Consider the following 57671-nt stretch of genomic DNA (forward strand, 5'->3'; position numbering starts at 1 on the left):
TAGTAAACCGGGGCAATAAACCGGTAGTTACAGAAGTATTCGGTGGAGCGGTAGTTCAGTCGGTTAGAATACCTGCCTGTCACGCAGGGGGTCGCGGGTTCGAGTCCCGTCCGTTCCGCCACTTATTTAAACTAAGCCTGCTAATGTAGCAGGCTTAGTAGTAAGAAATTTAGGGGCGTAGCTCAGTTGGTAGAGCACCGGTCTCCAAAACCGGGTGTCGCGAGTTCGAGTCTCTCCGCCCCTGCCATATAAAGAATCCTTTGCTTCGGCGAAGGATTTTTTTTGCCTGTAATATTTCAACTTTCCCGCTCTTTAAGCCTTTAATTGCGTCCCTGCAATAGGCAGTTTTACTCCATCACATTGATTTTAAGTAGATCTTTGATCTGCCCCTGTTTGTCACTGTTCTGAAGCCAGATAGCGTACAGCGGCCTCTGGAGCAGGACTGAATCGGTGACCGCATACAGGCCTGGTTTATTACTGGCCCAGCGTTGTGGCAGCCAGGTACAACCTTTAAGCGCTGCGAGTTGTTGGCAGGCTATTTCAGCAGAACTGGTTGTCAGGATTGGAACATCGTCCGCTGCAATCAACCCCGCCTCATGGGGCTGGAAATCGGGGCCCCATTCAAGGCGCAGATAATTCAGGTCGCTTTTCAGAGCGGAAGGTTCGGCCGCATAGAGTCCCAGACTGAACTGCCCGAGAACCTGGCTGCTGAATTCATCCATTTTCGGTGCTTCGGTAGTGATCAGAAGATCCAGTTGTCTTTCATGCAGTTGCTTAACCAGCGACTGCCGTTGCGCAATACGCGCCTCAAACTGCAGATGCCCGTGAGAGCGATATAGCCGACTGAGCCACGGGCTAAGCATGCACTCCCATAGCGAGGCGCTGGCACCGATAGAGAACTCATTATGCTTTGAGGTATGGGCAACCTCTTTACGTGCCGCCTGCCAGGTGTTCATGAGCGTTTCGGCATACGGTAGAAGTTTCTCTCCCGCTGGCGTTAAGCGGATGTTGTTGCGATGGCGGGTGAAAAGGTTTACACCGAGCTGATTTTCAAGCTGTCGAATACGAAAGCTCACTGCCGACTGCGTCAGATAAAGCGCTTCTGCGGCGCGCCCAAAGTGGCGAGTTCTGCTCACTTCGAGAAAAGTTTTTAGCAATTCCGTATCCACGCGATTCTCCGCAAAATTATTTGTCGTTATGATTTAAATGTTTTGTTTGACGCTCTGTCAAGCGTAACTAATACTCCGCGCCATAAATAGCTCGGCCAAAGATATAGGAGCGTGTAGGATGGCGGAAAGCTTTACGACGACTAATCGTTTTTTCGACAACAAAAATTATCCACGCGGATTTTCTCGCCATGGTGATTTCACCATCAAAGAGGCACAACTGCTTGAGCGCCATGGTTATGCCTTCAATGAACTGGATTTGGGAAAACGTGAACCCTCCACTGAAGACGAAAAATCATTTGTTGCCGTCTGCCGTGGCGAGCGTGAGCCAGTAACGGAAGCGGAGCGCGTATGGATCAAATATTTGGCGCGTATCAAGCGTCCAAAGCGTTTCCATACTTTGTCTGGTGGTAAACCACAGATGGAAGGTGCGGAAGACTACACCGATTCAGACGATTAATAAAAAGGGGCTACGGCCCCTTTTTTTATGCCAGCATCTTTTGCAGGTGTAACAGCAGGCGGTCAATAGCGCGATAGCTCAGCGCTTCCTGTAGATGCCTGCGTTCAATATTTTCACACTCCTCCAGATCGGCAATAGTACGGGCAACTTTTAACAACCGCTGCCACGCACGTACTGACAGACCAAAGTGGGTAAGTGTCTCCTCCAGCCACAGCGCGTCGTCTGCCGCTAGCCGGCAAAAGGTGCGGATCTCTGCGTTATCCAGATGCGCGTTACGTTTCTTCTGCCTCGCAAGCTGTCTCTGCTGCGCGGCAATCACTCGGTTTCGCACGGTGAGGCTTGATTCCCCCGTTTTATGCGCGTGGCTTAGCAAGCCTGGCGGCGGTAGGGGGATCTCGAGCGATAGATCGAAGCGATCGAGGAATGGCCCGGACAAGCGACCCAAATAGCGCAGCGTCTGCTCGGGCGAGCAGCGATTATGATTGCCTTGATAGTGCCCCGTTGGGCTGGGGTTCATGGCGGCGATAAGCTGGAAGCGTGCCGGATAACTGATCTTGGCGCGGGTGCGGGAGATATTAATTTGTCCGGATTCGATGGGCTCGCGTAAGGCATCCAGTACGCGACGCTCAAACTCGGGCAATTCGTCCAGGAACAGGATGCCATTATGTGCCAGTGAGATCTCTCCCGGCGCAGGAATTGCGCCTCCACCCACCATGGCTACCAGCGAGGCACTATGATGCGGAGCCCGGAAAGGACGCTGACGCCATTGCTTATACATTGATGTGGCGCTGACCAGGCTTACGATAGCCGCGCTTTCCAGCGCCTCATGATTGCTGAGTGGCGGCAGCAGAGTGTTGAGCCGACTCGCGAGCATGGTTTTGCCGGTGCCGGGTGGGCCAATGAGCAACAGGTTATGCGCACCGGCTGCGGTGATCTCCAGCGCCCTCTTACCCTGTTCCTGACCGATGATATCGCTGATGTCACACTCGTTATGTTCGGCAACAAACGGCTCCCCAACGGGCGCGGCCAGCTCATGACGTCCCTCAAGAAAAGCGCATACCTCCTGCAGATGTTCAGCAACCAGGCAGCCTTTTTCTTCAATAAGGCTGACTTCTGCAGCATTATCTCTGGCGACGATAATCTCTCTACCAGCGCGTATAGCCGCCAGAGCGCCAGATATCGCGCCAGGAACCCCTCTTAACGCGCCTGTAAGCGCCAGCTCACCGACAAACTCATATGCGCTTATCCTGGAGGAGGAGAGCTGCTCAGAGGCGACGAGAAGCGCGATGGCGATAGGTAAATCGTATCGTCCGCCTTCCTTGGGGAGATCGGCTGGGGCCAGATTGATGGTGATCTTTTTGGCCGGGAAGGTATAACCACTATTGATGATCGCGCTGCGTACCCGGTCTCTGGCCTCCTTGACGGTGGTTTCGGGCAGGCCGACCAGCGTCAGGCCAGGCAGGCCATTACTGAGATGAACTTCGACGCAAATAAGCGGTGCTTCAACGCCTAATGCAGCGCGGGTATAGACAACCGACAATGACATAAATCGCCTCCTTGTCGTGCCACTATGTCATCTGTCTGACGCGATTTTTACCGTCATTTCGCGTTTTTACGCGGCCTGTTCCTGATTATTTTCCTTGAATTGCAATGTTTTCATCATCATGGAAGCCTGCTCGCAAAAGGGTAATAAGCTTGTCTTCTCACAGCGATTGCCCAGGAAAAAATGAAAATAATTCATTTTCTATTTTTGTCATAAAAAACAATGATTTTTATCTGAACTATTAGCGTAATAATCAAATGAATTATAAAAAAATGTTGTGTTTAATTCGATATCTGTGATAACTCTTTAGGTATTCCTTCGAACAAGATGCAAAAAGAACAGCAAATGACAGCCCTTCTACGAGTGATTAGCCTGGTCGTGATTAGCGTGGTGGTGATTATTATCCCACCGTGCGGGGCTGCACTTGGACGAGGAAAGGCTTAATAATCAAGCCTTAACGAACTAAGACCCCCGCACCGAAAGGTCCGGGGGTTTTTTTATGACCTTAAAACATAAGCGAGGAGCAGATGATGAGTAATAGCATAATATTCTGTTTCTCCCGATTTACGACGGGGAACTAACTATGAATGGCGCACAATGGGTAGTACATGCGTTGCGGGCGCAGGGAGTCGAGACAGTATTCGGTTACCCGGGTGGTGCAATTATGCCGATTTACGATGCTCTGTATGACGGCGGCGTGGAACATCTGTTGTGCCGACACGAGCAGGGCGCAGCAATGGCGGCCATCGGTTATGCGCGTGCTACAGGGAAAACCGGCGTCTGTATGGCGACCTCTGGCCCTGGCGCAACCAACCTGATCACCGGTCTGGCTGACGCACTGCTCGATTCCGTTCCCGTTGTGGCCATCACCGGTCAGGTCGCTTCACCCTTCATCGGCACCGATGCTTTCCAGGAAGTGGACGTCCTCGGTTTGTCACTGGCGTGTACGAAACACAGCTTCCTCGTCCAGTCACTCGAAGAGCTGCCTCGCGTCATGGCGGAGGCATTTGAGGTGGCAAACTCAGGCCGTCCTGGTCCGGTTCTGGTTGATATTCCTAAAGATATTCAGGTTGCGCTGGGCGAACTGGAGCCTCACTTCTCTACCGTTGAGAACGCTGATGATTTCCCGCATACCGAAGTAAATGAAGCGAGCCAGATGCTGGCCCATGCGCAAAAGCCGATCCTCTACGTGGGCGGCGGTGTAGGGATGGCGCAGGCCGTGCCAGCCCTGCGTGAATTTATCGCGGTTACCCAAATGCCCGCGACCTGCACATTGAAAGGGTTGGGCGCGGTGGATGCCGACTACCCGTACTATCTGGGTATGTTGGGGATGCACGGCACGAAAGCGGCCAACCTCGCGGTGCAGGAGTGCGACCTGTTGATCGCTGTGGGTGCGCGCTTTGACGATCGTGTCACCGGCAAGCTGAATACCTTCGCGCCGAATGCAAAAGTCATTCATATGGATATCGATCCGGCAGAAATGAACAAGCTCCGTCAGGCGCATGTGGCTTTGCAGGGCGATCTCAACGCGCTGCTGCCTGCGTTACAACAGCCCTTAGCGATTGACGCATGGCGTCAGCATGCGGCAGCAATGCGCCGCGAACATGCCTGGCGCTATGACCATCCGGGTGACGCTATCTATGCGCCGCTGCTGCTGAAACAGCTGTCGGATCGTAAGCCAGCCGACAGCGTAGTCACTACCGACGTGGGCCAGCACCAGATGTGGTCAGCCCAGCACATGACCTACACGCGCCCGGAAAATTTCATCACGTCCAGCGGCTTAGGCACGATGGGCTTTGGCTTGCCTGCCGCGGTGGGTGCCCAGGTGGCGCGCCCGGACGATACGGTCATCTGTATCTCCGGTGACGGCTCCTTCATGATGAACGTCCAGGAGCTGGGCACCATCAAGCGTAAGCAACTGCCGGTGAAGATCGTACTGCTGGATAACCAACGTTTAGGCATGGTTCGCCAGTGGCAGCAGCTCTTTTTCCAGGAGCGTTACAGCGAAACCACCCTGACCGATAACCCCGATTTCCTCGTTCTGGCCAGCGCCTTTGGCATCCCTGGCCAGCACATCATCCGTAAAGACCAGGTTGAAGCGGCACTTGATGAAATGTTGTCAAGCAAGGGGCCTTACCTGCTTCATGTCTCAATCGACGAGCTTGAGAATGTCTGGCCGTTGGTGCCGCCCGGCGCCAGTAACTCACAAATGCTGGAGAAATTATCATGATGCAACATCAGGTCGCCGTTCAGGCTCGCTTCAACCCGGAAACGTTAGAACGTGTATTGCGCGTGGTGCGCCATCGTGGGTTCCAGATCTGTTCGATGAACATGGAAACCGCCACCGACGCGCAGAACATAAATATTGAATTGACCGTTGCCAGTCAGCGCCCCGTCGAATTACTGTTTAGCCAGTTGAGCAAACTTGTCGACGTCGCCCGGGTTGATATCCAGCAGCGTGCCGCTTCATCACAAACACAACAAATCCGCGCCTGAGCGCAAAAGGAAGAAAAATGACGACGAAAAAAGCTGATTTCATTTGGTCCAATGGTGAGATGATTCGCTGGGAGGACGCTAAAGTCCACGTGATGTCCCACGCGCTTCACTACGGTACGTCTGTATTTGAAGGTATCCGTTGCTACGACTCACACAAAGGCCCGGTGGTGTTCCGTCATCGTGAACACATGCAGCGTCTGCGTGATTCAGCCAAAATTTATCGCTTCCCTGTTTCTCAGAGCGTCGACGAGCTGATGGAAGCTTGCCGCGCGGTGCTGCGTAAAAACAACCTGACCAGCGCCTATATTCGTCCGCTGGTTTTCGTAGGTGATGTGGGTATGGGCGTCAACCCGCCAGCCGGTTACACCACCGATGTGATCATCGCCGCGTTCCCGTGGGGAGCATACCTGGGCGCAGAAGCGCTGGAGCAGGGGATCGATGCGATGGTCTCCTCCTGGAACCGTGTGGCGCCAAATACCATTCCGACCGCAGCCAAAGCGGGCGGTAACTATCTCTCCTCCCTGCTGGTTGGCAGCGAAGCGCGCCGTCACGGCTATCAGGAAGGTATCGCCCTGGATGTGAACGGCTACATCTCTGAAGGTGCGGGTGAGAACCTGTTTGAAGTGAAAGATGGCGTTCTGTTCACTCCGCCATTCACCTCTTCCGCCCTGCCGGGTATCACCCGCGACGCCATTATCAAACTGGCACAGGATCTTGGCATTGAAGTGCGCGAGCAGGTGCTGTCCCGTGAATCGCTGTACCTGGCCGATGAAGTGTTCATGTCCGGTACCGCAGCAGAGATCACCCCTGTACGCAGCGTTGACGGCATTCAGGTCGGCGAAGGCCGCCGTGGCCCGGTCACTAAACGTATCCAGGAAGCCTTCTTCGGCCTCTTCACCGGCGAAACCGAAGATAAATGGGGTTGGTTGGACCAGGTTAATCCATAAGCATAAATATGGGACGGCACGCACCGTCCCATTTACCAGATAGACGGGAGTAAATAACGCATGCCTAAGTACCGTTCCGCCACCACCACTCACGGCCGCAACATGGCGGGTGCCCGCGCGCTGTGGCGCGCCACCGGAATGACCGACGCCGACTTCGGGAAACCGATTATCGCCGTGGTCAACTCTTTTACCCAGTTTGTGCCGGGCCACGTGCACCTGCGCGACCTCGGGAAGCTGGTTGCCGAGCAGATTGAAGCCTCCGGTGGTGTGGCGAAAGAGTTCAACACCATCGCCGTGGATGACGGGATCGCAATGGGGCACGGGGGCATGCTTTATTCACTGCCGTCGCGCGAGCTGATTGCCGACTCGGTGGAGTACATGGTGAACGCCCACTGTGCCGATGCCATGGTCTGTATCTCCAACTGCGACAAAATCACCCCAGGGATGCTGATGGCCTCCCTGCGCCTGAACATTCCGGTGATCTTCGTCTCCGGCGGCCCGATGGAAGCGGGTAAAACCAAGCTCTCCGATAAGATCATTAAGCTCGACCTGGTTGACGCGATGATTCAGGGCGCGGACCCGAAAGTCTCCGACGAGCAGAGCGAACAGGTTGAACGTTCAGCGTGCCCGACCTGCGGCTCTTGCTCCGGGATGTTCACCGCCAACTCAATGAACTGCCTGACCGAAGCGCTGGGCCTGTCTCAGCCGGGCAACGGCTCGCTGCTGGCGACCCACGCCGATCGTAAGGAGCTGTTTATCAATGCCGGTAAACGCATCGTTGAGCTGACCAAACGCTACTACGAGCAGGACGATGCCAGCGCGCTGCCGCGCAATATCGCCAGCAAAGCGGCATTTGAAAACGCCATGACGCTGGATATCGCTATGGGCGGTTCCACTAACACCGTTCTGCACCTGCTGGCCGCCGCGCAGGAAGCGGAGATCGACTTCACCATGAGTGATATCGACAAGCTCTCCCGCAAAGTGCCGCAGCTATGTAAGGTTGCGCCAAGCACGCAAAAATACCATATGGAAGATGTTCACCGTGCCGGTGGCGTGCTGGGGATCCTCGGTGAGCTGGATCGCGCCGGGTTGATGAACCGCGACGTGAAAAACGTGCTGGGCCTGACGCTGCCGCAGGCGCTGGATCAGTATGACGTGATGCTGACCAAAGATGAGTCAGTGAAAAAAATGTTCCGCGCCGGTCCGGCCGGTATCCGTACCACCCAGGCATTCTCGCAGGATTGTCGCTGGGACAGCCTGGATGACGATCGCGCTGAAGGTTGTATCCGCTCGCTGGAACATGCCTACAGTAAAGATGGTGGTCTGGCGGTGCTGTACGGCAACTTCGCGGAAAACGGCTGTATCGTTAAAACCGCGGGCGTGGACGACAGCATCCTGAAATTTACCGGCCCGGCAAAAGTCTACGAGAGCCAGGACGAGGCGGTAGAAGCGATCCTCGGCGGCAAAGTGGTTGAAGGCGATGTCGTGGTGATCCGCTACGAAGGGCCGAAAGGCGGGCCTGGAATGCAGGAGATGCTCTACCCGACCACCTTCCTGAAATCGATGGGCCTCGGTAAAGCCTGTGCGCTGATCACCGATGGGCGTTTCTCCGGCGGCACCTCCGGTCTCTCTATCGGCCACGTTTCGCCGGAAGCGGCCAGCGGCGGCAACATCGCGATCATCGAAGATGGCGATCTGATCGAAATCGACATTCCGAATCGCGGTATTCAGCTGAAACTGAGCGACCAGGAAATTGCAGCCCGCCGCGAAGCACAGGAAGCGCGTGGGGATAAAGCCTGGACGCCGAAAGATCGCCAGCGTGAAGTCTCTTTCGCCCTGCGCGCATACGCGACCCTCGCCACCAGTGCAGATAAAGGCGCAGTGCGCGATAAATCTAAACTTGGGGGTTAATGATGGCCGAATCCCAACCCTTATCCGCCGCCCCTGAGGGGGCGGAGTATCTCAGGGCGGTGCTACGTGCGCCGGTCTATGAAGCGGTGCAGGTCACGCCGCTGCAAAAAATGGACAAGCTCTCGGCGCGCCTCGATAACGTCATTCTGGTAAAACGTGAAGACCGTCAGCCGGTACACAGCTTTAAGCTGCGCGGCGCTTACGCGATGATGGCCGGCCTGACCGACGAGCAAAAAGCGCGTGGTGTGATCACCGCCTCGGCGGGCAACCATGCCCAGGGCGTGGCGTTCTCGTCTGCGCGTCTGGGGTTAAAAGCGCTGATTGTAATGCCGGTTGCCACGGCAGATATCAAAGTGGATGCGGTACGGGGTTTTGGCGGCGAAGTGCTGCTTCACGGTGCCAATTTTGACGAAGCGAAAGCCAAAGCGATCGAGCTGGCACAGCAGCAGGGATTTACCTGGGTGCCGCCGTTCGATCACCCGATGGTGATTGCTGGTCAGGGGACGCTGGCGCTGGAGCTGCTGCAGCAGGATGCCCATCTCGACCGCGTATTTGTGCCGGTCGGCGGCGGTGGCCTGGCGGCAGGCGTGGCGGTGCTGATCAAGCAGCTGATGCCGCAGATCAAAGTCATTGCCGTGGAAGCGGAAGACTCTGCCTGCCTGAAGGCGGCACTGGATGCCGGACACCCGGTAGACCTGCCGCGCGTTGGGTTGTTTGCCGAGGGCGTGGCGGTGAAACGCATCGGGGATGAAACCTTCCGTCTCTGCCAGGAGTATCTCGACGACATCATCACCGTCGACAGTGATGCCATCTGCGCGGCAATGAAAGATCTCTTCGAAGATGTGCGCGCGGTGGCAGAGCCGTCTGGCGCGCTGGCGCTGGCGGGGATGAAAAAATACATCGCCCAGCACAATATTCGCGGCGAGCGTCTGGCCCATGTCCTTTCCGGCGCTAACGTCAACTTCCACGGTCTGCGCTACGTTTCCGAGCGTTGCGAGCTGGGGGAACAGCGTGAAGCGCTGCTGGCGGTGACCATCCCGGAAGAGAAGGGCAGCTTCCTTAAGTTCTGTCAGCTGCTGGGCGGCCGTTCGGTAACAGAGTTTAACTACCGTTTTGCCGATGCCAAAGATGCCTGCATTTTTGTCGGCGTGCGTCTGAGCCGCGGTCTGGACGAGCGCAAAGAGATCCTCAACCTGCTGCACCAGGGGGGCTACAGCGTGGTGGATCTCTCCGACGACGAGATGGCGAAGCTGCACGTGCGCTACATGGTGGGCGGGCGTCCGTCTAAACCGTTACGGGAGCGTCTGTTCAGCTTCGAGTTCCCGGAATCGCCGGGTGCGCTACTCAAGTTCCTGCATACTCTGGGTACGCACTGGAACATCTCCCTGTTCCACTACCGCAGCCACGGCACCGACTATGGTCGCGTGCTGGCGGCGTTCGAACTTGGCGAGCACGAGCCGGATTTCGAAACGCGGCTGAATGAACTGGGCTACGAGTGTCATGACGAAACCCACAACCCGGCGTTCCGTTTCTTCCTGGCAGGTTAAGTGAATCGTAGGCCGGGTTAGCGCAGCGCCACCCGGCTTTAGTGGTTGGGCAATATTTTCCAGAACGCATCAATAAGCGGCTCATGCAGCCGCTTTTTTTGTGCGCAGACGCCAAGCTCAAACGGCGTTTTCTCGTCGCTGCGCTCCAGAATCATCACGCGGTTACGCACCGGCTCCGGACTGTTCTCCAGCACCACTTCCGGCAGCAGCGCCACGCCGCAGCCGAGCGCCACCATTGAAACCATCGCCTCATGGCCGCCCACTGTCGCATAGATGGAAGGGTTGCTGATTTTTTGACGACGGAACCACAGCTCAATGCGACGGCGCACCGGTCCCTGATCGGCCATGATAAAGGGCACCGTTGACCAGTCGGGCTTCTCCACCGACACCTGATTACGCACCGGGCAGGGCAGCGCCGGGGCAATCAACACCACCGCCAGATTTTCCAGCATCGAGAAGGCCACCGCCCCCGGCAGGGTTTCCGGCTTCCCGGCAATGGCCAGATCCGCTTCACCCGTCACTACCTTTTCCATCGCATCGGCGGCATCGCCGGTGGTGAGTTTAATCTCGACCGAGGGATGCTCCGCGCGGAAGCGGTCAAGAATGGGGGGAAGATGGCTGTAGGCGGCGGTCACCGAGCAGAAGATGTGGAGCTCGCCGGAGAGCGAGGGCCCCTGCTGGTCGATGGTGTGGCGCAGCTGCTGATACTGCAATAGCGTCTGCTGGGCAAACGCCCGCAACTCTTCCCCCGCTTCGGTGAGCGTCACCGTGCGGTTATCACGCACAAACAGCGGCTGGCCGAGATCTTCCTCCAGACGCTGGATCTGGCGGGAAAGCGTGGAGGGGCTGACATGCATCGCCCGTGCGCTGCGGCCAAAATGGCGGCTTTCCGCCAGATGCAGAAACATTTTTAGATCGCGTAAATCCACCGATTCCACTCCCCCTTTTTACATTGCAAATATTGCAACGTGACGTTGTGAATATATCAATTTCCGCAATAAATTTCCTGTTGTAATGTGGGTACATTCTCGCTGAACAGCGAACCGAACAATAAGACACACAACATCACGAGGTATCACCATGGCTAACTACTTCAACACACTGAACCTGCGCCAGCAGTTGGCGCAGCTGGGCAAATGCCGCTTTATGGCGCGCGATGAATTTGCCGATGGCGCAAGCTACCTTCAGGGTAAGAAAGTGGTCATCGTCGGCTGTGGCGCCCAGGGCCTGAACCAGGGTCTGAACATGCGCGACTCCGGCCTGGATATCTCTTATGCCCTGCGTAAAGAAGCGATTGCTGAGAAGCGTGCTTCCTGGCGCAAAGCGACCGAAAATGGTTTTAAAGTCGGTACCTACGAAGAGCTGATCCCACAGGCGGATCTGGTTGTTAACCTGACGCCAGACAAACAGCACTCTGACGTTGTGCGTTCCGTACAGCCTATGATGAAAGATGGCGCGGCGCTGGGTTATTCCCACGGCTTCAACATCGTTGAAGTGGGCGAGCAGATTCGTAAAGACATCACCGTCGTGATGGTGGCGCCAAAATGCCCGGGTACCGAAGTGCGTGAAGAGTACAAGCGTGGTTTCGGTGTGCCGACGCTGATCGCGGTTCACCCGGAAAACGACCCGAAAGGCGAAGGGATGGCGATCGCCAAAGCATGGGCAGCAGCCACCGGTGGTCACCGTGCGGGCGTGCTGGAGTCCTCCTTCGTTGCGGAAGTGAAATCTGACCTGATGGGTGAGCAGACTATCCTCTGCGGCATGCTGCAGGCCGGTTCTCTGCTCTGCTTCGACAAGCTGGTGGAAGAAGGCACCGACCCGGCATATGCGGAAAAACTGATTCAGTTCGGCTGGGAAACCATCACCGAAGCGCTGAAGCAGGGCGGCATCACCCTGATGATGGATCGCCTGTCTAATCCGGCGAAACTGCGTGCCTTTGCGCTGTCCGAGCAGCTGAAAACCATCATGGCGCCGCTGTTCCAGAAACATATGGACGACATTATCTCCGGCGAGTTCTCTTCCGGCATGATGGCTGACTGGGCCAACGACGACAAAAACCTGCTGACCTGGCGCGAAGAGACCGGTAAAACCGCGTTCGAAACTGCGCCACAGTATGAAGGCAAAATCGGCGAGCAGGAGTACTTCGATAAAGGCGTTCTGATGATTGCGATGGTGAAAGCGGGCGTTGAGCTGGCGTTCGAAACCATGGTGGATTCCGGCATCATCGAAGAGTCTGCGTACTATGAATCCCTGCACGAGCTGCCGCTGATCGCGAACACCATCGCCCGTAAGCGTCTGTACGAAATGAACGTGGTTATCTCCGATACCGCTGAATACGGTAACTACCTGTTCTCTTATGCCTGCGTACCGTTGCTGAAAGAGTTCATGACCACCCTGCAGCCAGGCGATCTGGGCAAAGCGATTGCCGAAGGTGCGGTAGATAATGCCCAGCTGCGTGACGTGAACGAAGCGATTCGCAGCCACGAGATCGAGAAAGTGGGTCAGAAGCTGCGTGGCTATATGACCGATATGAAACGTATCGCAGTAGCAGGCTAATTCCCCGTCGTCTTTCAGCTTGCAGGTGCGTTGGCTACGTTCGTACACCCCAGTCACATAGTTATCTATGCTCCTGGGGCTGTACTCACTTGCCGCCTTCCTGCAAACTGAAATCCTTAGGGGAATGCTTTGAGTTAAAAAACCGGTGCAGTAAGAGACCGGTTTTTTTAATTCCGGTACAGCACTTTAATGATGTGGTAACCGAACTGAGTGTGCAGCGGGCCGGTTGGCTCCAGCACCGGGCAGGAGAATACCACTTTATCGAACGCCGGGACCATCTGACCCTGGCGGAATTCACCCAGATCGCCGCCGCGTTTGCCTGACGGGCAAATAGAGTGCTTCTTCGCCAGCTTGCCGAAGTCGGCGCCGTTTTTAATCTGCTCCAGAAGATCCAGAGCCAGTTTCTCTTCTTTAACAAGAATATGCAGTGCTGCTGCTGTTTTTGCCATGATCGTGCCTTGAAGGGTTGAGTTAAATCGGGGCGCAATATACCACGCGTTAGCGGCGATACAGCACCTTAATGATATGGTAGCCATACTTCGTTTTGACCGGGCCGTAGGGTTTCAGCAGCGGGCAGCTAAAAACCGCCTCATCGAAAGGACCCACCATCACACCCTGCTTAAATTCCCCTAAATCGCCGCCGTTGCGCCCGGAGGGACATTTAGAGTAGCGCTTCGCCAGATGATCGAAGCTGATGCCGCGTTCCAGTTTGGCAAGGATCTCCTGCGCCAGCTTCTCTTCTTTTACCAGAATGTGCAGGGCCGCTGCGCTCTTTTTCATGGTTCTGCTCTCGGGGTTAATCGCGTTTTGTTCACTTTATCATTAGCCGGTAAATCTGCGCCCGGCTTTCTGCTACAATCCCCACCCCGTTCGAAGATTGAGCAATATTCCCATGCGTTTAAACCCTGGACAACAACAAGCGGTCGAATTCGTTACTGGACCATGCCTGGTGCTGGCAGGGGCGGGTTCCGGTAAAACCCGCGTCATCACCAACAAAATCGCTCACCTGATCCGCGGCTGCGGCTATCAGGCACGCCACATTGCCGCGGTGACCTTTACCAACAAAGCGGCGCGCGAGATGAAAGAGCGTGTCGGGCAGACGTTAGGGCGCAAAGAGGCCCGCGGCCTGATGATCTCCACCTTCCATACCCTGGGTCTGGATATCATTAAGCGCGAATATGCGGCGTTGGGGATGAAAGCCAACTTCTCGCTGTTTGACGATACCGATCAGGTGGCGTTGCTCAAGGAGCTGACCGAAGGGCTGATCGAAGATGACAAAGTGGTGCTGCAGCAGTTGATCTCCACGATCTCAAACTGGAAAAACGATCTGATGAGCCCTGCCCAGGCCGCCGCAAGCGCCAAAGGGGAGCGGGATCGGATCTTCGCCCACTGCTACAGCCTGTATAACGATCATCTTAAAGCCTGCAATGTGCTCGACTTTGACGACCTGATCCTGCTGCCTACGCTGCTGCTGCAAAGCAATGAAGAGGTGCGTGAGCGCTGGCAGAACAAGATCCGCTACCTGCTGGTGGATGAATATCAGGACACCAACACCAGCCAGTACGAGCTGGTGAAACTGCTGGTGGGTCAGCGGGCGCGTTTCACCGTGGTGGGCGACGATGACCAGTCGATCTACTCCTGGCGCGGCGCTCGTCCACAGAACCTGGTCCTGCTCAGTAAGGACTTCCCGGCGCTGCAGGTGATCAAGCTGGAGCAGAACTACCGCTCATCCGGGCGTATTCTGAAGGCGGCCAACATCCTGATCGCCAATAACCCACATGTGTTTGAAAAACGCCTCTTTTCCGAACTGGGATACGGCACGGAGCTGAAGGTGCTCAGCGCCAACAATGAAGATCACGAAGCCGAGCGCGTGGCGGGCGAACTAATTGCCCATCACTTCGTGAACAAAACCAACTACAAAGACTACGCCATTCTCTATCGCGGAAATCACCAGTCGCGCGTCTTTGAAAAGATGCTGATGCAGAACCGCATCCCGTACAAAATCTCCGGCGGGACCTCGTTCTTCTCGCGCCCGGAAATCAAGGATCTGCTCGCCTACCTGCGCGTGCTGACCAACCCGGATGATGACAGTGCTTTCCTGCGGATCGTCAATACGCCGAAGCGCGAGATTGGCCCGGCGACGCTGCAAAAACTGGGCGAGTGGGCGATGACCCGCAACAAGAGCCTGCTGAACGCCAGCTTTGATATGGGCCTGAGCCAGACCTTAACCGGGCGCGGCTATGAATCGCTGACCCGCTTTACCTACTGGTTGCGTGAAATCCAGCAGCTCAGCGAGCGGGAACCGATTAATGCGGTGCGGGATCTGATCCGCGGCATCGACTATGAATCCTGGCTGTATGAAACTTCCGCCAGCCCGAAAGCAGCCGAGATGCGGATGAAGAACGTTAACCAGCTCTTCACCTGGATGACCGAGATGCTGGAAGGTTCCGATATCGACGAGCCGATGACCCTGACCCAGGTCGTCACTCGCTTTACCCTGCGCGATATGATGGAGCGCGGCGAAAGCGAAGAGGAGGCGGATCAGGTGCAGCTGATGACCCTGCATGCCTCGAAAGGGCTTGAGTTCCCGTATGTCTATCTGGTGGGCATGGAAGAGGGCTTACTGCCGCACCAGAGCAGCATCGATGAGGATAACGTCGATGAAGAGCGTCGTCTGGCCTATGTAGGCATCACGCGGGCGCAAAAAGAGCTGACATTTACGCTGTGTAAGGAGCGGCGTCAGTATGGAGAGCTGGTGCGTCCGGAGCCGAGCCGCTTCCTGCTGGAGTTACCGCAGGATGATGTACTCTGGGAGCAGGAGCGCAAAGTGATTACCGCTGAAGAGCGGATGCATAAAGGCCAGGCCAGTATCGCCAATATTCGCGCCATGATGGAAAAAGCGAAAAATCGCTAGTCTGAAGGCCCGGTATGCGTAGCGCTACCGGGCATATTGTCGTAATTAATGAACCTCAAGCGCCCAGTGCACGTAGCTCTGCCACTGGGACTCCTGTACCAGCATTTCGGCACCCAGCGGATGCGTCTCCAGCCAGTTTTCCGGCAAGGTTAGCGTCAGCTTCTCACCTTCCGCCTTCAGCGTGATGGCCGGCAACAGATCGTCCCGGCGACGGCTGGCAAAGAGGATCGCCAGACGCAGCAGGCGGCACAGATGTTCCGCCACGCGCGGCGGAACCGCGTTTTGCTGGTGGAGCGAAGAGAGATCGACAGGGTTGGTCTGGTTTAACAGCAGCGTGGCCAACAATTTCTTTTGCGCCGGGGTAAAGCCGGGCAAATCGAGATTGCGCACCAGATACGCCGCATGCAGCGGCGCTTGTTTGAAATCGACGCTCAGGCCAATTTCATGTAACTGGCAGGCGCTAAGCAGTAATTCGCGGCAGATGGGCTCAATATGCCACTCATTTTCGACGAGATCGAGGAAACGTGTCGCCAGATTCGCTACCCGGTGCGCCTGTTCAATATCGACCATGAACCGGCGCTGGATGTTGCGCAGCGTGTGGTCGCGAATATCCTGATCGACCGCCAGATGCAACATGCCGTAGACCAGCCCTTCCCGCAGCGCGCCGCCCGCAAGGGTCATGCACTGAATATTCAGTTCGGTGAAAATGGCAATCAGGATCGCCAGCCCGCTCGGGAAGACCAGCGCGCGCTCAAGGGTGAGTCCTTCAATTTCCAGCTCTTCCAGGCGGCCGCAAAGGATCGCGCGCTGTTTTAACTGCTGAAGTTTCGCCAGCGTGATGCGCTCATCCATCCCCTGCGCCATCATGATTTCCTGCAACGCCTGAACGGTGCCGGAAGCACCGACGCAGACTTTCCAGCCGTGATAACGCAGCTCATCCGACACCGGACGCAGCACCTCGCGCGCGGCTTTTTCCGCGTCATCAAAGTTTTCTTGCGCCAGATTGCGATCGGTAAAGTAGCGTTCAAGCCAGGTGACACAACCCATCGATAAGCTGTTCAGGGATGTCGCCTGGGCGCCATTACCGGTGACCAGCTCAGTGCTTGCGCCACCGATATCCACCACCAGACGACGCTCGTCACCGCCCGTGGTATGCGCTACTCCCTGATAAATCAGGCGGGCTTCTTCTTCACCACTGATCACCTGTATCGGGCAGCCGAGGATCTGCTGGGCCGTGGCAATAAATTCACCGGCATTCACCGCCAGACGCAGGGTTGCGGTAGCGACAACGCGGATTTGCTGAGAAGGGATATCCTGCAGGCGTTCGGCAAAAAGGCGCAGACATTGCCAGCCGCGCTCCATGGCTTCTGGAGAGAGGTGATTATCAGCACTCAGGCCCGCCGCGAGGCGGACCTTGCGCTTAATACGCGTCAGCGTTTGAACACTGCCCGCCACCTCGCGTACAACCAGCATATGAAAACTATTCGAACCTAAATCAATAGCTGCATAGAGCGAGGTAGACCGGAGCATATTTTTAGCCTGAACGACGACGATTACGCGGTGCGCTGTTACGGCGCGGACCATTGCCAGAACGCGCGCGGGTCAGGCGTTTCGGCGGTGGAAGTTCGCTCAACAGCGCTTCCGGGTTGTATTTGCTGACCGGAATTGAGTGGCCGATATAGGTCTCAATTGCTGGCAGGTTCAGCGCGTACTCTTCACAGGCCAGGCTGATGGAGTGCCCGCTGGCACCCGCACGACCGGTACGCCCGATACGGTGAACGTAATCTTCGCAGTCGTCCGGCAGGTCATAGTTGAAGACATGCGTAACCGCCGGGATGTGCAGACCGCGCGCGGCGACATCCGTTGCAACCAGAATATCCAGATCGCCACGGGTGAACTCTTCAAGAATGCGCAGACGTTTTTTCTGTGCGACGTCGCCCGTCAACAGACCAACACGGTGTCCATCCGCAGCCAGGTGGCCCCAGATATCTTCACAGCGATGTTTGGTATTGGCGAAAACGATGGCACGATCCGGCCACTCTTCTTCAATGAGCGACTGCAGCAGACGCATTTTCTCTTCGTTAGAAGGGTAAAAAAGCTCTTCTTTAATACGGTGGCCGGTTTTCTGTTCCGGTTCCACTTCGACGTATTCGGCGTTGTTCATCTGTTCGAACGCCAGTTCACGGACGCGATAAGAGAGCGTAGCCGAGAACAGCATATTCAGACGCTGGTTAGCGGCAGGCATGCGGCGGAACAGCCAGCGGATATCTTTAATAAAGCCGAGATCGTACATGCGATCGGCTTCGTCCAGCACCACAACCTGGATAGCGCCGAGGTTAATGTGGTTCTGCTTCGCGTAATCGATAAGACGGCCGGTGGTGCCGATCAGAATATCGACGCCGCTTTCCAGCACTTTCAGCTGTTTGTCATAACCGTCACCGCCGTAGGCCAGGCCGAGTTTCAGGCCGGTAGCTTGCGCCAGGGGTTCTGCATCAGCGTGGATCTGTACCGCCAGTTCTCGCGTCGGTGCCATAATCAGCGCGCGCGGTTGGTTAACTTTACGGTCAGCAATTGCCGGATGAGAGAGTAAATAATGAAACGTTGACGTTAAAAACGCCATCGTTTTGCCGGTACCGGTTTGCGCCTGCCCTGCAACGTCGCGACCCGCCAGCGTCAGCGGAAGGGCGAGAGCCTGAATGGGCGTGCAGTTATGAAACCCTTTATTTTCAAGGGCTTCAATCACCTTTGGGTGCAGGGCGAAGTCGGAAAACTTCTGTTCTGTTAAATGTGTTTTGCTCATAGTGTGGTAGAATATCAGCTTACTATTGCTTTACGAAAGCGTATCCGGTGAAATAAAGTCAACCTTTAGTTGGTTAATGCTACATCAACAGGTCGTTGATGGATGCGAGATCAACGCGCTAGGCTTATTCCTGTGGAGTTATATATGAGCGATAAAATTATTCACCTGACTGACGACAGTTTTGACACGGACGTACTTAAAGCTGACGGGCTGATCCTCGTCGATTTCTGGGCTGAATGGTGTGGTCCTTGCAAAATGATCGCCCCGATTCTGGATGAGATCGCCGACGAATATCAGGGCAAACTGACCGTGGCTAAACTGAACATCGACCAGAACCCGGGCACCGCGCCAAAATATGGCATCCGCGGCATCCCGACTCTGCTGCTGTTTAAGAACGGTGAAGTGGCAGCGACTAAAGTGGGCGCACTGTCCAAAGGTCAGCTGAAAGAGTTCCTGGACGCCAATCTGGCGTAAGGCTTCTCGTCCGTGCGTCCAGGGTTTCTAAATTGTTTGGATCTCTGGACGCCCGGCTTGAGTCGTGCTAAGTTAGCTATGACTTCGTTTTAAACATACCTTGTTGTTTGAATCTTGTTTTACCCGATACTTCCCGTTGTTGACATAAACAGCGCGAGAAGTGGATAGATTCCGGGCTTGTCACTCAATCCGTCTTGTCGTTTCAGTTCTGTGCTTTCCCTGTGAGCAGACAGCGAACAGACATGAGTTGATAGCCGTTAACAGGCATGGATGACCCTGCCATACCATTCACAAATTAAGTTCGAGTATTACCCCGAGTTTAAGAACCCACACCATTATGAATCTTACCGAATTAAAGAATACGCCGGTTTCTGAGCTGATCACTCTCGGCGAAAATATGGGGCTGGAAAACCAGGCTCGTATGCGCAAGCAGGACATCATTTTTGCCATCCTGAAGCAGCACGCAAAGAGTGGCGAAGATATCTTTGGCGACGGTGTGCTGGAGATATTGCAGGACGGATTTGGTTTCCTCCGCTCTGCAGACAGCTCCTACCTCGCCGGTCCTGATGATATCTACGTTTCTCCCAGCCAAATCCGCCGTTTCAACCTCCGCACTGGTGACACCATTTCAGGTAAGATTCGTCCTCCTAAAGAGGGTGAACGCTACTTTGCGCTGTTGAAAGTTAACGAAGTTAACTACGACAAACCAGAAAACTCGCGCAATAAGATCCTGTTCGAAAACTTAACGCCGCTGCACGCGAACTCTCGCCTGCGCATGGAGCGTGGTAACGGTTCTACCGAAGACTTAACCGCTCGCGTTCTGGATCTGGCTTCGCCAATTGGTCGTGGCCAGCGTGGTCTGATTGTCGCTCCGCCAAAAGCGGGTAAAACCATGCTGCTGCAGAACATCGCCCAGAGCATCGCTTACAACCACCCAGACTGCGTACTGATGGTACTGCTGATTGACGAACGTCCGGAAGAAGTGACCGAGATGCAGCGTCTGGTGAAAGGTGAAGTTGTTGCTTCGACCTTTGACGAACCTGCCTCCCGCCACGTTCAGGTCGCTGAAATGGTTATCGAGAAGGCGAAGCGTCTGGTTGAACATAAGAAAGACGTTATCATCCTGCTCGACTCCATCACCCGTCTGGCGCGTGCCTACAACACCGTGGTTCCGGCGTCCGGTAAAGTCTTGACCGGTGGTGTGGATGCCAACGCCCTGCATCGTCCGAAGCGTTTCTTCGGTGCTGCGCGTAACGTGGAAGAGGGCGGTAGCCTGACCATCATCGCAACCGCGCTGATCGACACCGGTTCGAAGATGGATGAAGTGATTTACGAAGAGTTTAAAGGTACAGGCAACATGGAACTGCACCTGTCGCGTAAAATCGCTGAAAAACGCGTCTTCCCGGCTATCGACTACAACCGTTCCGGTACCCGTAAAGAAGAGCTGCTCACCACTCAGGAAGAGCTGCAGAAAATGTGGATCCTGCGCAAAATTATCCATCCAATGGGTGAAATCGACGCGATGGAATTCCTCATTAACAAGCTGGCGATGACGAAAACTAACGATGATTTCTTCGATATGATGAAACGCTCGTAATATAAATAAAGCGCCGAAACGCCACGTTTTTACGTGGCGTTTTTCTTTTATGGCTTATACGCTGTAACGGTAAGCTGTCAAATTATTCTGCCAGGGACGAAAATCGGAATTTTCGTCAAAGTAGAAAAGTAATTGTCTGAAAAATAAACAAAGGGACTTGGGTGAGGCCTGCTTTTTCCTTCTGGAGCCGAGCCTTCAAGGTTATACTTTCGGGATTAACATTTGTTGAGAGCATCCATTGTGAATCTACTCACTGCGGTGACTGAGCTAATCAGTATTTTTCTTTTCACCACCTGCTTTTTATTCCTCGCCCGTAAGGTCGCGAAGAGAATCGGACTGGTGGATAAGCCCAATTATCGTAAACGCCATCAAGGCTTGATTCCGCTGGTTGGTGGGATCTCTGTTTACGCGGGTATCTGCTTCACCTTCGCCATTGCGGATTATTACATTCCTCATGCAGCACTCTACCTGGCCTGCGCCGGTGTGCTGGTGCTGGTGGGGGCGCTGGACGACCGATACGACATCAGCGTCAAATTCCGCGCCGCGGTTCAGGCGGCTATCGGCGTCATCATGATGGTAGTGGGGAAATTGTATCTCAGCAGCCTTGGCTACATTTTTGGCACCTGGGAGATGGTACTGGGGCCATTCGGCTACTTCCTGACGCTATTTGCCGTGTGGGCGGCGATTAACGCCTTTAACATGGTAGACGGCATTGACGGTCTGCTTGGCGGACTCTCCAGCGTCTCCTTCGCGGCTATCGGCATCATCCTCTGGTTCGACGGCCAGTACAGCCTGTCGATGTGGTGCTTCGCGATGATCGCCGCCATTCTGCCTTATATCTGCCTTAATCTCGGTGTACTGGGGCGTCGCTACAAAGTCTTTATGGGTGATGCCGGAAGTACGCTGATTGGCTTTACCGTTATCTGGATCCTGCTGGAAACCACCCAGGGTAATACCCATCCAATCAGTCCGGTGACAGCCCTGTGGATCATCGCCATTCCGCTGATGGATATGGTGGCAATTATGTACCGCCGTCTGCGTAAAGGCATGAGCCCCTTCTCCCCGGACCGCCAGCATATTCACCATCTTATTATGCGCGCCGGCTTCACCTCACGTCAGGCATTTGTCTTAATTACGCTGGCCGCTGCGCTGTTAGCCGGCATTGGCGTTGCCGCAGAATATGCACATTTCATTCCTGAATGGGTAATGTTGGTATTATTCTTGCTAGCATTTTTCCTGTACGGCTACTGTATTAAACGCGCATGGAAAGTGGCGCGCTTTATTAAACGCGTAAAACGCCGTATGCGTAGAAATAATGGCAACAACCCAACTTTAACTAAGTAAATCGGGACTGTAATGACTCAACCGTTGGCGGGAGCAAAATCAGTGGTAACTGAGAATGAGCTGGATGTTCGTGGCTTGTTCCGCGTGTTATGGGCGGGCAAGTTTTGGATTGCAGGCATTGCGCTGGGCTTCGCACTTATCGCCCTGGCCTATACCTTTTTCGCCAGACAAGAATGGAGCGCGACGGCGATTACCGACCGTCCAACAGTGAACATGCTCGGAGGCTTCTACTCTCAGCAACAGTTTTTGCGGAATCTGGATGTAAAAGCGAATCCTGCAACCGCCGACCAGTCCTCGGTAATGGACGAGTCCTACAAAGAGTTTGTTATGCAGCTCGCCTCCTGGGATACGCGCCGCGATTTCTGGAACCAGACCGACTATTTCAAACAGCGAATGGTCGGCAACAGCAAAGCCGATGCCGCCCTGCTGGATGAGCTGATCAACAACATCCAGTTTATGGCGGGGGATCCGCTGCGCAACATTAACGACAGCGTCAAGCTAATCGCTGAAACGGCGCCGGATGCTAACAACCTGCTGCGTCAGTATGTCGCTTTTGCCAGCCAGCGCGCGGCAAGCCATCTTAATGATGAGCTGAAAGGCGCCTGGGCGGCACGTACCGTGCAGATGAAAGCGCAGGTCAAACGTCAGGAAGAGGTGGCCAAAGCCATCTTTAACCGCCGGGTGAATAACATCGATCAGGCGCTGAAGATTGCGGAAAAGAGCAATATCTCGCGCAGCGAAACCGACGTGCCTGCCGATGAACTGCCCGATTCTGAAATGTTCCTGCTGGGTCGTCCTATGCTCCAGGCGCGCCTGGAAAATCTGCAGGCCGTAGGGCCAGATTTTGACCTCGATTACGACCAGAACCGCGCCATGCTCAACACCCTCAACGTAGGTCCGACACTGGACCCGCGTTTTCAGACCTATCGTTATTTGCGAACACCTGAAGAACCTGTAAAACGCGATAGTCCACGTCGCGCATTCCTGATGATTATGTGGGGGATTATGGGTGCTTTAATTGGCGCAGGCGTGGCATTAACCCGTCGTCGCAAAATTTAAGAACGCCATCTACGATGAAGGCTCCTGGCCTTCATCGCTTAATCGAAGAGAATCGATGTGAAAGTACTCACTGTCTTTGGTACAAGGCCGGAAGCCATCAAGATGGCGCCTCTGGTCCATGCGCTGGCAAGTGACCCTCATTTTGAGGCGAAAGTTTGCGTTACCGCGCAGCATCGGGAGATGCTGGATCAGGTCCTTAAACTCTTTTCCATTGTTCCCGACTACGACCTCAATATTATGAAGCCGGGACAAGGGCTAACCGAAATTACCTGCCGTATTCTGGAAGGGTTAAAACCTATTCTGGAGTCGTTCAGGCCGGATGTCGTGCTGGTGCACGGCGATACCACCACCACCATTGCCACCAGTCTGGCTGCTTTCTATCAACGTATTCCGGTTGGGCATGTTGAAGCGGGCTTACGTACGGGCGATCTCTCCTCCCCGTGGCCGGAAGAGGCGAACCGGACCCTGACCGGGCATCTGGCGATGTATCACTTTGCGCCAACCGAGAACTCCCGCCAAAACCTGCTGCGCGAGAACGTTAACGACCAGCACATCTTTGTCACCGGCAATACGGTGATCGACGCGCTGATCTGGGTGCGCGACCGGGTGCTGGCGAACGACAGCCTGCGTGGGCAACTGGCTGAACAGTATCCGTTCCTCGCCAACGGTAAAAAGATGATTCTGGTTACCGGACACCGACGGGAAAGTTTTGGCCAGGGCTTCGAGCAAATCTGCCATGCGCTGGCTGAAATCGCCGCGCGTAATGAAGATGTTCAGATCGTTTATCCGGTGCATCTGAACCCTAACGTCAGCGAGCCGGTCAACCGCATCCTGGGGCATGTCAAAAACGTCATACTTATTGAGCCGCAGGACTATCTGCCATTCGTCTGGCTGATGAACCATGCCTGGCTGATCCTGACGGATTCAGGCGGTATTCAAGAAGAAGCGCCTTCACTGGGGAAACCGGTGCTGGTGATGCGTGAAACCACTGAACGTCCTGAAGCGGTTAAAGCGGGAACGGTGCGGCTGGTGGGGACCGATTCACGAACCATCGTGGAAGAGGTGACGCGCCTGCTGCATAACAATGAAGAGTATCAGGCCATGAGCCGGGCCCATAACCCGTATGGTGACGGCCAGGCCTGTGACCGCATTTTGTACGCACTTAAACACAATCGGGTATCGCTATGAGTTTTACTACCATTTCTGTCATTGGTCTTGGCTATATTGGGCTGCCCACGGCGGCGGCATTTGCCTCCCGTCAAAAACAGGTAGTGGGTGTTGATATCAACCAGCATGCGGTTGAGACGATCAACAAGGGTGAAATTCATATCGTTGAGCCAGATCTCGACAAGGTGGTAAAAACCGCCGTTGAAGGGGGATACCTCAGGGCCAGTACCACACCAGTGGTTGCCGATGCCTACCTGATTGCTGTGCCGACGCCGTTCAAAGGCGAGCATGAGCCGGATATGGCCTATGTCGAAGCGGCAGCGAAATCCATCGCCCCGGTACTGAAAAAAGGGGCGCTGGTGATCCTCGAATCCACCTCACCGGTGGGTGCCACCGAGCAAATGGCCCAGTGGCTGGCTGAGGCGCGCCCGGATCTCACTTTCCCGCAGCAGGCGGGCGAGCAGGCCGATATCAACGTCGCCTACTGCCCGGAGCGCGTGTTGCCGGGGCAGGTGATGGTCGAACTGATTAAAAACGATCGGGTTATTGGCGGCATGACCCCGGTCTGTTCCGCCCGCGCCAGCGAGCTGTATAACATCTTCCTCGAAGGCGAATGCGTGGTGACCAACTCCCGTACCGCTGAGATGTGTAAACTCACCGAAAACAGCTTCCGCGATGTGAATATTGCGTTTGCCAATGAACTGTCGCTGATTTGCGCCGATCAGGGGATTAACGTCTGGGAACTGATTCGTCTGGCGAACCGCCACCCGCGCGTCAATATTCTGCAACCGGGTCCGGGGGTAGGCGGTCACTGCATCGCGGTCGACCCGTGGTTTATCGTGGCGCAGAACCCGCAGCAGGCACGGCTTATCCGTATCGCCCGCGAAGTCAACGACAGCAAGCCGCACTGGGTACTGAACCAGGTGAAGGCCACCGTGGCAGATTACCTGACCCAAAGCGGCAAGCGCGCGAACGATGTGACCATCGCCTGTTTTGGTCTCGCCTTTAAGCCGAACATCGACGATCTGCGTGAAAGCCCGGCGATGGAAATTGCCGAGATGATCGCCCAATGGCACAGCGGTGAAACGCAGGTTGTTGAACCGAATATTCATGAACTGCCGAAAAAACTGACCGGTCACTGCACCCTGACAAGCCTTGAAGAGGCGCTGGCAACCGCTGATGTGCTAGTGCTGCTGGTGGACCATAACGCGTTCAAAGCGATCCCGGGCGAGGCCGTCCGTCAGGAATTTATCGTCGATACCAAAGGGGTCTGGCGTTGAGTCAGCTCCACGGTGCGTTACAGCCGCTGGAGTGGGAAAGCGAGTTTTTTGCCCTTCCCACGGCGCTTGTGCGCCTCTCTGATGATGCTCCGCTGCTGGCGGCACCTGAGCTGGACGCCTGGCAGCGGCTGCAGGCCAAAATTCCGGCCACCCGCGCCGACTGGCTGGACGCGTTGCAGGCGCAGGGCTTCAGGCTGGTGGAAGGCGAAGTCGATCTCGCCATTACCGTGACGCAACACGCTTGCCCTGGCGCGGAATCTGCGACGGAGCAGGATATCCCGGCGCTGCGCCAGCTGGCCGCTCAGGCCTTTGCGCAGAGCCGCTTTCGCGCCCCCTGGTACGCGCCTGACGACAGCGGTCGCTTCTATGCCCGGTGGATCGAAAATGCGGTCAAAGGCACCTTCGACCATCTCTGCCTTGTGTTCCGTGCGCCGGATGGCGCCATCCAGGGCTTTGTCTCCCTGCGTAAGCTCAGCGACAACGAGGCGCGTATCGGTCTGCTGGCCGGGCGCGGCATGGGCGAGAAGTTAATGCAGGCGGCGCTGCACTGGGCGCAGCAACAGCAGATTTCTACTTTGCGGGTGGCGACCCAGATGGGCAACACCGCCGCGCTTAAACGTTATATTGCAAGCGGCGGCAACATCGAAACGACCGCTTACTGGCTATACAGGTGACAAGATGATCCCATTTAATGCGCCTCCCGTGGTGGGCACCGAACTCGATTACATGCAGTCTGCAATGGGCAGCGGCAAACTTTGCGGCGATGGCGGCTATACGCGCCGTTGCCAGCAGTGGATGGAGCAGCGCTTTCAGAGTGCGAAGGTCCTGCTGACTCCCTCCTGCACCGCCTCGCTGGAGATGGCCGCCCTGTTGCTGGATATTGGTCCTGGCGATGAAGTGATCATGCCGAGCTACACCTTTGTCTCCACCGCCAACGCTTTCGTGCTGCGCGGGGCGAAAATCGTCTTTGTCGATATCCGCCCGGATACCATGAACATTGACGAGACGCTGATTGAAGCGGCGATCACCGACAAGACCCGCGCCATCGTGCCGGTACACTATGCCGGGGTGGCGTGCGAGATGGACACCATCATGGCGATTGCCAAAAAGCATAACCTGTACGTGGTGGAAGATGCCGCACAGGGAGTAATGTCCACCTACAAGGGCCGTGCTTTGGGCACCATCGGGCACATCGGCTGCTTTAGCTTCCACGAAACCAAAAACTACACTGCTGGCGGTGAAGGCGGCGCGACGTTAATTAACGATCGCGCCCTGGTGGAACGCGCGGAGATCATCCGCGAGAAAGGGACTAACCGCAGCCAGTTCTTCCGCGGGCAGGTGGATAAGTACACCTGGCGCGATATCGGCTCCAGCTATCTGATGGCGGATCTGCAGGCTGCGTACCTGTGGGCCCAGCTGGAAGCGGCAGACCGGATCAACCAGCAGCGTCTGGCGCTGTGGCAGACCTATCACGATGCGCTGGCCCCGCTTGCGCGTAAAGGCCGTATCGAGCTGCCGACCATTCCGGCAGATTGCGTCCATAATGCCCATATGTTCTACATCAAGCTGCGGGATAACGACGATCGCAGCGCGCTTATCGCGTATCTGAAAGAGGCCGAAATCCTGGCGGTGTTCCACTATATTCCGCTGCACTCCAGCCCGGCGGGAGAAGCCTTTGGTCAGTTCGCGGGTGAAGATCGCTTTACCACCAAAGAAAGTGAGCGGTTACTCCGCTTACCGCTGTTCTACAACCTCGCTGCGGTCAACCAGCGCACGGTGATTAATACCCTTCTGAGTTATTTCGGCTGATATGTCTCTGGCGAAAGCATCGGTGTGGACCGCCGCGTCCACACTCGTCAAGATCGGCGCGGGATTGCTGGTCGTCAAACTGCTGGCCGTCTCCTTTGGCCCGGCGGGTGTCGGGCAGGCGGGGAACTTCCGCCAGCTGGTCACCGTCCTCGGTGTACTGGCCGGAGCGGGGATCTTCAACGGCGTGACCAAGTACGTGGCGCAGTATCATGATGATGCGGCGCAGCTGCGCACGGTTGTCGGAACCTCATCGGCGATGGTGCTGGGCTTTTCCACCCTGCTGGCGGTCATCTTTTTACTGGCGGCCGCGCCCATCAGCCAGGGGCTGTTCGGTCACACGGGCTATCAGGGTCTGGTGCGGCTGGTGGCGCTGGTGCAGATGGGCATCGCCTGGGCGAACCTGCTGCTGGCACTGATGAAAGGCTTTCGCGATGCCGCCGGTAATGCGCTAGCGCTGATCGTCGGTAGCGTCATAGGGGTAATTGCTTACTACTTCTGTTACCGGCTGGGCGGCTATGAAGGCGCACTGCTGGGGCTGGCGCTGGTGCCCGCGCTGGTGGTCGTTCCGGCGGCGTTTATGCTGATGCGCAGGGGCACCATCCCGCTGCACTATCTGAAGCCCAAATGGGATCGGCTTCTGGCGGGACAGCTGGGAAAGTTTACCCTGATGGCGCTGATTACTTCCGTCACCCTGCCGGTGGCCTATGTGATGATGCGAAACCTGCTGGCGGCGCATTACAGCTGGGATGAGGTGGGGATCTGGCAGGGGGTCAGCAGTATCTCGGATGCCTACCTGCAGTTTATTACCGCCTCCTTTAGCGTCTACCTGTTGCCTACGCTCTCACGGCTCACCGCCCGGCAGGAGATCACCCGCGAAATCCTCCGTTCGCTGCGCTTCGTCTTACCGGCGGTGGCTGTTGCCAGCTTTACCGTCTGGTTGCTGCGCGATGTCGCCATCTGGCTGCTGTTTTCCGCCAAGTTTACCGCGATGCGCGACCTGTTCGCCTGGCAACTGGTGGGGGACGTACTGAAAGTAGGCGCTTACGTCTTTGGCTATCTGGTGATTGCTAAAGCGTCGCTGCGGCTCTACATTCTGGCGGAAATCAGCCAGTTTGCGTTGCTGACGGCATTCTCTCACTGGCTGATCCCCGCGCACGGCGCGCTGGGTGCGGCTCAGGCCTATATGGCCACCTATATAGTCTATTTTGCTGCCTGTTGCGGCGTCTTTTTACTTTGGCATAAACGCGCATGACTGCACTGATTCACGTCCTGGGATCGGATATCCCACACCATAACCAGACCGTACTGCGGTTCTTTAACGATGAACTGGCTCCCGGCAGCGAGCTGGCGCGGGAATTTATGGTGGTGGGTAAGGACACCGACCTTAGCGCCGCCTTTCCGGCACTGCAGCTGACCTTCTGGCCGGACAAAGCTACGCTTGCGAAAGCGGTGATCGTTAAAGCCAAGGCCAACCGCCAGCAGCGTTTCTTTTTTCACGGGCAGTTCAATACCGGCCTGTGGCTGGCCTTGTTGAGTGGTGGGATCAGGCCCGCGCAGTTTAACTGGCATATCTGGGGCGCCGACCTGTATGAAGTCTCCCGGGGCTGGAAGTTCCGTCTCTTCTACCCGCTGCGGCGCATGGCGCAGGGGCGGGTGGGCTGCATCTTTGCCACCCGCGGCGATCTGAATTATTTCGCAAAACAGCATCCAAACGTGCGCGGCGAGCTGCTCTATTTCCCGACCCGCATGGACCCGTCGCTGAACGGGTTAGCCCAAGAGGTGAAACGCGAGGGTAAACTGACGATTCTGGTGGGTAACTCCGGGGATCGCAGTAACGAACATATTGCGGCATTAAAGGCGGTGCATCAGCAGTTTGGCGATACGGTCAACGTGATCGTGCCGATGGGCTATCCTGCTAATAACGCGGCATACATCGATGAAGTCCGTCAGAGCGGACAGGCATTATTCAGCCCGGACAATTTGCAGATCCTCAGCGATAAGCTGGCCTTTGATGACTACCTGGCATTGCTGCGTAAGTGCGATCTGGGCTATTTCATCTTTGCGCGCCAGCAGGGGATCGGCACGCTCTGTCTGTTGATTCAGGCGGGCATTCCCTGCGTGCTTAATCGCGAAAACCCGTTCTGGCAGGACATGGCGGAGCAGCACATTCCGGTGCTGTTTACCACCGATGACCTGAACGAAGAGGTGGTGCGTGAAGCCCAGCGACAGCTTGCGCAGGTGGATAAAAACGCCATCGACTTCTTCAGCCCGAACTACCTTACGCCGTGGCATCAGGCGCTGCGGATCGCCTCAGGAGAGAATACATGAGCCAGTTGCAATTTAGCGGCCTGCTGGTGATCTGGCTTCTGAGCGCCTTGTTTATCGCCACGCTGACGTGGTTTGAATTCCGCCGGGTGCGCTTTAACTTCAACGTCTTCTTCTCGCTGCTGTTTCTGCTCACCTTTTACTTCGGCTTTCCGCTGACCAGCGTGCTGGTGTTCCGCTTCGATGTGGCCGTCGTACCGCCGGAGATACTCATGCAGGCGCTGCTGTCGGCGACCTGCTTCTATGGGGTCTATTACGTCGCCTATAAGACGCGGCTAAAACCGGCCAGCAGTGATGCATCGCGACGGCCTTTGTTCACCATGAACCGGGTTGAGACGCATCTGACCTGGATACTGCTGATGGGCATTGCGCTTGTCACTGTCGGTATCTTCTTCATGCACAATGGCTTTTTGCTCTTTAAGCTGCATTCCTACAGCCAGATCTTCTCCAGCGAAGTCTCCGGGGTAGCGCTCAAGCGCTTCTTCTATTTCTTCATTCCGGCGATGCTGGTGATCTATTTCCTGCATCAGAGTGCCCGGGCGTGGCTCTTTTTCCTGGTCAGTACCGTGGCGTTTGGCCTGCTGACCTACATGATTGTCGGCGGCACGCGCGCAAACATCATTATCGCCTTCGCGATCTTCCTGTTTATCGGCATTATTCGCGGCTGGATCTCGCTGTGGATGCTGGCTGCGGCAGGCGTGCTGGGAATTGTGGGGATGTTCTGGCTGGCGCTGAAGCGCTACGGTATGGATGTCAGCGGCGACGAAGCGTTTTACACCTTCCTGTACCTTACCCGCGACACCTTCTCGCCGTGGGAAAACTTAGCCCTGCTGCTGCAAAACTACGACAAAATCGATTTTCAGGGGCTGGCGCCCATTGTTCGCGATTTTTATGTCTTTATCCCCACCTGGCTGTGGCCGGACAGACCGGGCGTGGTGCTGAATACGGCAAACTACTTTACCTGGGAAGTGCTGAACAACCACTCCGGGCTGGCCATCTCACCGACGCTGATCGGTTCCCTGGTGGTAATGGGCGGAGGCTGGTTTATCCTGCCGGGGGCGATTGCCGTCGGGCTGATTATCAAATGGTTCGACTGGCTCTATACGCTGGGCAATCAGGAGACCAACCGCTATAAGGCAGCGATTTTGCATAGTTTCTGTTTCGGTGCCATTTTCAATATGATCGTGCTGGCGCGAGAAGGGCTGGATTCGTTCGTCTCCCGTGTGGTCTTTTTCATGGTGGTTTTTGGCGCCTGTCTGCTGATGGCGAAGCTGCTGTACTGGCTGTTCGACAGCGCCGGGTTAGTGCATAAGCGCGAACCGGCAAACGGCAGGGCGCTTTCGCGAGTCTGAGTAAGGATAATAATGACTGATAATACCTCAGCACCGCAGTATGACCTGCGGGGCCTGAAGCTGATCGGCTGGCGTGATATGCAGCATGCGCTGGACTATCTCTGTGCCGGGGACGGGATCAAAACCGGCACGCTGGTGGCCATCAATGCAGAAAAAATGCTTACCCTTGAGGATAACGCCCAGGTGCGCGAACTCATCGAGGCGGCCGAGTTTAAATATGCGGACGGGATAAGCGTGGTGCGCTCCGTGCGTAAGAAGTACCCGGGGGCGAACATCTCTCGCGTCGCGGGGGCCGATCTCTGGGAAGCGCTGATGGCGCGGGCGGGGGCAGACGGTACGCCGGTCTTCCTCGTCGGCGGCAAACCTGGGGTGCTGGCGCAAACCGAGCAGAAATTGCGTGACCAGTGGCAGGTGAATATCGTCGGCAGCCAGGATGGCTATTTCAGCCCTGACGATCAGCAGGCGCTGTTCGCCCGCATTCGTGACAGCGGGGCGAAGATCATCACCGTCGCGATGGGTTCACCGCGGCAGGAGATCCTGATGCGCGACTGCCGTCAGGTCTATCCGGATGCGCTCTATATGGGCGTGGGCGGCACTTACGATGTCTTTACCGGCCACGTAAAGCGCGCGCCCAAAGTGTGGCAGAACCTGGGGCTGGAGTGGCTGTATCGCCTGTTATCCCAGCCGAGCCGGATCACCCGCCAGCTCCGTCTGCTGCGTTATCTCGGCTGGCACTACTCCGGTCGCCTGTAATATCTGAAACGCAGCGCGATATACTGCTCGCGCTGCGATCCTCCCGTAAATCTGCTGCTTTTCTCAACAATACATTCATTTATTTAACGCATCGTTTGCCATTTTACAAAATTTAAGAAACCATTCCCTCGTCACTACCGTACCAGGCTGTTTTAGCATCAACCGTAAACATAAACGGCACATTACGCACAGCCTGTGATAGCGCATCTGTACCTATAACAATAACCGGCGCAGGCCGGGAGAGTCGCAAGCACAACCGAGGATTTATGTCAGAGAAAAAACCGGAGCTTCAGCGTGGGCTGGAAGCTCGTCATATCGAACTTATCGCCCTTGGCGGGACGATTGGCGTGGGCCTGTTTATGGGCTCCGCCAGCACCCTGAAATGGGCCGGGCCGTCGGTCCTGCTGGCGTATATCATCGCCGGGCTGTTCGTCTTCTTTATCATGCGCTCCATGGGGGAGATGCTGTTCCTCGAGCCGGTCGCCGGTTCGTTCGCCGTTTATGCGCATCGCTACATGAGCCCGTTTTTTGGCTATCTCACGGCGTGGTCGTACTGGTTTATGTGGATGGCGGTGGGCATATCGGAGATCACCGCCATTGGGGTTTATGTGCAGTTCTGGTTCCCGGAAATGGCGCAGTGGATACCTGCGCTTATTGCCGTGGGGCTGGTGGCGCTGGCGAACCTCGCCGCCGTGCGTCTGTACGGTGAGATCGAATTCTGGTTTGCGATGATTAAAGTAACCACCATTATCGTGATGATTGTCATCGGCGTGGGGGTGATCTTCTTTGGCTTCGGTAACGGGGGTCAGGCGATTGGCTTTGGCAACCTGACCGAGCACGGCGGCTTCTTTGCTGGCGGCTGGAAGGGCTTCCTGACCGCGCTCTGCATTGTGGTGGCGTCCTATCAGGGGGTTGAGCTTATCGGGATCACCGCCGGCGAAGCGAAAAACCCGCAGGTGACCCTGCGCAGCGCGGTGGGCAAGGTGCTGTGGCGTATCCTCATCTTCTATGTCGGCGCGATTTTTGTCATCGTCACTATCTTCCCGTGGAATGAGATTGGCAGTAACGGCAGCCCATTCGTGCTCACCTTTGCCAAAATCGGCATTACCGCAGCAGCGGCGATTATCAACTTTGTGGTGCTGACGGCGGCACTCTCCGGCTGTAATAGCGGCATGTACAGCTGCGGACGTATGCTCTACGCGCTGGCGAACAACCACCAGCTGCCAGCGGCGGTGGGGAAAGTCTCCCGCGCCGGAGTGCCGGTGGTGGGCGTTGCCATCTCGATTATTATTCTGCTGGTGGGGTCATGCCTGAACTACATCATCCCGAACCCACAGCGTGTCTTCGTTTATGTCTACAGCGCCAGCGTTCTGCCAGGTATGGTGCCGTGGTTTGTGATCCTGATTAGCCAGCTGCGTTTTCGTCAGGCGCATAAAAACGCGATCGCCAGCCATCCGTTCCGCTCCATTCTCTTCCCGTGGGCTAACTATTTAACGATGGCGTTCCTGATCTGTGTGCTGATCGGCATGTACTTCAACGAAGACACCCGCATGTCGCTGTATGTCGGGGCGATATTCCTGGCGGCCGTTAGCGCGGGATACAAGATTTTTGGCCTAGGGCGACACGTGGAAAGGGCCAAAACGCAGTAATATGCGGCAAAGTGCGCAAAGTCTAATCAAACGCGCATTTATTTTAAAAAAGCACTAGACAGCAGACCGAGACCTCCGTAATATCCAGCCCCGCAACGGCGCTAAGCGCCCGTAGCTCAGCTGGATAGAGCGCTGCCCTCCGGAGGCAGAGGTCTCAGGTTCGAATCCTGTCGGGCGCACCATTCACTCGGTGCTGGAGCTGCGGTGGTCTGTTAAGTAGGCAGAACCGCGTGAAAGAGTAAAGAATCAAGTAGTGGTGGCTATAGCTCAGTTGGTAGAGCCCTGGATTGTGATTCCAGTTGTCGTGGGTTCGAATCCCATTAGCCACCCCATTATTTAAAGAGTTGTGAAATGCGAAGGTGGCGGAATTGGTAGACGCGCTAGCTTCAGGTGTTAGTGTCCTTAGGATGTGGGGGTTCGAGTCCCCCCCCTCGCACCACGACTTTTAATGAATTGAACTAAAAATTCAAAAAGCAGTACAACGGCGAGTAGCGCAGCTTGGTAGCGCAACTGGTTTGGGACCAGTGGGTCGGAGGTTCGAATCCTCTCTCGCCGACCAATTTTGAACCCCGCTTCGGCGGGGTTTTTTGTTTTCTGCTTTTCCTGTCCCTGTTGTTTATTGCCGACAGCGATATCCTGGTCTGTCGTGAATAAGTGACATATAACCTATTGAAATGAATCAATATATTGCTTTACCCGTCAGCCTGTCTCTTCCTGGAGACACTTTGACCTGGTTATCGGCCCAATCTGCTGCCCGTTTCCTGGCTGAAAGGGATAATTTCCTTTTATCTTAAAAAGTTGAGATCCATATAACTTCGTGATGCAACATTGGCACATTGCATGCAATAATATACGTGTAGATGCTCATTCCACCTCTTATGTTCGCCTTAGTGCCTCATAAACTCCGGAATGACGCAGAGCCATTTACGGTGCTTATCGTCTACTGACAGATGTCGCTTCGGCCTCATCAAACACCATGGACACAACGTTGAGTGAAGCACCACAAGTTGTCAAACAGACCTGTTTAACGCCTGCTTTTTAGCAGGCGTTTTTTTATGTCTTATCTGCAGTAGCGCGTCAGGATCCCCACCACCATCAGCAGGGCACAGCCCGAAACGCCATACAGCGCCTGTAGCGGCCCCAGCACGTCAGCAACCAGTGCCGTGAGGCCGGTAAAGAGCGATGCGCTGGCGGTTTGCCATCGCCAGGCCCTGCCGCTGGCCGAGGAGATCAGGTCAGCCTGAAAGCTGCTCAGCAGGCTAAAAGTGCCCACCGCAAAAACGACGTTCGAAGCGAGATGGGCGACAAAAACGACCCCCAGCGCTTGCATCCCCGATAGCAGCGGGATCGTCCCGTAGGCGAGTAAAAAGAGGCCGAGGCAGGTCAGCAGGAGGCGATTTTGCCCGGCGTAGCGGGGCAGGCTCTCTCTTTTCAACAGCAGCGGGCCGCACAGCTGTCCCATGCTGCGGGCAAAAAGCAGAGGCAGGGCCAGCCCGGCAGCATCATTCGGCTCAATCTGCTGCGCCAGTGCAGGCAGCAGCGCCATAGCAGGTGAACCCACGGCGGCGAGGGCAGGAAGCAGCAACAGGCTGCGTTTTTGCTGCGCCCCCAGTGCCTGCCAGCGCATCGCCACCGGTCTTTCGGTTTCTGCTGCCTGCTCAGGCGCCAGAGAAGGTAACGCGCTGCTGGTGAGGCGCAGCATCAGCAAGGAGCCCGCAAAGGTGAGCGCGTCGATCCCCAGCAGTGCCAGCGCGGGCAGATGATGAAACAGCACCATACCCAGCCCGGTGCCCAGTAGCACCTGCGAAGCAAAAATCATCGTCTCCAGGCAGGTCGCTGCAGGTAGCTCGGCTTCGGACAATCCCCGCCGGAACAGCAGGGCCAGCGCGGGCCAGCTCATGCCCGTCAGAAAGGCCTCGGTGGACTGCACCGCCAGCAGCGCCATCATGCTGTGAAACTGAATGCCCAGCAGGGGAAACAGCAAGGCGAGCAGACCCAGCCACTCGGTCAGGAGCAGCAGGCCGATGGGTGAAAAACGCATACAGAGCTTCTCCCCGGCGAGGCTGCCCAGAAATCCCGGTAGGAGGGCAAACAGATATGCCAGGGTCAGTAAAGAGGCGGGAGCCTGCCACTCCAGCAGCAGACCAAAGACCATCACCTGGGTTAAGCCATTTCCCACAGAGGTAAACAGAAAAGCGCAGGCCAGCAGGCGCAGCCAACGGTGGCTGCGCAGCGCGCAAAAAAGCGCATACAAAAGCGTGTTCATGAAACGATCCTTTCAAAAACGATTTAATCCACGCCGTAAAAGGCGTGTACAGAAAAAATGTTCAATGAAAGGCGTTCGTTACATTGGCGGAGGTGGGTCTCTGAAGAAGATGCTAAGAATGTAGCAAATAAAAAAGGAGGCCGTCAGGCCTCCTGTGCAATTATTGCTGCGGGGGGTTGTTTTGCAACGTCAGCAGCAGGCCATCGCGACGCATTTCCGCAGCCTCTTCCGGCAGATGCAGTTTATCCAGCGTATCCGCCAGCCAGGCATAATCGAACGCATCCGGGCGCTGTTTTAACGCGGCGCGGAAGGCGAGGCTGGCCTCTTTCCATTCACCATGTCTGGCCAGCGACTGTCCCAGAGTGCTCCACAGCAGAGGGCGGTCGCCCACGGTTTTGATCTGCTGGCGGAGCATTTTCTCGATCTGCTCCGGATTATTGGTTTTCAGGCGCGGGATCACCATCACCAGACGATCGTCGTACTGGCGTTTCAGGCCATCAAGGATGATGCTCTGGGCGGTATCGTGATCGTCACATTCAATCAGGTGTTCCGCCATCGCCACCTGCAGGGGCACCTGCTGGCGCGTTTTGCGGCTCTGATTTTTCCACCAGGCTTTCAGGCCATCGCTGCCCTGATCGGCACGCGCCTGGTCCATCAGCCCGATCCAGGCCTGACGTTGCAGGCTGTCGCGCTGCTCTTCGTCACCGACGTCGGCTTTCGCCATCGACGGGATGATGTCCAGCAGCGAGCCCCATGCGCCGGTGCGGATATAGGCCTGCTCAGCCAGACGCAGCACCTCCGGATGACGCGGCGCGATCTCCAGCAGACGATCGACGCCGTGGCGGGCGGCATGGTTTTCGTTGCGCGCCAGTTGCAGACGTACCCGGGTGATCTCCACCGGGATCGGGTCGTTTTCAGCCAGCTCGGCGGCACGCTCCAGATGCTGATTGGCGCGTGCTTCGTCGCCGCGCTGCTGTGCGGCTTCCGCCGCCAGCAGATAGTTGACCACCGGCTGTTCAGCATGATCGGCATTCTTCGACATCAGCTTCTCAACCTGCTGATAGTCGCCTTCGGCCAGCTTCAGCAGGGCCTGTTCGGTCTGCTTGCGGGCACGGCGGCGCTTGCGGCCGACAAACCAGCTGCGGGTATGGGCCCCGGTACGGAAGATGCGGCGCAGGATCCACTCGATCGCCAGAAATGCCACCATCACCAGGATCAAAATGATCACCAGCCCGGTGACGCTGGTTTCGATATTGTAGTTATCGGTCTGGATCAGCACGTAGCCCTGATGACCCGCCAGCATAGGACCCAGCACGATCCCGGCGAGCAGCAGTGCGAAGAGTAATAAAACTTTTAACATAATTACTCTCCTTGCGGTGCGCTGTCAGGGGCGGGAGCTGGCGCTGGGGCAGGAGACTGCTCCGCCGCTTCGCCCGGCTGTGCCAGCAGGTTACGCACGCGCGTCTGCATCAGCCTCTCCAGAATCGGCTGGCTCTCCAGCTTATCCGGTACGTTCATGGTGATGTTCTGTTGACTCAGCTTGTCCACCTCTTCGAGGAAGGCGGTAGTGGTGGCATCGTCGGTATCGTAGTAAGCGCGTACCCAGGTGGAGACATTATCCAGCGCCTGCTTGTAGGTCTCTTCCTGATGACGAGGCACAGCCTGCGCGGCCACCAGCAGACGTGAACGCAGGTTCTCGCGCAGGTAGACGTCCTGATTCGGCGCGAGCAGCGGTACGGCGGTCTCATCGCGGCGGCGAACGGTGATAAAGCTGTCCATAAAGTTCTGCCAGCTTTTTTGCAGGTTGATGCGCCACTCGCTCAATGAGCTGGAGAGTTCGCTGCTGTCGGAATCCATCGGGGAGTCGTCGTCATTATTATCTGCCAGACGCAGGTTATCGATCTGGTTCGACAGCTGATTCACTTTCAGGATGATGCCGTCGTAGTCCACCTGGGAAACGGTCGACAGGCTGGCGATATCCGCAGTGAGTGCCCGGCGGGCAGTGATCAGGCTTGGGTCGTTCATATCGCCCAGGCTGGCATCGGCGCTTTTCAGCAGCGCGGCAGCGGTGGTGACATCCTGATCGCTCCACAGCTTGCGCCCGGCCAGTTTGACCAGGAAATCAGCCTGCGCCAGCAGCCAGGTTTTGGCATCGGTACCGGAAATGGCCGCCACTTTTTGCTGCATTTCATCCAGCTGTTTGGTCAGCTCGTCCTGCTTACGGGTGGCGGCGGCCAGCTGATCGGCCTGCTGTTTGATCACCCCATCCAGCTCGGCTTTTTGCGACTGCTGCGCCTGTTGCAAGGCGGTGATTTGCGTCACCAGTTCGTCGTTCGTGGCAACCTGATTGGTAGCTTGTTTTTTCACCAGCCCATACAGACCGACGCCAGCGGCCAGCGCAATGGCGATAGCAATCGCGCTTAACGCCAGACTGGTTTTATTGCTGCCATGCTTTTTCTCTGTCGTTTCTGGCTGTGGCGTGGTGTCCACAGTCTCCCTGGTCTCTTCAACCACGGCGGAGGATTTTTCTTGTTCCGTCATTATGGCTTCCCATTATGAGAGTTATTGTAATGCGCGCAGCAGCGCATCGTTGTCGGCGTTATCAGCGATCCGAATATCTTGCCAGCCCAGTTCCCGGGCGAGGTTCGCCAGACGCTCACTGACGACCAGAAGCCGACAGCGGAGTAACCAGTTTTCACGATACCATTGTGGGATCAGCGACCAGAGGTGTTGCAACATTTCGCCGCTGGTCACCACAAGGGTAGTGACGCCGCGCGACTGCCAGCGCATCGCCTCTTCTGCACCGTCATAGTATTTATTACAACGTTGATAACATTCGCAAAATGTCACTTCTGCTCCACGCTCACGCAGCGTGTCGCCCAGCAGTTCCCGCCCACCGTTGCCGCGCAAAATCAGAATGCGCTTTCCCACAACGGTTTGTAATTCAGGTAATTGTAGCAACACTTCGCTGGTTTCCCGAACCAGCGGGTAGCGAACATGCTTGCCACTTTCGGTGTGCAGCGCCAGGGCGGTGGTTCTGCCGATAGCGAAATAGCATGGCGCATCCGGCCAGCGCTGGCCCTCCTGCTGCAGCCGGGCGTGGGCAAATGTCACGGCATGTTGTGACAGGGCAAACAGCATGTCATCGGCCCGCAGCGCGGCAAGATGGCCCGCGAGCAGGGGAAGTTCCCGGCCCGGGGTGAACTCAATCAGCGGAAAACTCCACGCCACCTGCCCCAGTGCGCGCAGACGGCTCACTAACTGATCTCCTGCGGGAGAAGGGCGGGTGACGAGAATACTCATGCCGGGGGTTCTCCATTATAGACATCCGCGAGAATTTCACGGGCGCCGTTATCCAGTAGCTCTTCCGCCAGCGAAATACCCAGCTGCTCGGCGTCCTGCGGTTTGCCGCGTCGTTCGCCGCGTACCATCTGCGAACCGTCCGGCGCGCCAACCAGCGCGCGCAGCCACAGTTTGCCATCTGTTAATTCAGCATAGCTGCCAATCGGCACCTGACATCCCCCTTCCAGGCGGGTATTCATGGCGCGCTCCGCCTGCACACGGATCGCGGTCTCGTCGTGATTGAGCGGCGTCAGCAGCGCATGGGTACGGGTATCGTCGAGTCGGCACTCAATGCCCACCGCGCCCTGGCCCACGGCCGGCAGCGACTGTTCCGGGGAGAGCGCCGCCTTGATACGCGACTCCAGTCCCAGTCGTTTCAGGCCAGCCACCGCCAGAATAATGGCGTCATATTCACCGTTGTCCAGCTTGCTCAGGCGGGTGCCGACGTTACCGCGCAGGGAGCGGATGATGAGATCCGGGCGATACTCGGCCAGCTGGCACTGGCGGCGTAAACTTGACGTGCCAACGATGCTCCCGTGTGGCAGAGCATCCAGGGAGTCGTAGTGATTTGAGACAAAGGCATCGCGTGGATCTTCCCGCTCGCAAATCGTGACCAGACCCAGCCCCTCAGGGAAATCAACCGGGACGTCCTTCATGGAGTGAACCGCGATATCGGCACGACCTTCAAGCAGTGCCAGCTCAAGCTCTTTTACGAACAGGCCTTTCCCGCCCACTTTCGCCAGCGGTGTATCAAGGATGACATCACCGCGTGTCACCATTGGCACCAGCTCTACACGCAAACCTGCATGGCAGGCCTCAAGGCGCTGCTTAACATAATGTGCCTGCCAGAGCGCAAGGGGGCTTTGGCGTGTGGCAATTCTTAAAACATTGTCTAACATGCTTGTTACCGTCTTAATCGTCTGCTGACCATCCTAACATTGTTGTCTCAGGACTGTCAGGTTTACGGACGTAGAAGGGGTTCAGGACAGGGCTGCGATACAGGTTGCCTGCTGCCGTATTCAGGAATTTACACGTACAGAACGGTGCTACACTTGTATGTAGCGCATCTTTCTTTACGGTCAAACGGCAAGGTGTTAAATTGATCACGTTTTAGACCATTTTTTCGTCTCCGAGACCATAAAGATAAGGGCGAAAAAGGGCGACGGCTACTTTCGAAATACTGTGAATGCGTTATCCTCGGTCTTGCTGAAGGTGAGCGCTTTCTGAACATCAGGCGATACGTCTTGTACCTCTATATTGAGACTCTGAAACAGCGACTGGATGCCATCAATCAACTGCGCGTCGATCGCGCGCTTGCTGCCATGGGACCTGCTTTCCAGCAGGTTTACAGTCTACTGCCGACATTGTTGCATTATCACCATCCGCTGATGCCGGGTTACCTCGATGGTAACGTTCCCAAAGGCATCTGCCTTTTCACGCCTGATGAAACCCAACAGCACTATCTGAAAGAGCTGGAACTCTATCGCGGTATGCCGGCGCAGGAGTCGCCAAAAGGCGAACTGCCTATCACTGGCGTCTACACCATGGGCAGTACCTCTTCGGTGGGGCAAAGCTGCTCGTCGGATCTTGATATCTGGGTCTGTCATCAATCCTGGCTTGATAATGAAGAACGTCAACTGCTGCAGCGTAAATGCAGCCTGCTGGAGAGCTGGGCGGCATCGCTCGGCGTGGAAGTCAGCTTCTTCCTGATTGATGAAAACCGTTTCCGCCATAATGAAAGCGGCAGTCTGGGGGGCGAAGACTGCGGCTCGACCCAGCACATCCTGTTGCTGGATGAATTTTACCGTACCGCCGTGCGCCTCGCCGGGAAGCGTATCCTGTGGAGTATGGTGCCGTGCGACGAAGAAGAGCATTACGACGACTACGTCATGAAGCTCTATGCCCAGGGTGTCCTGACGCCAAACGAGTGGCTGGACCTGGGGGGCTTAAGCTCGCTGTCTGCGGAAGAGTACTTCGGCGCCAGCCTGTGGCAGCTCTATAAAAGTATCGATTCCCCATACAAAGCGGTGCTGAAAACGCTGCTGCTCGAAGCCTATTCCTGGGAATACCCGACCCCGCGCCTGCTGGCAAAAGACATTAAACAGCGTCTGCATGATGGCGAGATCGTCTCTTTCGGTCTTGATGCCTACTGCATGATGCTTGAACGCGTCACCGAATATCTGAAAGCCATCGACGATCCGACCCGTCTCGATCTGGTTCGTCGATGTTTCTACCTCAAAGTCTGTGAGAAGCTCAGCCGTGAGCGCGCCTGCGTTGGCTGGCGTCGTGAAGTGGTCAGTCAGTTAGTCAAAGAGTGGGGATGGGACGAAGAGCGTCTGTCGATGCTCGATAACCGCGCCAACTGGAAGATCGATCAGGTGCGTGAAGCGCACAACGAACTGCTCGATGCGATGATGCAGAGCTACCGTAATCTGATCCGCTTTGCTCGTCGTAACAACCTCAGCGTTTCCGCCAGCCCGCAGGACATTGGGGTACTGACCCGTAAGCTGTACGCGGCGTTTGAAGCGCTGCCGGGTAAAGTGACGCTGGTGAACCCACAGATTTCGCCGGACCTGTCTGAACCGAACCTGACCTTTATCTATGTTCCACCGGGTCGTGCGAACCGTACCGGCTGGTATCTCTACAACCGTGCCCCAAGCATGGATTCGATCATCAGCCATCAGCCGCTGGAATATAACCGTTACCTGAACAAGCTGGTGGCGTGGGCCTGGTTTAACGGCCTGCTGACTTCCCGCACGCGTCTGTTTATTAAAGGCAACGAGATTATCGATTTAGCCAAGCTGCAGGAAATGGTCGCCGATGTGTCGCACCACTTCCCGCTGCGTCTGCCTGCGCCGACGCCGAAAGCGCTCTACAGCCCGTGCGAAATTCGCCATCTGGCGATTATCGTCAACCTGGAATATGACCCGACGGCGGCGTTCCGCAATCAGGTGGTCCATTTCGATTTCCGCAAGCTGGACGTCTTCAGCTTTGGCGAGCAGCAAAACTGCCTGGTGGGCAGCGTCGATCTGCTCTACCGCAACTCGTGGAACGAAGTGCGTACCCTGCACTTCAACGGCGAGCAGGCGATGATCGAAGCGCTGAAAACGATTCTCGGCAAAATGCACCAGGATGCCGCGCCGCCGGACAGCGTCGAGGTGTTCTGTTATAGCCAGCATCTGCGCGGCCTGATCCGTACCCGCGTGCAGCAGCTGGTCTCTGAATGTATCGATCTGCGCCTCTCCAGTACCCGTCAGGAAACCGGGCGCTTTAAAGCGCTGCGCGTCTCCGGCCAGACATGGGGCCTCTTCTTTGAACGTCTGAACGTCTCGGTGCAGAAGCTGGAAAACGCTATCGAGTTCTACGGCGCCATTTCGCACAACAAACTGCACGGTCTGTCGGTACAGGTAGAGACCAACCACGTCAAACTGCCGCAGGTGGTGGACGGCTTCGCCAGTGAAGGGATTATTCAGTTCTTCTTTGAGGAGACGGGGGAGGATGCCGGGTTCAATATCTATATCCTTGATGAAACCAACCGCGCTGAGGTGTATCACCACTGTGAGGGCAGCAAAGAGGAGCTGGTGCGCGACGTCAGCCGCTTCTACTCCTCTTCCCATGACCGCTTCACCTACGGCTCAAGTTTTATCAACTTCAACCTGCCGCAGTTCTATCAGATTGTGAAGGTGGATGGCCGTGCGCAGGTGATCCCGTTCCGCACCCAGGCGATTACCCCTGTCGTCCCTGACAGACAGGACGCCAGCACCCCGCTGTTGCAGCAGTATTTCTCCTGACGGCCATTGCCCGGTGGCGCTACGCTTACCGGGCCTACAAAGGCACGAACCCGTAGGCCGGATAAGCGAAGCGCCATCCGGCAAAACAGCCTTAGCGGAAGCTCACCTCTTCACCTGACTGCTGCGTTGCTGCCTGCTCAAGCAGATCCCAGAAGGTCTCACCGCTGCGATCGCAAATCCACTCGTCGCCTTTCAGGTCGAAGTGGTAGCCGCCCTGTTTAGTGGCCAGCCACACCTGGTGAAGCGGCTCCTGGCGGTTAATAATGATTTTGCTGCCGTTTTCGAAGCTGATGGTCAGCACGCCGCCATTGATTTCACAATCGATGTCGCTGTCGCCATCCCAGTCATCCAGGCGTTCTTCGATGGTTTGCCACAGGTTATCGGCAAGGCGATGGAATTCACTGTCATTCATGGTTCTATTCCTGTTTTTCGTGATGGCGGCAGTATAACGCTAAATAATTCCGGTTGCAGGTTAGCGGCAAACTCTTGCTTTTGCGCCTTCTCCTGCGATGATAGAAAACAGATTTGAACTTACAGGCAACATGATAATGAAAAACGTTTTTCGAACGCTTGCCGTTCTCCTTACGCTGTTTAGCCTGACCGGATGTGGTCTGAAAGGGCCGCTCTATTTCCCGCCAGCAGATGAAACCGCGCCGCCACCGACCAAAAAAGTGGAAAGCCCAGTGCAAACCACCATGCCAGATCGTAACGATCGTGGCGATAACAACGGTCCAAGCCAGGTCAATTACTGACAAGCGCTCCTGTCCGCGCAATGGAGTAAATAATGCAGTTTTCTAAGATGCATGGCCTTGGCAATGACTTTATGGTCGTCGACGCGGTAACGCAGAATGTCTTCTTTTCCCCGGAGCTGATCCGCCGTCTGGCCGATCGGCACCTGGGGGTGGGGTTTGATCAGCTGCTGGTGGTTGAGCCGCCCTACGATCCGGATCTCGATTTTCACTATCGTATCTTTAATGCCGACGGCAGCGAAGTCTCCCAGTGCGGCAACGGCGCGCGCTGTTTTGCCCGTTTTGTCCGTCTGAAGGGGCTCACTAACAAGCGCGATATTCGCGTCAGCACCGCCAACGGACGGATGGTACTGAGCGTGACCGACGACGAGCTGGTGCGGGTGAATATGGGCGACCCAAACTTCGAACCCTCGCAGGTGCCGTTCCGCGCCAACAAAGCGGAAAAGACCTATATCATGCGCGCGGCGGAACAGACAGTCTTGTGCGGCGTGGTCTCCATGGGGAACCCGCACTGCGTGATTCAGGTTGATGACGTGGCGACGGCGCCCGTCGAAACCCTCGGCCCGGTGCTGGAGAGCCATGAGCGTTTCCCTGAGCGCGCCAACATTGGGTTTATGCAGGTTCTCACCCGCGAACACATTCGTCTGCGCGTTTTTGAACGTGGCGCAGGCGAGACGCAGGCGTGCGGCAGCGGTGCCTGTGCGGCCGTCGCGGTGGGGATTACGCAGGGTTTACTGGCACCAGAGGTTCGCGTGGATTTGCCAGGCGGGCGTCTTGATATCGCCTGGAAAGGCCCGGGTCAGCCGCTCTATATGACCGGCCCGGCGACACAAGTTTATGACGGGTTTATCCATCTATGAAACAACCAGGAGAAGAACTGCAGGAGACGCTGACGGCAATGGACGACCGGGCGGTTGTTGATTACCTGCTGCGCCATCCTGATTTCTTTATTCGCAATGCGCGTGTCGTTGAAGAGATGCGCGTCCCGCACCCGGTCCGCGGTACGGTCTCGCTGGTTGAGTGGCATATGGCGCGCGCGCGCAACCATATTAACCATCTTGAAGAGAACATCTCCCTGCTGATGGAGCAGGCGAGCAGTAATGAAGGGCTGTTCTATCGCCTCCTGCACCTGCAATCCCGGCTGGCGTCGGCCAGCAGCCTGGACGAATTTCTTCTCCGTTTGCATCGCTGGGCGCGGGATCTGGGGCTGGCGGGTGCCACGATACGCCTCTTCCCGGACCGCTGGCGCATTGGCGCGCCCTCACGTTTTACCCATCTGGCCCTGTCGCGTCAGGCGTTTGAGCCGCTGCGCATTCAGCGTATGGGGCAAGCGAACCACTATCTTGGACAACTGAATGGTCCTGAGCTCCTGGTGGTACTGCCAGAGGCCAAAGCTATCGGGTCGGTAGCCATGTCCCTGATGGGGCGCGACGGCGAGCTTGGTGTGATGCTGTTTACCAGCCGCGATCCGCATCATTACCAGCAGGGACAAGGCACACAACTGCTGCAGGAGATTGCGCAGATGCTGCCCGAGCTGCTGGAGCGCTGGATTGAACGCGTATGACGGACGCTCAGCTGGCACCTGCCGTTACCCGTTTTCTGCGCTATCTGGGCGTTGAGCGCCAGCTCAGCCCAATCACCCTGTTGAACTATCAGCGTCAGCTTGATGCCATCATGCAGTTAGCCGATGAAATCGGCCTGACGAGCTGGCAACAATGTGATGCCGCTACGGTGCGCACGTTTGCCGTGCGCAGCCGCCGTAAAGGGCTAGGCCCGGCCAGCCTTGCGCTTCGGCTCTCGGCACTGCGCAGCTTCTTTGACTGGCTGGTCAGCCAGGGCGAACTCAGCGCCAATCCGGCCAAAGGGATCGCCGCCCCGAAAGCGCCGCGCCATCTGCCCAAAAATATCGACGTGGATGACGTTAACCGCCTGCTGGATATCGATCTCAACGATCCGCTGGCGGTGCGTGACCGCGCCATGCTTGAGGTGATGTACGGCGCCGGCCTGCGTCTTTCCGAGCTGGTTAACCTGGATATCAAACACCTCGATCTGGATACCGGGGAGGTGTGGGTGATGGGCAAAGGCAGCAAAGAGCGGCGCTTGCCCATTGGCCGCAATGCCGTGGTGTGGATTGAGCACTGGCTCGATCTGCGCGGCCTGTTCGGCACCGAAGAGGATGCGCTGTTCCTCTCGAAGCTTGGCAAGCGCATCTCGGCGCGTAACGTGCAAAAACGTTTTGCCGAGTGGGGGATCAGACAAGGGCTGAACAGCCATGTCCATCCGCATAAACTGCGCCACTCGTTCGCCACGCACATGCTGGAGTCCAGCGGCGATCTGCGTGGGGTGCAGGAGCTGCTGGGCCACGCCAACTTGTCCACCACCCAAATCTATACCCATCTTGATTTTCAACACCTTGCCTCGGTGTACGACGCGGCGCATCCACGCGCCAAACGGGGGAAATAATGCGTTTTTATCGTCCATTAGGCCATATCTCAGCACTGACGTTCGACCTTGATGACACCCTTTACGACAACCGCGAGGTGATCCTGCGTACCGAGCAGGAAGCGCTGGCGTTTGTGCAAAACTACCATCCCGCGTTAAAAACGCTGGAAAATAAAGAGTTCCACCGCCTGCGCCAGGCGTTACGGCAAACCGAGCCGGAAATCTATCACGACGTCACCGAGTGGCGGCGTCGCGCCGTTGAACAGGCGATGCTCAATGCCGGCCTCACCGCCGCCGAAGCCGCGCTTGGCGCAGAGGCGTCGATGGCGCACTTTGCCCAATGGCGCAGCCGCATCGACGTGCCGCAGGAGACCCACGACACGCTGGCGAAACTGGGCGAGAAGTGGCCGCTGGTGGCCATCACCAACGGCAATGCCCAACCGGAGCTGTTCGGCCTGGGCGACTACTTCGAGTTCGTGCTGCGCGCAGGCCCGCACGGGCGCTCCAAGCCGTTCAACGATATGTACCATCTGGCGGCGGAGAAGCTCGGCCTGCCGCTGGGCGAGATCCTGCACGTGGGTGATGACCTGACTACCGACGTGGCGGGCGCGATCCGCTGTGGCATGCAGGCCTGCTGGATCAAGCCGGAAAATGCCGATCTGATGCAGACCGCCGACAGCCGCCTGCTGCCGCACATCGAAATTTCACGGTTGGCATCCCTCACCACGCTGATATAATCATCAATTGTTCTGTATAAATTAACAGGGTTTTGCGAAGCGCTTTCGCATGCCCGCCATGACGTGACGGTGCCAATGGACGTTTCTTACCTGCTCGACAGCCTTAATGACAAACAGCGTGACGCGGTTGCCGCGACGCGCACCAATATGCTGGTGCTGGCAGGGGCGGGCAGTGGTAAGACACGCGTGCTGGTACACCGTATCGCCTGGCTACAGAGCGTGGAGAACTGTTCGCCGTACTCAATTATGGCGGTCACCTTCACCAACAAAGCGGCGGCGGAGATGCGGCATCGTATCGCCCAGCTGATGGGCACCAGCCAGGGCGGTATGTGGGTTGGCACCTTCCACGGGCTGGCGCACCGCCTGCTGCGTGCGCACCATCTGGACGCCAACCTGCCGCAGGACTTTCAGATCCTCGACAGCGAAGATCAGCTGCGGTTGCTGAAGCGCCTGATCAAAGCCATGAACCTCGACGAGAAGCAGTGGCCGCCGCGTCAGGCAATGTGGTACATCAACAGCCAGAAAGACGAAGGGCTGCGTCCGCACCATATCCAGAGCTTTGGCAACCCGATTGAGCAGACCTGGCAGAAGGTCTATCAGGCCTACCAGGAAGCCTGCGATCGCGCCGGGCTGGTGGATTTTGCCGAGCTGCTGCTGCGCGCCCATGAGCTGTGGCTCAACAAACCGCATATCCTGCAACACTACCGCGAACGCTTTACCAATATCCTGGTGGACGAATTCCAGGATACCAACAACATTCAGTACGCCTGGATCCGCCTGCTGGCGGGCGACTCCAGCAAGGTGATGATCGTGGGTGACGACGATCAGTCCATCTACGGCTGGCGCGGCGCCCAGGTCGAGAACATCCAGCGCTTCCTCAAGGATTTTCCCGGCGCTGAGACCATCCGCCTGGAGCAGAACTACCGCTCCACCAACAACATTCTGAGCGCGGCCAACGCCCTGATTGAAAACAACAACGGGCGTCTGGGTAAAAAGCTGTGGACCGAGGGCATCGACGGCGAGCCGATCTCGCTCTACTGCGCGTTTAACGAGCTGGACGAAGCCCGCTTTGTGGTTAACCGGATCAAAACCTGGCAGGACAACGGCGGCGCGCTGGAGCAGTGTGCCATTCTCTACCGCAGCAACGCCCAGTCGCGCGTGCTGGAAGAGGCGCTGCTGCAGGCGAGTATGCCGTACCGCATCTATGGCGGGATGCGCTTCTTCGAACGCCAGGAAATTAAAGACGCGCTCTCCTATCTGCGCCTGATTGCCAACCGTAACGACGACGCGGCCTTTGAGCGCGTGGTTAACACCCCAACGCGCGGCATTGGCGATCGCACCCTCGAGGTGGTGCGTCAGACCTCCCGGGATCGTCAGCTGACGCTGTGGCAGGCGTGTCGCGAGCTGCTGCAGGATAAGGCCCTCGCCGGACGAGCGGCCAGCGCGCTGCAGCGCTTCCTGGAGCTGATCGAAGCCCTGGCGCAGGAAACCGCCGATATGCCGTTGCACGTTCAGACCGATCGGGTAATCAAAGACTCCGGCCTGCGCATGATGTACGAGCAGGAGAAGGGCGAGAAAGGCCAGACCCGTATCGAAAACTTAGAGGAGCTGGTGACGGCTACGCGCCAGTTCAGCTACAACGAAGAAGATGAAGATCTGATGCCGCTGCAGGCGTTCCTGTCCCATGCCGCGCTGGAAGCGGGCGAAGGGCAGGCCGATACCTGGCAGGACGCCGTCCAGCTGATGACCCTGCACTCGGCCAAAGGGCTGGAGTTCCCGCAGGTGTTTATCGTCGGCATGGAGGAGGGGATGTTCCCGAGCCAGATGTCGCTGGATGAGGGCGGTCGTCTGGAAGAGGAGCGTCGTCTGGCCTACGTCGGCGTGACGCGCGCGATGCAAAAGCTGACCCTGACCTATGCGGAAACCCGCCGTCTGTACGGCAAAGAGGTTTACCACCGGCCGTCGCGTTTTGTTGGCGAGCTGCCGGAAGCGTGCGTGGAAGAGGTCCGTCTGCGGGCCAGCATCAGCCGCCCGGTCAGCCATCAGCGTCTGGGTGCGCCGATCTCGGAAAACGACAGCGGATTCAAACTCGGCCAGCGTGTGCGCCACGCCAAATTTGGTGAAGGCACGATTGTGAATCTGGAAGGCAGCGGGGAGCACAGCCGTCTGCAGGTGGCGTTCCAGGGGCAGGGGATCAAATGGCTGGTGGCCGCTTACGCCCGGCTGGAAGCAGTGTAACTTTCCGAAAAATATCACTATTTTTTAATAAGCTGCCAGACTTATACGCTGAAGGGCATTTAAAGTTCTTCAGCGTTTCGTTGCGTGTTGACGCCGCTGTGACTGCTGGCGTAACATGCGCGCACGATTACGCTAAGAGGACATTCGCCTTGGACACACCCAGTAGATGCTGGCTCAATTCCCTGTCATCCAGGAACAACTCCTAAGGCTATCTCCTCACGCTGATGCCCTTAGTGGTTGTCAGCGACAATTATTCCCGTCGCGCTGAGTCAGGCTGTTTAATGGTCTGAAACCCAATTTGTTTCTGTGTGCCCACCGAACTGTCCGATATTTTTTGCATTGGGAGTCCCGGTCATGCTGAGCGCATTTCAACTGGAAAAGAACCGACTGATTCGGCTTGAAGCTGAAGAGTCACAACCCCTCATTGATGCCGTTTGGGTAGATCTGGTCGAACCGGATGACGACGAACGCCTGCGCGTACAATCTGAGCTCGGACAAAGCCTGGCCACCCGCCCGGAACTGGAAGACATCGAAGCATCGGCCCGTTTCTTTGAAGACGAAGATGGCCTGCATATTCACTCCTTTTTCTTCTTTGAAGATGCAGAAGATCACGCCGGTAACTCCACCGTCGCATTCACCATCCGCGATGGCCGCCTGTTTACCCTGCGTGAGCGTGAGCTGCCTGCGTTCCGCCTCTACCGTATGCGCGCCCGTAACCAGGCGATGGTGGACGGTAACGCCTACGAGCTGCTGCTCGACCTGTTTGAAACCAAAATCGAACAGCTGGCGGATGAGATTGAAAACATCTACAGCGATCTGGAAGAGCTGAGCCGGGTGATCATGGAAGGGCATCAGGGCGATGAGTACGATGAAGCGCTGTCAACGCTGGCAGAGCTGGAAGATATCGGCTGGAAAGTCCGTCTGTGTCTGATGGATACCCAGCGCGCGCTCAACTTCCTGGTGCGCAAGGCGCGTCTGCCGGGTGGGCAGCTGGAGCAGGCGCGTGAGATCCTCCGCGATATCGAATCCCTGCTGCCGCACAACGAATCCCTGTTCCAGAAGGTGAACTTCCTGATGCAGGCGGCGATGGGCTTTATCAACATCGAGCAGAACCGCATCATCAAGATCTTCTCGGTGGTGTCGGTGGTCTTCCTGCCGCCTACATTAGTGGCGTCCAGCTATGGGATGAACTTCGAGTTTATGCCGGAGCTGAAGTGGAGCTTTGGCTACCCGGGGGCGATTGTCTTTATGGTGCTTGCCGGGCTGGCGCCGTATCTCTACTTTAAGCGCCGTAACTGGCTTTGAGTGTTGTGTCGGGTGGCGGCTACGCCTTACCCGGCCTACGATCGTATTCCCTCTCCCTGTGGGAGAGGGTGAGGGCAATACTACAGCCCTCTGCGCGTCCTGCGCTGGGTATAAATCGCATCCGCCACAAACACCGCCAGCGCCACCCAGATAAACGCGAACGTCACCATCTTATCTGCCCCCGGCACTTCGCCGTAGAACAGCACCGCCAGCAGGAACATCAGCGTCGGGCCGATATACTGGAAGAAGCCCAGCGTTGACAGGCGCAGGCGCGTTGCCGCACCGGTAAAGCAGAGCAGCGGGATGGTCGTGACCACACCGGCCGCCATCAGCATCACATTCAGCGTCCACGGGTTGCTGCCCATGTGGCTGGTGCTGCTGTCGGCGATAGCAAACAGATAAATGGCGGCCACCGGCAGCAGCCACAGGGTTTCAAACAGCATCCCGGTTTGCGCTTCGACGGCGATTTTTTTACGCACCAGACCATAAAAGGCGAAGCTGAACGCCAGCCCCAGAGCGATGATCGGCAGCGAGCCAAAGGTCCACAGCTGAACCAGCACGCCACAAAAGGCCAGAAGCACCGCCAGCCACTGCATCCGGCGGAAGCGCTCGCCGAGGAACAACATCCCCAGCACGATATTCACCAGCGGGTTAATGAAATAGCCGAGGCTCGCCTCCAGCATATGCTGGTTGTTTACCGCCCAGATGAAGAGCAGCCAGTTGCCACCAATCAGTACGGCGGAGAGCGCCAGCAGGAAAATTTTCTTAGGCGTTTGCAGAAGCGTTTTCACCCCTGACCACTGACGGCTTACGCTCATCAGCGCCACCATAAAGAAAAACGACCAGATTATGCGGTGAGTGAGAATTTCATCGGCAGGAACGTAGTGAATCAGCTTGAAGTACGCGGGCGCGATACCCCAAATAAAATAAGCGGCAAGTGCGAGTAAAACGCCTTGCCGCGTCTGTTTAGCATCCATCAGGAAAATCCGTTACAAATATGTCACGCAATTTTACCCGATTTTACCGTCTCAACCCACCATATATGTGGCAGTTGCGCTGGCGATATAGAGCTGCTCTTCGTTATGTAACTCCACGCGGGCGACGGCGACTTTATTGCCCGCACGCAGCAGGCTGCTGCTGGCGGTGAAGCGATTGCCGCGACCCGGGCGCAGATAATCGACGCGCAGATCGATGGTTCCCATTCGCGACAGGCGCTGACGCAGCTCATCTTCGTTAATGGTGTCGTGGCGGGTCAGGGTGCTACCAACGCAGACCAGACCGGCAGCAACGTCAAGGGCGGAGGCAATAACGCCGCCATGCAGAATGCTTTGTGCCCAGTTACCGACCATCATTGGCTGGTTGTTAAAGCTCAGTTGGGCGAAATCTTTTTCGTAGCGCTCCAGCTCCAGCCCCAGAGCACGGTTGAACGGCATGTGGTAGACAAAAATCTCGCCGACAAGCTTCAGCGCTTCTTCGGCAGTAAGCGTGGCAGACATAACACGTCACATCCTTATTGTTAAAAGAATGTTGATTTTATGCCCCATCAAATTGAATTGCCAGATTCGGAGCACAGGTGAAGCCACTCACCATTAAATATGCTAAAAGGGATCAAAATATTTCTCATTAAAACGCTTTGCAGGAGAGCAACACCGATGCGGACATATCAGGCCGTACTCATGGCGGCGGCTGCGCTGCCTCTTTCGGCATTTGCGCAGGACGCGACAACTCAGGAGGTGCCTGCCGTGCGGGGCAGTATCATCGCTAACCTGTTGGAGGAGCACGATAATCCTTTTACGCTCTATCCTTATGACAGCAATTACCTGATTTATACCGTGACCAGCGACCTCAATAAAGAGGCGATCAAAACTTATGACTGGGCCGACGATTCGCAGAAAGATGAGGTGAAATTCCAGCTGAGCCTCGCCTTCCCGTTATGGCGCGGCATTCTGGGGCCAAATTCGATTCTGGGTGGCTCTTACACGCAGAAGTCGTGGTGGCAGCTATCAAACAGCGATGAATCCTCGCCGTTCCGTGAGACCAACTACGAGCCGCAGCTGTTCCTTGGCTTTGCTACCGACTACTCGCTGGCGGGCTGGACGCTGCGGGACGTGGAGTTTGGCTACAACCATCAATCCAACGGGCGCTCCGACCCCACCTCGCGCAGCTGGAACCGTATCTATAGCCGCCTGATGGCGCAGAACGGCAACTGGCTGGTGGAGGTGAAACCCTGGTATGTGGTGGGTAACACCGACGATAATCCGGATATCACCAAATACATGGGCTACTATCAGCTGCGGGTGGGCTATCAGCTGGGCGAAGCGGTGCTGAGTGTGAAAGGGCAGTACAACTGGAACACCGGCTATGGTGGTGCAGAGATGGGCGTCAGCTACCCGCTGACCAAACATGTTCGTCTGTATACCCAGGTCTACAGCGGTTATGGCGAGTCCCTCATCGACTACAACTTCAACCAGACCCGCGTGGGTGTGGGCGTGATGCTGAACGATCTTTTCTAGCCTCCTCGAATGTTTTTCTCTTAAACGTTGAAGTTTCTCTCGCAGGCGCTGAAAATAGCGCCTGTTTTAATTTCGGGCAAATGGGGTTGATGTGGTGCAGGCGGAAGTCGTTAATCAGGAGTCGCTGGCTAAACAGGTTTTGCATGAAACCTTTGGCTATCACCAGTTCCGCCCGGGCCAGGAAACCATCATCAACACGGCCCTTGAGGGGCGTGACTGTCTGGTGGTCATGCCGACAGGCGGCGGTAAATCGCTGTGCTATCAGGTTCCCGCGCTGGTACTGAATGGCCTGACGGTGGTGGTGTCACCGCTGATCTCGCTGATGAAAGACCAGGTCGACCAGCTGCTGGCGAACGGCGTGGCGGCGGCCTGCCTCAACTCTACCCAGACCCGCGAGCAGCAGCAGGAGGTGATGGCCGGGTGCCGCACCGGGCAGGTTCGTCTGCTCTATATCGCCCCGGAACGCCTGATGCTGGATAACTTCCTTGAGCATCTGGCGCACTGGAATCCGGTACTGCTGGCGGTAGACGAAGCGCACTGTATCTCCCAGTGGGGGCATGATTTCCGTCCAGAGTATGCCGCGCTCGGTCAGCTGCGTCAGCGCTTCCCGTCGGTGCCGTTTATGGCCCTTACCGCTACCGCCGACGACACCACCCGGCAGGATATTGTCCGTCTGCTGGGGCTCAACGATCCGCTGATTCAGGTCAGCAGCTTCGACCGCCCGAACATCCGCTATATGCTGATGGAGAAATTTAAGCCCCTCGATCAGCTGCTGCGCTACGTCCAGGAGCAGCGCGGCAAATCCGGCATTATCTACTGCAACAGCCGGGCGAAGGTTGAAGACACCGCCGCCCGTCTGCAAAGCCGCGGCTTCAGCGCCGCCGCCTATCATGCGGGGCTGGAAAACCACATTCGTGCCGACGTGCAGGAGAAATTCCAGCGCGACGATCTGCAAATTGTGGTGGCGACTGTCGCCTTCGGTATGGGCATCAACAAGCCGAACGTGCGCTTTGTGGTGCATTTCGACATTCCGCGCAATATCGAATCCTACTACCAGGAGACAGGCCGCGCCGGGCGTGATGGCCTGCCCGCCGAGGCGATGCTGTTTTACGATCCGGCCGATATGGCCTGGCTGCGTCGCTGCCTGGAAGAGAAACCCCAGGGGCAGTTGCAGGATATCGAGCGTCATAAGCTCAACGCGATGGGCGCCTTTGCCGAAGCGCAAACCTGCCGCCGTCTGGTGCTGCTGAACTATTTTGGCGAGGGACGCCAGGAGTCGTGCGGCAACTGCGATATCTGCCTCGACCCGCCGAAGCAGTACGACGGGCTGATGGACGCGCGCAAGGCGCTCTCCACCATTGGCCGCGTCAATCAGCGCTTCGGGATGGGCTACGTGGTGGAAGTGCTGCGCGGCGCCAACAATCAGCGTATCCGCGAGATGGGCCATGACAAGCTGCCGGTCTACGGTATTGGCCGCGATCAGAGCCACGAGCACTGGGTCAGCGTGATCCGCCAGCTGATCCACCTGGGCTTTGCGACCCAGAACATTGCCCAACACTCCGCGCTGCAGCTGACCGAAGCCGCCCGTCCGGTGCTGCGCGGCGAAGTGGAATTGCAGCTCGCCGTGCCGCGCGTGGTGGCGCTGAAACCGCGTGTGATGCAGAAATCCTACGGCGGCAACTATGACCGTAAGCTGTTTGCCAAACTGCGTAAGCTGCGCAAGGCCATCGCCGACGAAGAGAATATCCCACCTTATGTGGTGTTTAACGATGCCACGCTGATTGAGATGGCCGAACAGATGCCGCTCAGCGCCAGCGAAATGCTCAGCGTCAACGGCGTGGGTACCCGCAAACTGGAGCGCTTCGGCAAAGAGTTTATGGCGCTGATTCGCTCCCATACGGATGGTGATGATGAGGAGTAGTCAGCCCGGCAAAAAAGTGCCAGGATGATTGCTCCCTGAACTATTTCCCCGCGAGTTAATTATGTTAACCCTGTTTCTGACCGTGGCGCTGGTGCATATTGTGGCGCTGATGAGCCCTGGCCCCGACTTTTTCTTCGTGTCCCAAACGGCGGTGAGCCGTTCGCGCAAAGAGGCGATGATGGGCGTGCTGGGCATTACCCTTGGCGTTATGGTCTGGGCTGCCCTGGCACTGCTGGGCCTGAACCTAATCCTCGCTAAGATGGCCTGGCTGCATAACATTATTATGGTTGGCGGCGGCCTCTATCTGTGCTGGATGGGCTATCAGATGCTGCGCGGGGCGTTTAAGAAAGATGACAGCGAAACGCCTGAGCCAAAAATGGAGCTGGCGGCCAGCGGACGCAGCTTTGTGAAAGGGCTGCTGACCAACCTGGCTAATCCAAAGGCCATTATCTATTTCGGTTCGGTATTTTCACTGTTTGTGGGTGAGGATGTCGGTGCCGGGGCGCGCTGGGGCATCTTCCTGCTGATCGTTCTGGAGACGTTTGCCTGGTTCACCGTGGTGGCAAGCCTGTTTGCGTTACCCTCCATGCGACGCGGCTACCAACGTCTGGCGAAGTGGATTGACGGCGTTGCCGGCGCGTTATTCGCCGGCTTCGGCATTCATCTGATCCTGTCGCGTTAAGCGTGCCTTGCTGATGCCAGCAGCGCACCCACCAGCATAAACAGCGAACCGAACACTTTATTCAGGGCCTTCATCTGACGAGGCCCTTTAATCCATGTCGCAATCCGCGTAGCCAGCGTCGCATAGCCAATCATCACAATGATATCGACCACAATGGTGGTCACGCCAAGCACCACGTACTGCATGATCTGGGGCTGATGCGGCACGATAAACTGCGGAAACAGGGCCGCCAGGAAGACGATGCTCTTCGGGTTGGTCAGGTTCACAAACACTGCCCGCTTAAACAGTTTTCCCCTGCTTTGCGTCTGGGCGAGCGTGTTGAGGTCAAGGGACCCTGCGGCGCGCCACTGCTGAATACCCAGCCAGATCAGATAGGCTGCCCCAGCCCATTTCAGCACTTCGAAGGCCAGCACCGAACGGGAGAAGAGCGTGCCGAGCCCCACGCCGACCAGCACAATGTGAATAGCCAGCCCGGTTTGCAAGCCGGCAATCGACGCCGCTGCGCCGCGATAGCCGTGGTTCATGGCGGTGGTCATGGTATTGATCGCCCCTGAGCCCGGTGAAAGGCTGAGGATAATGGATGTCAGCAGGTAGGCGAACCACCACTCAAAGGTCATTTGAAACTCCCGAATCGTCTATTTTTATGCCACAATACGCTAATGTTGCGTCATTTTACGGCCTGTCACAAAAAAACGATATTCCTTGGCTTACAGGGGCGTAAACCCGATGTTTCAGCTGAATAAGGACTGGGAAACGCGAGAAAAGGCATTTGCTGCTTTCTCCATGGGACCGTTGACCGATTTCTGGCGCCAGCGCGAGGAAGATGAGTTTACGGGCGTCGGGGATATCCCGGTACGCTTCGTTCGTTTCCGTGATGAAAAAAATGACCGGGTGATTGTCGTCTGCCCCGGGCGTATCGAAAGCTACATCAAATATGCCGAGCTGGCGTACGATCTGTTCCATCTGGGTTTTGATGTGTTAATTATCGACCATCGCGGGCAGGGGCTTTCCGGTCGGATGTTGCCGGATACCCATCGTGGCCACGTGGAAAACTTCAGCGATTACGTCGACGATCTGGCCGCATTCTGGCAGCAGGAAGTGCAGCCCGGCCCGTGGCGCAAGCGCTATATTCTTGCGCACTCCATGGGTGGCGCCATTTCTACGCTCTTTTTGCAGCGCTACGATCACCAGTGCGATGCCATTGCGCTTACCGCGCCGATGTATGGCATTGTGATACGTTTTCCGGACTGGATGGTGCGCCATCTTCTCGACTGGGCTGAGGGCCATCAGCGCATTCGTGAAGGCTACGCCATCGGAACAGGACGCTGGCGGGCTTTGCCTTTTGCCATCAACGTCTTAACCCATAGCCAGCAGCGTTATCGCCGCAACCTGCGTTTTTATGCCGATGAACCGCGCTTGCGCGTTGGCGGCCCCACCTGGCACTGGGTTCGCGAAGGTATTCTGGCGGGTGAAGAGGTATTGGCGGGTGCCGGTCAGGACGATACGCCCACGCTCATCCTTCAGGCTGAAGAGGAGCGGGTAGTGGATAACCGCATGCACGACCGCTTTTGTGAACTGCGAGCCGCAGCCGGTCACCCCTGTGAAGGGGATAAACCGCTGGTCATAAACGGCGCGTACCATGAGATCCTTTTCGAAAAGGACGCCATGCGCTCAGTCGCACTCCACGCCATCGTCGACTTTTTCGACAGGCATAACTGATATTCACCAGAGGTTAAATTTTTCTATGTACCAGGTTGTCGCGTCTGATTTAGATGGCACGCTGCTCTCCCCCGATCACACTTTATCGCCCTACGCGAAAGAGACCTTAAAACTTCTGACTGCCCGTGGCGTGAACTTTGTCTTCGCCACCGGCCGCCACCACGTTGATGTGGGGCAGATCCGCGATAATCTGGAGATCAAATCCTACATGATCACCTCCAACGGCGCCCGCGTGCACGATCTGGACGGGAATCTGATCTTCACCCATAACCTCGATCGCGACATCGCCACCGATCTGTTCGGGATCATGCACAACAACCCCGACATCATCACCAACGTCTATCGCGATGACGAGTGGTTTATGAACCGTCACCGCCCGGACGAGATGCGCTTCTTTAAAGAGGCGGTATTCAACTATTCGCTGTATGAGCCGGGCCTGCTGGAGCCGGAAGGCATCAGCAAGGTGTTCTTTACCACCGACAGCCACGAAGCGCTGCTGCCGCTGGAGCAGGCGATTAACGCCCGTTGGGGCGATCGGGTTAACGTCAGCTTCTCCACGCTGACCTGCCTGGAAGTGATGGCGGGCGGCGTCTCCAAGGGGCATGCCCTTGAAGCGGTAGCCAAACGCCTGGGCTTTGATCTTAAGGATTGCATCGCCTTTGGCGACGGCATGAACGACGCCGAAATGCTCTCCATGGCGGGCAAGGGCTGCATCATGGAAAACGCCCACCAGCGCCTGAAAGATCTGCACCCGGAGCTGGAAGTGATCGGCACCAACGGTGATAACGCGGTACCAAAATATCTGCGTAAGCTGTTT

At 56.6% G+C, this 57671-nt stretch carries 52 protein-coding genes and 6 tRNA genes (1 of these 58 running past the window's edge); 42 read left to right on the forward strand and 16 right to left on the reverse strand.

What is annotated here, in order from left to right:
* The first annotated feature begins 44 nt into the window (after window positions 1-44).
* Both C3406_RS23700 and C3406_RS23705 read left to right on the forward strand, forming a co-directional pair.
* A tRNA-Asp gene (locus C3406_RS23700) sits at window positions 45-121 on the forward strand.
* A gap of 50 nt (window positions 122-171) precedes the next feature.
* A tRNA-Trp gene (locus tag C3406_RS23705) sits at window positions 172-247 on the forward strand.
* A gap of 100 nt (window positions 248-347) precedes the next feature.
* Here the strand turns inward: C3406_RS23705 and hdfR are convergent.
* Window positions 348-1169 carry an HTH-type transcriptional regulator HdfR gene (gene hdfR, locus C3406_RS23710; protein WP_103825305.1) on the reverse strand — a complete coding sequence of 274 codons (822 nt, stop codon included), beginning with the start codon at window positions 1167-1169 and terminating at the stop codon, window positions 348-350.
* Between the two features lie 118 nt (window positions 1170-1287).
* Here hdfR and C3406_RS23715 point away from each other — a divergent pair, with 118 nt between their 5' ends.
* A complete protein-coding gene (locus tag C3406_RS23715) occupies window positions 1288-1626 on the forward strand; it encodes a MaoP family protein (RefSeq protein WP_103825306.1) in 339 nt (112 codons plus the stop codon).
* A gap of 25 nt (window positions 1627-1651) precedes the next feature.
* On the opposite strand, the gene C3406_RS23720 is transcribed toward C3406_RS23715, so the two are convergent.
* Window positions 1652-3172: a YifB family Mg chelatase-like AAA ATPase gene (locus tag C3406_RS23720; protein ID WP_103825307.1), complete on the reverse strand. Its 1521-nt coding sequence runs from the start codon at window positions 3170-3172 to the stop codon at window positions 1652-1654.
* Window positions 3173-3514: 342 nt separating this feature from the next.
* Here C3406_RS23720 and ilvL point away from each other — a divergent pair, with 342 nt between their 5' ends.
* From ilvL to ilvA, 6 genes are all read left to right on the forward strand, one after another.
* The gene (gene ilvL / locus C3406_RS23725; RefSeq protein WP_001311244.1) at window positions 3515-3613 is read left to right on the forward strand and encodes an ilv operon leader peptide; all 99 of its coding nucleotides are present in this window, start codon (window positions 3515-3517) and stop codon (window positions 3611-3613) included.
* A 139-nt stretch (window positions 3614-3752) separates the two neighbouring features.
* A complete protein-coding gene (gene ilvG / locus C3406_RS23730) occupies window positions 3753-5399 on the forward strand; it encodes an acetolactate synthase 2 catalytic subunit (RefSeq protein ID WP_103825308.1) in 1647 nt (548 codons plus the stop codon).
* Window positions 5396-5665: an acetolactate synthase 2 small subunit gene (ilvM, locus tag C3406_RS23735; protein ID WP_103177473.1), complete on the forward strand. Its 270-nt coding sequence runs from the start codon at window positions 5396-5398 to the stop codon at window positions 5663-5665. The genes ilvG and ilvM overlap by 4 nt, the downstream gene beginning before the upstream one ends.
* A gap of 17 nt (window positions 5666-5682) precedes the next feature.
* On the forward strand, window positions 5683-6612 hold the full coding sequence (gene ilvE / locus C3406_RS23740; protein WP_103825309.1) for a branched-chain-amino-acid transaminase: 930 nt from the start codon (window positions 5683-5685) through the stop codon (window positions 6610-6612).
* A 60-nt stretch (window positions 6613-6672) separates the two neighbouring features.
* Complete coding sequence (gene ilvD / locus C3406_RS23745) at window positions 6673-8523, forward strand: dihydroxy-acid dehydratase (RefSeq protein ID WP_103177471.1); 1851 nt, start codon at window positions 6673-6675, stop codon at window positions 8521-8523.
* A 2-nt stretch (window positions 8524-8525) separates the two neighbouring features.
* Complete coding sequence (gene ilvA / locus C3406_RS23750; protein ID WP_103825367.1) at window positions 8526-10070, forward strand: threonine ammonia-lyase, biosynthetic; 1545 nt, start codon at window positions 8526-8528, stop codon at window positions 10068-10070.
* Window positions 10071-10108: 38 nt separating this feature from the next.
* On the opposite strand, the gene ilvY is transcribed toward ilvA, so the two are convergent.
* Entirely contained in the window at window positions 10109-10999 is an 891-nt protein-coding gene (ilvY, locus tag C3406_RS23755) for an HTH-type transcriptional activator IlvY (RefSeq protein ID WP_103825368.1), read from the reverse strand.
* 151 nt (window positions 11000-11150) lie between these two features.
* Here ilvY and ilvC point away from each other — a divergent pair, with 151 nt between their 5' ends.
* Window positions 11151-12626: a ketol-acid reductoisomerase gene (gene ilvC, locus C3406_RS23760; RefSeq protein ID WP_103825310.1), complete on the forward strand. Its 1476-nt coding sequence runs from the start codon at window positions 11151-11153 to the stop codon at window positions 12624-12626.
* Between the two features lie 167 nt (window positions 12627-12793).
* Here the strand turns inward: ilvC and ppiC (C3406_RS23765) are convergent, their stop codons facing one another.
* On the reverse strand, window positions 12794-13075 hold the full coding sequence (gene ppiC / locus C3406_RS23765; protein ID WP_001140251.1) for a peptidylprolyl isomerase PpiC: 282 nt from the start codon (window positions 13073-13075) through the stop codon (window positions 12794-12796).
* A 49-nt stretch (window positions 13076-13124) separates the two neighbouring features.
* Window positions 13125-13406 carry a peptidylprolyl isomerase PpiC gene (ppiC, locus tag C3406_RS23770; RefSeq protein ID WP_103825311.1) on the reverse strand — a complete coding sequence of 94 codons (282 nt, stop codon included), beginning with the start codon at window positions 13404-13406 and terminating at the stop codon, window positions 13125-13127.
* Window positions 13407-13518: 112 nt separating this feature from the next.
* Here ppiC (C3406_RS23770) and rep point away from each other — a divergent pair, with 112 nt between their 5' ends.
* Entirely contained in the window at window positions 13519-15540 is a 2022-nt protein-coding gene (rep, locus tag C3406_RS23775) for a DNA helicase Rep (protein WP_103825312.1), read from the forward strand.
* A gap of 45 nt (window positions 15541-15585) precedes the next feature.
* On the opposite strand, the gene gppA is transcribed toward rep, so the two are convergent.
* Window positions 15586-17070, reverse strand: a complete 1485-nt coding sequence (gppA, locus tag C3406_RS23780; protein ID WP_103825313.1) for a guanosine-5'-triphosphate,3'-diphosphate diphosphatase — start codon at window positions 17068-17070, stop codon at window positions 15586-15588.
* 4 nt (window positions 17071-17074) lie between these two features.
* Complete coding sequence (gene rhlB, locus C3406_RS23785; RefSeq protein WP_103825314.1) at window positions 17075-18340, reverse strand: ATP-dependent RNA helicase RhlB; 1266 nt, start codon at window positions 18338-18340, stop codon at window positions 17075-17077.
* Between the two features lie 144 nt (window positions 18341-18484).
* Between rhlB and trxA the strand changes: the two genes are divergently transcribed.
* The 17 genes from trxA (at window position 18485) to C3406_RS23870 (ending at window position 33708) form a co-directional block, all read left to right on the forward strand.
* Window positions 18485-18814, forward strand: coding sequence for a thioredoxin TrxA (gene trxA / locus C3406_RS23790; RefSeq protein ID WP_006179218.1), 330 nt, complete (start codon window positions 18485-18487; stop codon window positions 18812-18814).
* A gap of 337 nt (window positions 18815-19151) precedes the next feature.
* Entirely contained in the window at window positions 19152-20411 is a 1260-nt protein-coding gene (gene rho / locus C3406_RS23795) for a transcription termination factor Rho (RefSeq protein ID WP_001054528.1), read from the forward strand.
* Between the two features lie 240 nt (window positions 20412-20651).
* Window positions 20652-21755 (forward strand): UDP-N-acetylglucosamine--undecaprenyl-phosphate N-acetylglucosaminephosphotransferase, encoded by a 1104-nt coding sequence (wecA, locus tag C3406_RS23800; RefSeq protein ID WP_103825315.1) that lies wholly within the window; start codon window positions 20652-20654, stop codon window positions 21753-21755.
* A 12-nt stretch (window positions 21756-21767) separates the two neighbouring features.
* The gene (gene wzzE, locus C3406_RS23805; protein WP_103825316.1) at window positions 21768-22814 is read left to right on the forward strand and encodes an ECA polysaccharide chain length modulation protein; all 1047 of its coding nucleotides are present in this window, start codon (window positions 21768-21770) and stop codon (window positions 22812-22814) included.
* A gap of 57 nt (window positions 22815-22871) precedes the next feature.
* Window positions 22872-24002, forward strand: a complete 1131-nt coding sequence (gene wecB, locus C3406_RS23810) for a non-hydrolyzing UDP-N-acetylglucosamine 2-epimerase (RefSeq protein ID WP_103825317.1) — start codon at window positions 22872-22874, stop codon at window positions 24000-24002.
* On the forward strand, window positions 23999-25261 hold the full coding sequence (wecC, locus tag C3406_RS23815; RefSeq protein WP_103825318.1) for a UDP-N-acetyl-D-mannosamine dehydrogenase: 1263 nt from the start codon (window positions 23999-24001) through the stop codon (window positions 25259-25261). The genes wecB and wecC overlap by 4 nt, the downstream gene beginning before the upstream one ends.
* Entirely contained in the window at window positions 25258-25935 is a 678-nt protein-coding gene (rffC, locus tag C3406_RS23820; protein WP_103825319.1) for a dTDP-4-amino-4,6-dideoxy-D-galactose acyltransferase, read from the forward strand. Before wecC ends, rffC begins: the two co-directional genes overlap by 4 nt.
* 4 nt (window positions 25936-25939) lie before the next feature.
* On the forward strand, window positions 25940-27070 hold the full coding sequence (gene rffA / locus C3406_RS23825) for a dTDP-4-amino-4,6-dideoxygalactose transaminase (RefSeq protein WP_103825320.1): 1131 nt from the start codon (window positions 25940-25942) through the stop codon (window positions 27068-27070).
* A 1-nt stretch (window position 27071) separates the two neighbouring features.
* Window positions 27072-28322, forward strand: a complete 1251-nt coding sequence (gene wzxE / locus C3406_RS23830; RefSeq protein ID WP_103825321.1) for a lipid III flippase WzxE — start codon at window positions 27072-27074, stop codon at window positions 28320-28322.
* Window positions 28319-29398 carry a TDP-N-acetylfucosamine:lipid II N-acetylfucosaminyltransferase gene (locus C3406_RS23835; protein WP_103825322.1) on the forward strand — a complete coding sequence of 360 codons (1080 nt, stop codon included), beginning with the start codon at window positions 28319-28321 and terminating at the stop codon, window positions 29396-29398. Before wzxE ends, C3406_RS23835 begins: the two co-directional genes overlap by 4 nt.
* Window positions 29395-30747, forward strand: a complete 1353-nt coding sequence (wzyE, locus tag C3406_RS23840) for an ECA oligosaccharide polymerase (protein ID WP_103825323.1) — start codon at window positions 29395-29397, stop codon at window positions 30745-30747. The genes C3406_RS23835 and wzyE overlap by 4 nt, the downstream gene beginning before the upstream one ends.
* 12 nt (window positions 30748-30759) lie before the next feature.
* The gene (gene wecG / locus C3406_RS23845; protein ID WP_103825324.1) at window positions 30760-31500 is read left to right on the forward strand and encodes a lipopolysaccharide N-acetylmannosaminouronosyltransferase; all 741 of its coding nucleotides are present in this window, start codon (window positions 30760-30762) and stop codon (window positions 31498-31500) included.
* A 266-nt stretch (window positions 31501-31766) separates the two neighbouring features.
* The gene (gene thrP / locus C3406_RS23850) at window positions 31767-33149 is read left to right on the forward strand and encodes a bifunctional threonine/serine APC transporter ThrP (protein WP_103825325.1); all 1383 of its coding nucleotides are present in this window, start codon (window positions 31767-31769) and stop codon (window positions 33147-33149) included.
* 105 nt (window positions 33150-33254) lie between these two features.
* Window positions 33255-33331: transfer RNA gene (locus C3406_RS23855), tRNA-Arg, on the forward strand.
* A gap of 74 nt (window positions 33332-33405) precedes the next feature.
* A tRNA-His gene (locus C3406_RS23860) sits at window positions 33406-33481 on the forward strand.
* 21 nt (window positions 33482-33502) lie between these two features.
* A tRNA-Leu gene (locus C3406_RS23865) sits at window positions 33503-33588 on the forward strand.
* A gap of 43 nt (window positions 33589-33631) precedes the next feature.
* Window positions 33632-33708, forward strand: a tRNA-Pro gene (locus tag C3406_RS23870).
* Between the two features lie 501 nt (window positions 33709-34209).
* On the opposite strand, the gene C3406_RS23875 is transcribed toward C3406_RS23870, so the two are convergent.
* The 5 genes from C3406_RS23875 to hemC all read right to left on the reverse strand — a co-directional run bounded on the left by C3406_RS23875 (window position 34210) and on the right by hemC (window position 39656).
* Window positions 34210-35415: an MFS transporter gene (locus C3406_RS23875; protein ID WP_103825326.1), complete on the reverse strand. Its 1206-nt coding sequence runs from the start codon at window positions 35413-35415 to the stop codon at window positions 34210-34212.
* 160 nt (window positions 35416-35575) lie between these two features.
* A complete protein-coding gene (hemY, locus tag C3406_RS23880) occupies window positions 35576-36775 on the reverse strand; it encodes a protoheme IX biogenesis protein HemY (RefSeq protein ID WP_103825327.1) in 1200 nt (399 codons plus the stop codon).
* 2 nt (window positions 36776-36777) lie between these two features.
* Entirely contained in the window at window positions 36778-37956 is a 1179-nt protein-coding gene (gene hemX, locus C3406_RS23885; protein WP_103825328.1) for a uroporphyrinogen-III C-methyltransferase, read from the reverse strand.
* 21 nt (window positions 37957-37977) lie between these two features.
* Window positions 37978-38718, reverse strand: coding sequence for a uroporphyrinogen-III synthase (gene hemD, locus C3406_RS23890; RefSeq protein ID WP_103825329.1), 741 nt, complete (start codon window positions 38716-38718; stop codon window positions 37978-37980).
* The gene (gene hemC / locus C3406_RS23895; protein ID WP_103825330.1) at window positions 38715-39656 is read right to left on the reverse strand and encodes a hydroxymethylbilane synthase; all 942 of its coding nucleotides are present in this window, start codon (window positions 39654-39656) and stop codon (window positions 38715-38717) included. The genes hemD and hemC overlap by 4 nt, the downstream gene beginning before the upstream one ends.
* Window positions 39657-40001: 345 nt before the next feature.
* Here hemC and cyaA point away from each other — a divergent pair, with 345 nt between their 5' ends.
* Entirely contained in the window at window positions 40002-42548 is a 2547-nt protein-coding gene (gene cyaA, locus C3406_RS23905; RefSeq protein ID WP_103825332.1) for a class I adenylate cyclase, read from the forward strand.
* Window positions 42549-42639: 91 nt separating this feature from the next.
* Here cyaA and cyaY read toward each other — a convergent pair whose 3' ends face one another.
* Window positions 42640-42960 carry an iron donor protein CyaY gene (cyaY, locus tag C3406_RS23910; RefSeq protein ID WP_103177447.1) on the reverse strand — a complete coding sequence of 107 codons (321 nt, stop codon included), beginning with the start codon at window positions 42958-42960 and terminating at the stop codon, window positions 42640-42642.
* 136 nt (window positions 42961-43096) lie between these two features.
* On the opposite strand from cyaY, the gene lptM reads away from it, so the two are divergent.
* From lptM to corA, 8 genes are all read left to right on the forward strand, one after another.
* On the forward strand, window positions 43097-43300 hold the full coding sequence (gene lptM, locus C3406_RS23915) for an LPS translocon maturation chaperone LptM (RefSeq protein ID WP_103177446.1): 204 nt from the start codon (window positions 43097-43099) through the stop codon (window positions 43298-43300).
* Between the two features lie 32 nt (window positions 43301-43332).
* A complete protein-coding gene (gene dapF / locus C3406_RS23920) occupies window positions 43333-44157 on the forward strand; it encodes a diaminopimelate epimerase (RefSeq protein WP_103825333.1) in 825 nt (274 codons plus the stop codon).
* On the forward strand, window positions 44154-44861 hold the full coding sequence (locus tag C3406_RS23925; protein ID WP_103825334.1) for a DUF484 domain-containing protein: 708 nt from the start codon (window positions 44154-44156) through the stop codon (window positions 44859-44861). The genes dapF and C3406_RS23925 overlap by 4 nt, the downstream gene beginning before the upstream one ends.
* A complete protein-coding gene (xerC, locus tag C3406_RS23930) occupies window positions 44858-45760 on the forward strand; it encodes a tyrosine recombinase XerC (protein ID WP_103825335.1) in 903 nt (300 codons plus the stop codon). Before C3406_RS23925 ends, xerC begins: the two co-directional genes overlap by 4 nt.
* Window positions 45760-46476, forward strand: coding sequence for a 5-amino-6-(5-phospho-D-ribitylamino)uracil phosphatase YigB (yigB, locus tag C3406_RS23935; protein ID WP_103825336.1), 717 nt, complete (start codon window positions 45760-45762; stop codon window positions 46474-46476). Before xerC ends, yigB begins: the two co-directional genes overlap by 1 nt.
* A gap of 75 nt (window positions 46477-46551) precedes the next feature.
* The gene (uvrD, locus tag C3406_RS23940; protein ID WP_103825337.1) at window positions 46552-48714 is read left to right on the forward strand and encodes a DNA helicase II; all 2163 of its coding nucleotides are present in this window, start codon (window positions 46552-46554) and stop codon (window positions 48712-48714) included.
* Entirely contained in the window at window positions 48675-48920 is a 246-nt protein-coding gene (gene ysgD, locus C3406_RS26955; RefSeq protein WP_103825338.1) for a YsgD/CorL family protein, read from the forward strand. The genes uvrD and ysgD overlap by 40 nt, the downstream gene beginning before the upstream one ends.
* A 148-nt stretch (window positions 48921-49068) precedes the next feature.
* Window positions 49069-50019, forward strand: a complete 951-nt coding sequence (gene corA / locus C3406_RS23950; protein ID WP_039031208.1) for a magnesium/cobalt transporter CorA — start codon at window positions 49069-49071, stop codon at window positions 50017-50019.
* Between the two features lie 80 nt (window positions 50020-50099).
* Here the strand turns inward: corA and rarD are convergent, their stop codons facing one another.
* On the reverse strand, window positions 50100-50996 hold the full coding sequence (gene rarD, locus C3406_RS23955) for an EamA family transporter RarD (RefSeq protein WP_103825339.1): 897 nt from the start codon (window positions 50994-50996) through the stop codon (window positions 50100-50102).
* A 51-nt stretch (window positions 50997-51047) separates the two neighbouring features.
* On the reverse strand, window positions 51048-51515 hold the full coding sequence (gene yigI, locus C3406_RS23960; RefSeq protein ID WP_103177439.1) for an acyl-CoA thioesterase YigI: 468 nt from the start codon (window positions 51513-51515) through the stop codon (window positions 51048-51050).
* A gap of 156 nt (window positions 51516-51671) precedes the next feature.
* On the opposite strand from yigI, the gene pldA reads away from it, so the two are divergent.
* The 3 genes from pldA to rhtC all read left to right on the forward strand — a co-directional run bounded on the left by pldA (window position 51672) and on the right by rhtC (window position 55135).
* The gene (gene pldA / locus C3406_RS23965) at window positions 51672-52532 is read left to right on the forward strand and encodes a phospholipase A (protein WP_103825340.1); all 861 of its coding nucleotides are present in this window, start codon (window positions 51672-51674) and stop codon (window positions 52530-52532) included.
* A 91-nt stretch (window positions 52533-52623) separates the two neighbouring features.
* Window positions 52624-54453, forward strand: coding sequence for an ATP-dependent DNA helicase RecQ (gene recQ, locus C3406_RS23970; RefSeq protein WP_103825341.1), 1830 nt, complete (start codon window positions 52624-52626; stop codon window positions 54451-54453).
* Window positions 54454-54514: 61 nt separating this feature from the next.
* Window positions 54515-55135 carry a threonine export protein RhtC gene (rhtC, locus tag C3406_RS23975; protein ID WP_103825342.1) on the forward strand — a complete coding sequence of 207 codons (621 nt, stop codon included), beginning with the start codon at window positions 54515-54517 and terminating at the stop codon, window positions 55133-55135.
* Here rhtC and rhtB read toward each other — a convergent pair.
* Entirely contained in the window at window positions 55132-55752 is a 621-nt protein-coding gene (gene rhtB / locus C3406_RS23980) for a homoserine/homoserine lactone efflux protein (protein WP_103825343.1), read from the reverse strand. The two genes, rhtC and rhtB, sit on opposite strands and share 4 nt — an antisense overlap.
* A gap of 109 nt (window positions 55753-55861) precedes the next feature.
* Here rhtB and pldB point away from each other — a divergent pair, with 109 nt between their 5' ends.
* Together pldB and yigL are read left to right on the forward strand one after the other, a co-directional pair.
* Window positions 55862-56854: a lysophospholipase L2 gene (gene pldB / locus C3406_RS23985; RefSeq protein WP_103825344.1), complete on the forward strand. Its 993-nt coding sequence runs from the start codon at window positions 55862-55864 to the stop codon at window positions 56852-56854.
* A gap of 25 nt (window positions 56855-56879) precedes the next feature.
* A protein-coding gene (gene yigL / locus C3406_RS23990; protein WP_103177433.1) for a sugar/pyridoxal phosphate phosphatase YigL crosses the window boundary here: on the forward strand, window positions 56880-57671 show its 5' portion. 9 nt of this gene lie beyond the right edge of the window; only the first 792 of its 801 coding nucleotides appear in the window; the start codon lies at window positions 56880-56882; the stop codon falls past the right edge of the window.

This window comes from Leclercia sp. LSNIH8 (assembly GCF_002920195.1).
Taxonomy (GTDB): Bacteria; Pseudomonadota; Gammaproteobacteria; order Enterobacterales; family Enterobacteriaceae; genus Enterobacter.

Excerpts from the sequence above, each read along its gene's own strand:
- C3406_RS23835 (WP_103825322.1), top strand. The coding sequence starts at position 28,319 with ATGACTGCACTGATTCACGTCCTGGGATCGGATATCCCACACCATAAC.
- rarD (WP_103825339.1), bottom strand. The coding sequence starts at position 50,996 with ATGGATGCTAAACAGACGCGGCAAGGCGTTTTACTCGCACTTGCCGCT.
- yigB (WP_103825336.1), top strand. The coding sequence starts at position 45,760 with ATGCGTTTTTATCGTCCATTAGGCCATATCTCAGCACTGACGTTCGAC.
- dapF (WP_103825333.1), top strand. The coding sequence starts at position 43,333 with ATGCAGTTTTCTAAGATGCATGGCCTTGGCAATGACTTTATGGTCGTC.
- C3406_RS23925 (WP_103825334.1), top strand. The coding sequence starts at position 44,154 with ATGAAACAACCAGGAGAAGAACTGCAGGAGACGCTGACGGCAATGGAC.
- ilvC (WP_103825310.1), top strand. The coding sequence starts at position 11,151 with ATGGCTAACTACTTCAACACACTGAACCTGCGCCAGCAGTTGGCGCAG.
- ilvA (WP_103825367.1), top strand. The coding sequence starts at position 8,526 with ATGGCCGAATCCCAACCCTTATCCGCCGCCCCTGAGGGGGCGGAGTAT.
- uvrD (WP_103825337.1), top strand. The coding sequence starts at position 46,552 with ATGGACGTTTCTTACCTGCTCGACAGCCTTAATGACAAACAGCGTGAC.
- C3406_RS23875 (WP_103825326.1), bottom strand. The coding sequence starts at position 35,415 with ATGAACACGCTTTTGTATGCGCTTTTTTGCGCGCTGCGCAGCCACCGT.
- pldB (WP_103825344.1), top strand. The coding sequence starts at position 55,862 with ATGTTTCAGCTGAATAAGGACTGGGAAACGCGAGAAAAGGCATTTGCT.
- wecC (WP_103825318.1), top strand. The coding sequence starts at position 23,999 with ATGAGTTTTACTACCATTTCTGTCATTGGTCTTGGCTATATTGGGCTG.
- rhtB (WP_103825343.1), bottom strand. The coding sequence starts at position 55,752 with ATGACCTTTGAGTGGTGGTTCGCCTACCTGCTGACATCCATTATCCTC.
- rhtC (WP_103825342.1), top strand. The coding sequence starts at position 54,515 with ATGTTAACCCTGTTTCTGACCGTGGCGCTGGTGCATATTGTGGCGCTG.
- ilvD (WP_103177471.1), top strand. The coding sequence starts at position 6,673 with ATGCCTAAGTACCGTTCCGCCACCACCACTCACGGCCGCAACATGGCG.
- ilvE (WP_103825309.1), top strand. The coding sequence starts at position 5,683 with ATGACGACGAAAAAAGCTGATTTCATTTGGTCCAATGGTGAGATGATT.
- rho (WP_001054528.1), top strand. The coding sequence starts at position 19,152 with ATGAATCTTACCGAATTAAAGAATACGCCGGTTTCTGAGCTGATCACT.
- corA (WP_039031208.1), top strand. The coding sequence starts at position 49,069 with ATGCTGAGCGCATTTCAACTGGAAAAGAACCGACTGATTCGGCTTGAA.
- hemD (WP_103825329.1), bottom strand. The coding sequence starts at position 38,718 with ATGAGTATTCTCGTCACCCGCCCTTCTCCCGCAGGAGATCAGTTAGTG.
- hemY (WP_103825327.1), bottom strand. The coding sequence starts at position 36,775 with ATGTTAAAAGTTTTATTACTCTTCGCACTGCTGCTCGCCGGGATCGTG.
- xerC (WP_103825335.1), top strand. The coding sequence starts at position 44,858 with ATGACGGACGCTCAGCTGGCACCTGCCGTTACCCGTTTTCTGCGCTAT.
- hemX (WP_103825328.1), bottom strand. The coding sequence starts at position 37,956 with ATGACGGAACAAGAAAAATCCTCCGCCGTGGTTGAAGAGACCAGGGAG.
- wecG (WP_103825324.1), top strand. The coding sequence starts at position 30,760 with ATGACTGATAATACCTCAGCACCGCAGTATGACCTGCGGGGCCTGAAG.
- ilvG (WP_103825308.1), top strand. The coding sequence starts at position 3,753 with ATGAATGGCGCACAATGGGTAGTACATGCGTTGCGGGCGCAGGGAGTC.
- gppA (WP_103825313.1), bottom strand. The coding sequence starts at position 17,070 with ATGCTCCGGTCTACCTCGCTCTATGCAGCTATTGATTTAGGTTCGAAT.
- lptM (WP_103177446.1), top strand. The coding sequence starts at position 43,097 with ATGAAAAACGTTTTTCGAACGCTTGCCGTTCTCCTTACGCTGTTTAGC.
- ysgD (WP_103825338.1), top strand. The coding sequence starts at position 48,675 with ATGGCTGGTGGCCGCTTACGCCCGGCTGGAAGCAGTGTAACTTTCCGA.
- C3406_RS23715 (WP_103825306.1), top strand. The coding sequence starts at position 1,288 with ATGGCGGAAAGCTTTACGACGACTAATCGTTTTTTCGACAACAAAAAT.
- yigI (WP_103177439.1), bottom strand. The coding sequence starts at position 51,515 with ATGTCTGCCACGCTTACTGCCGAAGAAGCGCTGAAGCTTGTCGGCGAG.
- C3406_RS23720 (WP_103825307.1), bottom strand. The coding sequence starts at position 3,172 with ATGTCATTGTCGGTTGTCTATACCCGCGCTGCATTAGGCGTTGAAGCA.
- rffA (WP_103825320.1), top strand. The coding sequence starts at position 25,940 with ATGATCCCATTTAATGCGCCTCCCGTGGTGGGCACCGAACTCGATTAC.
- hemC (WP_103825330.1), bottom strand. The coding sequence starts at position 39,656 with ATGTTAGACAATGTTTTAAGAATTGCCACACGCCAAAGCCCCCTTGCG.
- thrP (WP_103825325.1), top strand. The coding sequence starts at position 31,767 with ATGTCAGAGAAAAAACCGGAGCTTCAGCGTGGGCTGGAAGCTCGTCAT.
- rep (WP_103825312.1), top strand. The coding sequence starts at position 13,519 with ATGCGTTTAAACCCTGGACAACAACAAGCGGTCGAATTCGTTACTGGA.
- wzzE (WP_103825316.1), top strand. The coding sequence starts at position 21,768 with ATGACTCAACCGTTGGCGGGAGCAAAATCAGTGGTAACTGAGAATGAG.
- cyaY (WP_103177447.1), bottom strand. The coding sequence starts at position 42,960 with ATGAATGACAGTGAATTCCATCGCCTTGCCGATAACCTGTGGCAAACC.
- ppiC (WP_001140251.1), bottom strand. The coding sequence starts at position 13,075 with ATGGCAAAAACAGCAGCAGCACTGCATATTCTTGTTAAAGAAGAGAAA.
- ilvL (WP_001311244.1), top strand. The coding sequence starts at position 3,515 with ATGACAGCCCTTCTACGAGTGATTAGCCTGGTCGTGATTAGCGTGGTG.
- wzxE (WP_103825321.1), top strand. The coding sequence starts at position 27,072 with ATGTCTCTGGCGAAAGCATCGGTGTGGACCGCCGCGTCCACACTCGTC.
- rhlB (WP_103825314.1), bottom strand. The coding sequence starts at position 18,340 with ATGAGCAAAACACATTTAACAGAACAGAAGTTTTCCGACTTCGCCCTG.
- ilvM (WP_103177473.1), top strand. The coding sequence starts at position 5,396 with ATGATGCAACATCAGGTCGCCGTTCAGGCTCGCTTCAACCCGGAAACG.
- ppiC (WP_103825311.1), bottom strand. The coding sequence starts at position 13,406 with ATGAAAAAGAGCGCAGCGGCCCTGCACATTCTGGTAAAAGAAGAGAAG.
- trxA (WP_006179218.1), top strand. The coding sequence starts at position 18,485 with ATGAGCGATAAAATTATTCACCTGACTGACGACAGTTTTGACACGGAC.
- wzyE (WP_103825323.1), top strand. The coding sequence starts at position 29,395 with ATGAGCCAGTTGCAATTTAGCGGCCTGCTGGTGATCTGGCTTCTGAGC.
- pldA (WP_103825340.1), top strand. The coding sequence starts at position 51,672 with ATGCGGACATATCAGGCCGTACTCATGGCGGCGGCTGCGCTGCCTCTT.